The sequence below is a fragment of the Belliella marina genome, from assembly GCF_042682445.1.
Lineage (GTDB): Bacteria > Bacteroidota > Bacteroidia > Cytophagales > Cyclobacteriaceae > Belliella > Belliella marina.
Map to the genome: position 1 here is coordinate 382,703 of NZ_JBHUHR010000039.1, position 57,671 is coordinate 440,373.

The 57,671-nt window shown below is 39.5% G+C and carries 43 protein-coding genes and 1 pseudogene (1 of these 44 cut by a window edge); 26 read left to right on the forward strand and 18 right to left on the reverse strand.

The genetic code is table 11. The annotated features are described in order from the left end of the window. Positions 1–388 precede the first annotated feature (388 nt). The 3 genes from xseA (at position 389) to ACFSKL_RS15495 (ending at position 2,857) form a co-directional block, all read left to right on the forward strand. Positions 389–1,705, forward strand: coding sequence for an exodeoxyribonuclease VII large subunit (gene xseA, locus ACFSKL_RS15485; RefSeq protein WP_376887233.1), 1,317 nt, complete (start codon positions 389–391; stop codon positions 1,703–1,705). Continuing rightward, positions 1,695–1,886 (forward strand): exodeoxyribonuclease VII small subunit, encoded by a 192-nt coding sequence (xseB, locus tag ACFSKL_RS15490; RefSeq protein WP_376887234.1) that lies wholly within the window; start codon positions 1,695–1,697, stop codon positions 1,884–1,886. The genes xseA and xseB overlap by 11 nt, the downstream gene beginning before the upstream one ends. 254 nt (positions 1,887–2,140) lie before the next feature. Further along, positions 2,141–2,857 (forward strand): hypothetical protein, encoded by a 717-nt coding sequence (locus tag ACFSKL_RS15495; RefSeq protein ID WP_376887235.1) that lies wholly within the window; start codon positions 2,141–2,143, stop codon positions 2,855–2,857. A gap of 69 nt (positions 2,858–2,926) precedes the next feature. Here the strand turns inward: ACFSKL_RS15495 and ACFSKL_RS15500 are convergent, their stop codons facing one another. The 5 genes from ACFSKL_RS15500 to ACFSKL_RS15520 form a co-directional block, all read right to left on the reverse strand. Then, on the reverse strand, positions 2,927–3,427 hold the full coding sequence (locus ACFSKL_RS15500) for a UpxY family transcription antiterminator (RefSeq protein ID WP_376887236.1): 501 nt from the start codon (positions 3,425–3,427) through the stop codon (positions 2,927–2,929). Positions 3,428–3,526: 99 nt separating this feature from the next. Continuing rightward, entirely contained in the window at positions 3,527–6,937 is a 3,411-nt protein-coding gene (locus tag ACFSKL_RS15505) for an efflux RND transporter permease subunit (protein ID WP_376887237.1), read from the reverse strand. A 6-nt stretch (positions 6,938–6,943) separates the two neighbouring features. Beyond that, positions 6,944–8,071 (reverse strand): efflux RND transporter periplasmic adaptor subunit, encoded by a 1,128-nt coding sequence (locus ACFSKL_RS15510; RefSeq protein ID WP_376887238.1) that lies wholly within the window; start codon positions 8,069–8,071, stop codon positions 6,944–6,946. Between the two features lie 133 nt (positions 8,072–8,204). Beyond that, positions 8,205–9,593 carry a TolC family protein gene (locus ACFSKL_RS15515; RefSeq protein ID WP_376887239.1) on the reverse strand — a complete coding sequence of 463 codons (1,389 nt, stop codon included), beginning with the start codon at positions 9,591–9,593 and terminating at the stop codon, positions 8,205–8,207. Positions 9,594–9,595: 2 nt separating this feature from the next. Continuing rightward, entirely contained in the window at positions 9,596–10,198 is a 603-nt protein-coding gene (locus ACFSKL_RS15520) for a TetR/AcrR family transcriptional regulator (RefSeq protein ID WP_376887240.1), read from the reverse strand. Between the two features lie 516 nt (positions 10,199–10,714). Between ACFSKL_RS15520 and ACFSKL_RS15525 the strand changes: the two genes are divergently transcribed. Next, positions 10,715–11,254, forward strand: a complete 540-nt coding sequence (locus ACFSKL_RS15525; RefSeq protein WP_376887241.1) for an SRPBCC family protein — start codon at positions 10,715–10,717, stop codon at positions 11,252–11,254. 392 nt (positions 11,255–11,646) lie between these two features. Here the strand turns inward: ACFSKL_RS15525 and ACFSKL_RS15530 are convergent, their stop codons facing one another. Together ACFSKL_RS15530 and ACFSKL_RS15535 are read right to left on the reverse strand one after the other, a co-directional pair. Beyond that, complete coding sequence (locus ACFSKL_RS15530) at positions 11,647–12,984, reverse strand: S41 family peptidase (RefSeq protein ID WP_376887242.1); 1,338 nt, start codon at positions 12,982–12,984, stop codon at positions 11,647–11,649. Positions 12,985–13,039: 55 nt separating this feature from the next. Continuing rightward, entirely contained in the window at positions 13,040–13,429 is a 390-nt protein-coding gene (locus ACFSKL_RS15535; RefSeq protein WP_376887243.1) for a Dabb family protein, read from the reverse strand. 80 nt (positions 13,430–13,509) lie between these two features. Between ACFSKL_RS15535 and ACFSKL_RS15540 the strand changes: the two genes are divergently transcribed. From ACFSKL_RS15540 to ACFSKL_RS15550, 3 genes are all read left to right on the forward strand, one after another. After that, positions 13,510–14,496: an aldo/keto reductase gene (locus tag ACFSKL_RS15540; protein ID WP_376887244.1), complete on the forward strand. Its 987-nt coding sequence runs from the start codon at positions 13,510–13,512 to the stop codon at positions 14,494–14,496. A 205-nt stretch (positions 14,497–14,701) separates the two neighbouring features. Beyond that, positions 14,702–15,991 carry a glycosyltransferase family 4 protein gene (locus ACFSKL_RS15545; RefSeq protein ID WP_376887245.1) on the forward strand — a complete coding sequence of 430 codons (1,290 nt, stop codon included), beginning with the start codon at positions 14,702–14,704 and terminating at the stop codon, positions 15,989–15,991. Further along, a complete protein-coding gene (locus ACFSKL_RS15550) occupies positions 15,981–17,072 on the forward strand; it encodes a DegT/DnrJ/EryC1/StrS family aminotransferase (protein WP_376887246.1) in 1,092 nt (363 codons plus the stop codon). Before ACFSKL_RS15545 ends, ACFSKL_RS15550 begins: the two co-directional genes overlap by 11 nt. Here the strand turns inward: ACFSKL_RS15550 and ACFSKL_RS15555 are convergent. After that, the gene (locus ACFSKL_RS15555; RefSeq protein ID WP_376887247.1) at positions 17,035–17,862 is read right to left on the reverse strand and encodes a CRISPR-associated endoribonuclease Cas6; all 828 of its coding nucleotides are present in this window, start codon (positions 17,860–17,862) and stop codon (positions 17,035–17,037) included. The genes ACFSKL_RS15550 and ACFSKL_RS15555 overlap by 38 nt on opposite strands. Before the next feature lie 471 nt (positions 17,863–18,333). Between ACFSKL_RS15555 and ACFSKL_RS15560 the strand changes: the two genes are divergently transcribed. From ACFSKL_RS15560 to ACFSKL_RS15600, 9 genes are all read left to right on the forward strand, one after another. Further along, the gene (locus ACFSKL_RS15560) at positions 18,334–18,912 is read left to right on the forward strand and encodes a peptidylprolyl isomerase (RefSeq protein WP_376887248.1); all 579 of its coding nucleotides are present in this window, start codon (positions 18,334–18,336) and stop codon (positions 18,910–18,912) included. Positions 18,913–18,975: 63 nt separating this feature from the next. Beyond that, positions 18,976–19,941 (forward strand): vWA domain-containing protein, encoded by a 966-nt coding sequence (locus ACFSKL_RS15565; RefSeq protein WP_376887249.1) that lies wholly within the window; start codon positions 18,976–18,978, stop codon positions 19,939–19,941. Between the two features lie 20 nt (positions 19,942–19,961). Beyond that, positions 19,962–20,825, forward strand: a complete 864-nt coding sequence (locus ACFSKL_RS15570) for a hypothetical protein (RefSeq protein WP_376887250.1) — start codon at positions 19,962–19,964, stop codon at positions 20,823–20,825. Positions 20,826–21,748: 923 nt separating this feature from the next. Beyond that, on the forward strand, positions 21,749–22,927 hold the full coding sequence (locus tag ACFSKL_RS15575) for an acetyl-CoA C-acyltransferase (protein ID WP_376887251.1): 1,179 nt from the start codon (positions 21,749–21,751) through the stop codon (positions 22,925–22,927). Positions 22,928–23,150: 223 nt separating this feature from the next. Beyond that, a complete protein-coding gene (locus ACFSKL_RS15580; RefSeq protein ID WP_376887252.1) occupies positions 23,151–24,257 on the forward strand; it encodes a toxin-antitoxin system YwqK family antitoxin in 1,107 nt (368 codons plus the stop codon). Positions 24,258–24,334: 77 nt separating this feature from the next. Beyond that, positions 24,335–25,279, forward strand: a complete 945-nt coding sequence (locus ACFSKL_RS15585; RefSeq protein ID WP_376887253.1) for a phosphoribosylaminoimidazolesuccinocarboxamide synthase — start codon at positions 24,335–24,337, stop codon at positions 25,277–25,279. Between the two features lie 224 nt (positions 25,280–25,503). After that, a complete protein-coding gene (locus tag ACFSKL_RS15590) occupies positions 25,504–25,890 on the forward strand; it encodes an STAS domain-containing protein (RefSeq protein ID WP_376887254.1) in 387 nt (128 codons plus the stop codon). A gap of 2 nt (positions 25,891–25,892) precedes the next feature. After that, on the forward strand, positions 25,893–26,813 hold the full coding sequence (locus ACFSKL_RS15595; protein ID WP_376887255.1) for a ribonuclease Z: 921 nt from the start codon (positions 25,893–25,895) through the stop codon (positions 26,811–26,813). Positions 26,814–26,837: 24 nt separating this feature from the next. Continuing rightward, positions 26,838–27,644, forward strand: a complete 807-nt coding sequence (locus ACFSKL_RS15600) for a queuosine precursor transporter (protein WP_376887256.1) — start codon at positions 26,838–26,840, stop codon at positions 27,642–27,644. Between the two features lie 580 nt (positions 27,645–28,224). Here the strand turns inward: ACFSKL_RS15600 and ACFSKL_RS15605 are convergent. The 9 genes from ACFSKL_RS15605 to ACFSKL_RS15645 form a co-directional block, all read right to left on the reverse strand. After that, complete coding sequence (locus ACFSKL_RS15605) at positions 28,225–30,579, reverse strand: patatin-like phospholipase family protein (protein ID WP_376887257.1); 2,355 nt, start codon at positions 30,577–30,579, stop codon at positions 28,225–28,227. 174 nt (positions 30,580–30,753) lie between these two features. Further along, a complete protein-coding gene (locus tag ACFSKL_RS15610; RefSeq protein WP_376887258.1) occupies positions 30,754–31,479 on the reverse strand; it encodes an SDR family oxidoreductase in 726 nt (241 codons plus the stop codon). A gap of 171 nt (positions 31,480–31,650) precedes the next feature. After that, a complete protein-coding gene (locus ACFSKL_RS15615; protein WP_376887259.1) occupies positions 31,651–31,908 on the reverse strand; it encodes a GlsB/YeaQ/YmgE family stress response membrane protein in 258 nt (85 codons plus the stop codon). Positions 31,909–32,262: 354 nt separating this feature from the next. Continuing rightward, positions 32,263–33,024 (reverse strand): transcriptional repressor AgaR, encoded by a 762-nt coding sequence (agaR, locus tag ACFSKL_RS15620; protein ID WP_376887260.1) that lies wholly within the window; start codon positions 33,022–33,024, stop codon positions 32,263–32,265. Between the two features lie 447 nt (positions 33,025–33,471). Then, complete coding sequence (locus tag ACFSKL_RS15625; protein ID WP_376887261.1) at positions 33,472–35,994, reverse strand: phosphocholine-specific phospholipase C; 2,523 nt, start codon at positions 35,992–35,994, stop codon at positions 33,472–33,474. Between the two features lie 351 nt (positions 35,995–36,345). Further along, entirely contained in the window at positions 36,346–37,884 is a 1,539-nt protein-coding gene (locus ACFSKL_RS15630; RefSeq protein WP_376887262.1) for a SusD/RagB family nutrient-binding outer membrane lipoprotein, read from the reverse strand. A gap of 19 nt (positions 37,885–37,903) precedes the next feature. Further along, positions 37,904–41,194, reverse strand: coding sequence for a SusC/RagA family TonB-linked outer membrane protein (locus ACFSKL_RS15635; RefSeq protein ID WP_376887263.1), 3,291 nt, complete (start codon positions 41,192–41,194; stop codon positions 37,904–37,906). 226 nt (positions 41,195–41,420) lie between these two features. Further along, entirely contained in the window at positions 41,421–42,452 is a 1,032-nt protein-coding gene (locus ACFSKL_RS15640; protein WP_376887264.1) for a FecR family protein, read from the reverse strand. 257 nt (positions 42,453–42,709) lie between these two features. After that, positions 42,710–43,240, reverse strand: coding sequence for an RNA polymerase sigma-70 factor (locus tag ACFSKL_RS15645; protein ID WP_376887265.1), 531 nt, complete (start codon positions 43,238–43,240; stop codon positions 42,710–42,712). Between the two features lie 297 nt (positions 43,241–43,537). Between ACFSKL_RS15645 and ACFSKL_RS15650 the strand changes: the two genes are divergently transcribed. From ACFSKL_RS15650 to ACFSKL_RS15675, 6 genes are all read left to right on the forward strand, one after another. Beyond that, a complete protein-coding gene (locus ACFSKL_RS15650; protein WP_376887266.1) occupies positions 43,538–46,489 on the forward strand; it encodes a SusC/RagA family TonB-linked outer membrane protein in 2,952 nt (983 codons plus the stop codon). A 12-nt stretch (positions 46,490–46,501) separates the two neighbouring features. After that, a complete protein-coding gene (locus ACFSKL_RS15655) occupies positions 46,502–48,139 on the forward strand; it encodes a RagB/SusD family nutrient uptake outer membrane protein (RefSeq protein WP_376887267.1) in 1,638 nt (545 codons plus the stop codon). A gap of 100 nt (positions 48,140–48,239) precedes the next feature. Next, complete coding sequence (locus ACFSKL_RS15660) at positions 48,240–50,006, forward strand: DUF3472 domain-containing protein (RefSeq protein WP_376887268.1); 1,767 nt, start codon at positions 48,240–48,242, stop codon at positions 50,004–50,006. Between the two features lie 1,142 nt (positions 50,007–51,148). Further along, positions 51,149–51,475, forward strand: a complete 327-nt coding sequence (locus ACFSKL_RS15665) for a LytR/AlgR family response regulator transcription factor (protein WP_376887269.1) — start codon at positions 51,149–51,151, stop codon at positions 51,473–51,475. Positions 51,476–51,708: 233 nt separating this feature from the next. Then, entirely contained in the window at positions 51,709–53,301 is a 1,593-nt protein-coding gene (locus tag ACFSKL_RS15670) for a vitamin K epoxide reductase family protein (protein ID WP_376887270.1), read from the forward strand. Between the two features lie 99 nt (positions 53,302–53,400). Further along, complete coding sequence (locus ACFSKL_RS15675; RefSeq protein WP_376887271.1) at positions 53,401–53,640, forward strand: hypothetical protein; 240 nt, start codon at positions 53,401–53,403, stop codon at positions 53,638–53,640. Between the two features lie 31 nt (positions 53,641–53,671). Here the strand turns inward: ACFSKL_RS15675 and ACFSKL_RS15680 are convergent, their stop codons facing one another. After that, on the reverse strand, positions 53,672–54,853 hold the full coding sequence (locus ACFSKL_RS15680; RefSeq protein ID WP_376887272.1) for a hypothetical protein: 1,182 nt from the start codon (positions 54,851–54,853) through the stop codon (positions 53,672–53,674). Between the two features lie 86 nt (positions 54,854–54,939). Between ACFSKL_RS15680 and ACFSKL_RS15685 the strand changes: the two genes are divergently transcribed. The 4 genes and pseudogenes from ACFSKL_RS15685 to ACFSKL_RS15700 all read left to right on the forward strand — a co-directional run. Continuing rightward, positions 54,940–56,103: a hypothetical protein gene (locus ACFSKL_RS15685; protein WP_376887273.1), complete on the forward strand. Its 1,164-nt coding sequence runs from the start codon at positions 54,940–54,942 to the stop codon at positions 56,101–56,103. An 8-nt stretch (positions 56,104–56,111) separates the two neighbouring features. Further along, positions 56,112–56,444: a galactosyltransferase-related protein gene (locus tag ACFSKL_RS15690; RefSeq protein ID WP_376887274.1), complete on the forward strand. Its 333-nt coding sequence runs from the start codon at positions 56,112–56,114 to the stop codon at positions 56,442–56,444. A gap of 53 nt (positions 56,445–56,497) precedes the next feature. Then, positions 56,498–57,121 (forward strand): annotated as a pseudogene (locus tag ACFSKL_RS15695) (glycosyltransferase family 2 protein); the annotation flags it as partial. A 39-nt stretch (positions 57,122–57,160) separates the two neighbouring features. Further along, positions 57,161–57,671, forward strand: the 5' portion of a protein-coding gene (locus ACFSKL_RS15700) for an O-methyltransferase (protein WP_376887392.1). 203 nt of this gene lie beyond the right edge of the window; 511 of the gene's 714 nt are visible here — the first part of the coding sequence; its start codon is at positions 57,161–57,163; its stop codon lies beyond the right edge, outside the window.

Here is a 57,671-nt window from a genome sequence, read left to right on the forward strand (position 1 = left end):
AGAAAAAGTAAGTCTCAAAAAACAATGAAAAAAGTGTCAAGTAAAATCAGGACGAGACAGAAAACAAGCAAGACAAAGTGTTCGACCACTACGTCACCTCGACGGCAGGAGAGGTCTCATCCCGTCTATGGACAAGTAAGTAAAACATGAAAAGGATGTCTTGATTTCAGTTCGAGATTTCTCTCTACGCTCGAAATGACCACCAGGTGACCTCGACGGGAGGAGAGGTCTCTTTACTTGGATTAAGAAGCAATTTAGAGGATTAAAAACAAAAGTAGAACAATAAGAAAAAGTGTCAAGTAAAATCAGGATGTGATATTCAAGAGAAGCCTGTCTATTGTCTCATTACAGCATTGCGGGTAAGCTCATTTTTAAGTAATTTTCAGATATGCAACAAGCCATTTCACTTTTAGAACTCAACAACATCATTAGGGATTCTCTGGAGAACAACCTCTCCCCCAATTATTGGATAGTAGCCGAAATTGGGGAGTTGAAGTTGGCACCCCAGGGACATGCTTATATGGAATTGGTGGAGAAAAACGGCAATCAAGTAAAAGCCAAAATCAGGGCAAATATTTGGCAATACAGTTTCAGGACAATCGCAGGGAAATTCAGGTCTGCCACTGGGCAAGAGATGCGTGCTGGAATGAAAATCTTGGCTTTGGCAACAGTGACTTTCCATGAAGTATATGGAATGAGCCTGAACATCAAAGATGTCGATCCCAACTTCACAATGGGTGAAAGGGCTAGAATCCGACAAGAAATCATTGACAGACTTTCAGCAGAAGGAATGATGGAACTCAACAAGAGGTTCGAGCTTCCCATTGTCCCACAAAGAATCGCTGTGATCAGCAGCCAATCTGCAGCTGGTTATGGTGATTTTGTACAGCAACTCCAGACTAACAGATATGGCTACCAAGTCCATTCCAAACTTTTTCAAGCTACATTGCAAGGAGAAGGCGCGGCCAAGACGATCATACATGCTTTGGATTTGGTGGAAGAAGAATCCCAGGCCGCTGGTTTCGATTTGGTCGTTATCATCAGAGGTGGCGGTGCACAGCTAGATCTGGACTGCTTTGATGATTACCAACTTGCGGTAGCCATAGCCAAATCCCCAATCCCTGTACTGACCGGAATTGGCCATGAAAGGGATGAAACCATCGCAGACCTGGTGGCACACACCAAAGTCAAAACACCTACTGCAGCTGCCGAGTTTATCCTGTCAGGATTCTTGGGATTTGAAGAAAGGATCTTGACCAATCTCAAAAAAATCGAAAGAACTGTAGCCCAAAGGTTGATTTGGGAAGACCGGAAATTGCTAGACTTGGAATCTAGGGCAAAAAATATCAGTGTACAAAAAATCCAATGGTCTTTTGAGATTTTGGAACAAAAGAGGAAATCCCTGACCAAAATAGCATCCAACGCTTTTAAATTGGAAGTTTATAAACTCGATAGCTTGGTAGCAACGCTAAAAAAAGACATAAAAATCCAACTCCAAAATGAGGAGCATAGACTAAACTCCCTAGATCGTTCAATTCAAAACCTAAATCCTCAATCATTTCTCGAAAAAGGTTATACACGAACCGAAATTGATGGTAAACCTATACACAAAACCGAAGTGAAAGAAGGATTGGAAATGACGACTTTTAGTCAAGACAAAAAAATAAGAAGTACTATCAAAAAAGTGGAAGAATATGGAAGATAATAATCTAAGTTATGACAAAGCACTTGCCAGAATCGAGCAGATCGTAGAAAAACTTGAAGCTGGAGAAGAGGGTATCGATCAGCTATCGGCACTTGCAAAAGAAGCGGCTTCACTTGTAAAAACGTGCAAAGGGAAATTGAGGATGACGGAAGAGGAAATATCCAAAGCATTTGAGGATTAGCGGAATAACATTGTTTTTTTCAATATACATTAGATTTATTCTTGGTTGGTCAAGTCAATTGGCAAGCAATTTGCATTCGATGGCTAAAATTGATTATAAAAACCACCTGTATATCTCAATTTAGCCAAATTAGTTTCAGTTCTTTTTGTTAAAGGTTTCATCTATTGCACCCTGGGTTCCGGTTTGGGGTACAAGCTTTATACAAATGGATATTTGGTAGAATTGCGGTATCAGAACTAACCAACTATAAAGAAATGTGTATTTCAAAATCATCCAAAATAGCTTGTTTCCCTGTATTAGCGTTCTTTGCTTTAATTTCCTTTCCATTTGAAGGTATTGGACAAAGTTTCCATGAATATAAAATCCCGGTGGACCATTCCATCATCATAGGTGCGGGCCCCTCTTTTATTTATGCAGATAATGGGGGAATTTATAGCAAGTTCAAATTCAAGTTAAACCCTTCCGTTACAGCTGCCTATAGCAGAAAGTTAAATCGGAATTTTGACATAAGGGCTAATATTGGCCATCAAAAAATCGAAGGGATGGAAACAACAAATGCCACAATCCTAGAGACGTGGCAATCAAGATCTTCAGCAAAGAATTTTTCGGGATCAGTGAATTTTTTGGATGTGATGCCTGTGTACAATATGTTTCCCAGTGACCATGCATATCTCAGATCCGATTTCAATATCTATGGGGGACTGGGTTTGGGAGTACTTTTATCCAATGTAGATTTGGAATACGAAAATGAAACAGTCGAAAACCACCAAGTAGTCTCCATGTATATTCCAGGTAGAGCAGGTGTTTCTTATAAATTAAATGAAAAAACCGATATTATGTTAGAGGGGTCACTTTTGTTTAGCTTTTCGGACAACATTGACGGGAATAGAAACTTCAACAAGCTTGACGATCATCTTTGGCAATTACAGCTGATGGTGAAAAGATATTTGAGACCTTCAAACAAATTTTAAATGACTGTCTTTTGAAAAAAAGGGGATGATCAAAATTTTGATCATCCCCTTTTTGCTTTTTAAGCAGTCCTATGTAGTTACTTCCAAGTATTTTCTTGGAACATTGACCATCAGGTTTTGGTTGATACCAGGGATTCTGATAATGAAGTAATCCTTATTCGCTTTGTTGACACACTCCCCTACCATTCCTTCCAATGCTCCACCGATGATGGAAACCTGTTCTCCTGGCTCAATTTCAGAATTGTCTGTCTCGATCGCAACACCTGTCTCCAATATCCTTTTGATGGCATTGATCTCCTGTTCCCTGACGATAGCATGCTCCCCCGAGAAATTCACAAATTTCACAGCACCGGGAACCTGAAGTGTATCCCAAAGCTCAGTCTTCGAAGTTTTGACAAATAAGTACCCGTTAAAAAGTGCTTTCTGTACTTTCTTTTTCCTATCACTCCACTGCCTCATTTCTTCAATCATAGGAAGAAAAACCTCCAAACCTTTCTCCCTCAATCTTTGGGCGACTTTCTTTTCTGCCCTTGATGTCGTGTAAAGTACAAACCAGTTTAATTCTGCCATAAATCTTACTTTTCCATAAAAGTACAAAATTAAAAACCCTTGGAATAATATCCCAAGGGTTTAAGAAATTTAAAAACCACCAACCTTTATTAAATCATGTTATTTAAATCTACGCAACAACATGTTCAATTTATCTGCCAGTAAATACATGACAGGTACAATCACTAACGTCAAAAACGTAGCAAAGGTTAACCCAAATATTACAGTCCATGCCATCGGTCCCCAAAAGTCGGCATTGTCACCTCCTATATAGAATTGTGGGTCAAATGAAGACAGTAAAGTACTGAAATTGATGTTCATTCCTATCGCCATTGGAATCAGGCCAAGCACCGTAGTGATAGCAGTAAGGAGAACAGGTCTCAAACGTGTTTTCCCTCCTTCGACAATACTGTTGACCACTTCATTATAGGGCAAATACTCACCATCTTCCAGACCTAGCTCCACTCTTTTCCTCACTCTGATAAGATTGGTATAGTCAATCAATACAATGGCATTGTTCACAACAACCCCAGCCAAAGATATAATACCAATCCCTGTCATAATCACTACAAAGTCCATATTGAAAATTGTAAGTCCCAAGAACACCCCGATTGTACTCAATACCACCGAACACATGATAATGAAGGGTGTAATAACAGAGTTGAACTGGGCGACAATGATCAGGAAAATCACAGATACTGCAATCATCAAGGCCCTAAACAAGAACTCCATTGATTTGGCCTGCTCTTCCTGCTCTCCGGTAAACTTCACATCTATGCCTTCCGGAAGATCATACTCAGTCATTGCTGCCCTGATCCTTTCATTGATTTCGTTGGCATTGAAACCATCCTTCACATTCGAGTACAATGTTATCACCTTATCCAAGTCTTTTCTCTTGATAGAGCCATAGGTTGAACTATATTCAAGATCAGCTACAGCTGTGATAGGGATATTCCTTCTGTTTCCAAACTTATCCATAAAGAATATTTTCTTGTTGAAAAGCGCAGTAACATCATACCTGTATTCGTCTGCCAATCTCAGTTGGATAGGATAATCATCCTCACCTTCTTTATATTTGGAAACTTCCAGCCCAAACAAGGCAGTCCTGAGTTCATTGGCTATCGTAAAAGTAGAAAGCCCAAATCTTCTGGCTTTCTCCCTATCGATATTGACTATCAATTCAGGCTTTCCTGTTTCCAAATCCGTCTTCAATTCCTCAATACCCTGAATATTCAACTCCCCGATATAATTTCTGATGTTATCTACTTCTGCAACCAACTCATCAAAGTACTCTCCACTGACCTCTATATTGATCGGTTTCCCTACCGGTGGGCCATTCTGTTCCTTATCCACTGTGATCTGTACTCCAGGATATTTCTCTACAGCTTCCCGGATTTCTTCCATTACTTTGGTAGAATTGACCCCGCCCCTATATTGATATTCAAAAAAGCTGACAGTAATCATCGCCTTGTGTGGAGTAGCGCCCATACTTGGTCCTTCGGCAGGGTCACTTGTACCCTCACCGACCTGCGCTATGATAGATTCTATGGCATCTTTGTAAGGTTCTATCAAAGAAATGATTTCATCTTCCACTACTTGTGAAAATGTGTTCGTAGCTTCTATATCAGTACCAATGGGATGCTCTATGAATATATTGATATAATTGGGATCACTCTCTGGAAAAAAATCTACCTGTGGAGATCTTATTCCCAAAAGTACAATTGATAATACCAACATCAAGAAAGTACCTGATAGAAACAATATAGGTTTAAATCCTGACAATGAATATGTCAATGTCTTTTCGTAGACATTTTCCAATCTTACCAGCAAGACATTTTGAAACCACTTGATGGCATTTCTCATGAAAAAGACATTGACCAAAGTCAAGATTGCCCCCAACATCAGCAAGTTGGCCAATGTAAATGACCCTGTGATATACAATAGTATTGCCATTGTAGCCAAGATTGCTGCCACAACAAGTGGCTTCTTCTTGGATTTCTTGATGGAATTATCTTGGATCTTCATAAACATCGCCGTCAACACCGGGTTGATGACAAGACCTACAAATAGGGAAGATGAAAGCACAATAATCAATGTAATGGGTAGATATTTCATGAATTCACCCATGATATCATCCCAGAACGCCAATGGGAAGAAGGCAGCTACTGTAGTCGCAGTTGAGGTGATAATCGGCCATGCCACTTCTCCAACCCCTTCTTTGGCGGCTTTGATGGGACTCATTCCCTCTTGCATCAATCTGTAGATGTTTTCCACTACCACGATACCATTATCTACCAACATCCCCAGTGCCAATATCATGGAAAACAACACCATCATGTTCAACGAAACACCAAATGCATTGAGTACCATAAAGGATATGAACATAGACATTGGAATTGCAACACCCACGAAGAGTGCATTCCGGAATCCCAAGAAGAACATCAATACCAAGATTACCAATATGACACCTGAAATGATACTGTTCTCCAAGTTGTCAACCATACTTCTGGTGAACTTAGACTGGTCATTGGTGATGGAAACTTGCAGATCTTCAGGAAACCTGTTCGCTTTTGCCTTTTCAATGATCTCCTTGATCTTATCACTGGCATCCAGCAAATTCTCACCACTTCTTTTTACTACATTTACCGTCACTACCGGAAGTTTGTATGCCCTAGCATAACTCTCCCTTTCTTTATATGTATCTGTGACTGTCGCTACATCTTTTAAATAAACGATTTTATCATTCTCATTTTTTACAATGATTTCATTCAGCTCAGCCGGATCTTTGAATTCACCAGTTACCCTGAGTGCCCTTCTAAAATCGCCACTCAATATATTACCTCCCGATAGCGTGATATTTTCTCCACTGATCGCATCGGAAATATCACTGAAACTGACTTCCATCGCTTCCATCCTATGAAGATCGGCATCTATCCTGATCTCCCTATCTATTGTCCCCGTCAGATCTGCTTTGGAGATTTCAGGAAGTTTTTCAATTTCATCTTCCAAATACTCGCCAAACACCTTCAGCTCCTCCTGGGAATAGTTTCCGGAAAGGTTGATGAACATGATCGGCATTTCAGAGAAATCCAACTCAAAAATGTTTGGATCTTGGTCCAAATCATTTGGCAGTTCACTTTTGGCTTTGTCTACGGCATCTTTTACATCCTGCAATCCCCTCGATACATCCACATTTGGGTTGAACTCTACGATAATCGTAGAGTAATCCTGAATCGATGTTGAGGTGATTTTCTTCAAATCTTTGAGGGATTTAAGCTCCTTCTCTATCGGCCTGGTGATCAGGTTTTCCATATCTACAGGTGAATTACCAGGATATGACGTACCCACATAGACAGTTGGAATCACAATCTCAGGATAACTTTCCTTCGGCATGGTTTTGTAGGCAAACAAACCCATGAAAGAAATAATCAAAGTGAGTATGATAACACTGGTAGTGTTATTGACCGCAAGGGAAGAAAGACCAAATTCCCTCTTTGTTTTTGACTGTTTTATATCTTTATCTTCAGACATTTTTCTCTACTTGGTTATTGTTACAGGATTGCCATCACCTACTTCATTGAAACCTTTGTCAACAAGTATTTCAGTACCATCCAGACCTTCTTTCACTTCCGTTTTTTGGTTGTATGTCATTCCGCTGGTTACATATTTTTTCTTGGATACCCCTCCATCGATTACATAAACATACTCTCCCTTACTATCCCTTTGAATCAAATAAATAGGGATATATATCGCTTTTGGATTTTCATAATCCTGTATTTTCAATACACTCACCATATTTGGTTTGATATCCTTGGATGCCGGTAGCATGATTTCAACTTTGAAAGTTCTATTGTTTGGATTGATCACCCCTCCAACTGACGTTATCTTGCTGGTCAGCTCCTTGCCTAAAGACGGGAAGGTCAATTTAACTTCGTCACCATGCTTCACTACGCTAACATACCTTTCAGATAAGTCTGCCTCTATAAACAAATCACTGTCGCCTACTATCTGGAACATGGGTGTACCTGGCTGAACCAATTCACCCAAACGAACCAAAACTGCTTCTATGGAGCCTGAGAAAGGTGCACGTACGGTAGCCCTGTCCCTTTGGGTATTCAATCCCGCTAGGCTTTTCTCCAAAGTTTCCATCCTATTCTTGGCTTCAAGATATTGGATTTCAGTCCCTATTTCCTGCTTCCACAGCCTCTCTTGCTTCTCAAAAACAATTTTGGCCAATTCCATCTGCTTTTCCAATTCATCAATATTGCGTTGGATTGTCTCTGCATCAATCACTGCCAATATCTGACCTTTTGATACACGCATTCCTTCCGTGCCACGAACTTCTTGGATGCTACCGGAAACTTCCCCACTGATATTCACATTCTTCTTGGACAAGACGGAGCCTGTCACTTCTATGTAATGTTCAAATCCTCCGTTTTCAGGCTTTATCGAAGTAACCAATACAGATTTCCTGTTGGATTTCGCAAAATCAGGGTCTATGGTAGCTATTTCCTTCTCAAGTACATCTATTTCTGACTTTAGTTGGGCTGCTTTTCCTTTCAATTCTTGCAATTCCGCTTTTTTTGCGGTCAGTTCATCTGGGGCTTCACAAGCGATCACTGCGAATCCCAATGAAAAGAGTATAAGTCTTGTATATAGTTTCATGTGTTTAATATTTTGTTTTTCAGAGGTCACATGGAATCTTTGACGATTAAAATCATCATTGTTCTGAATATTTAATGATGATTTTAATCGTGTCGATTTCATATTTATATTGGATAATTTTTCTTGTTACTACTTATAATATTCCCAATGCTTTTTCTAAATCCACTTTGGCGATCAAAGCATCATACAATGCCGAGAAGTAATTTGTCTCAGCCTCTTTTAGTGCTGAATCTGCTTCCACTACTTCAAGGTTGGACCCCACACCTTCTTGGTATTTAATTTTAGTCATTTCGAACACTTCCAATGCCAATTCCCTGTTTTCTTCCTGGACAGCAAGAGTTGTGATGGCATTTCTAAGTGTAATATTAGCTTGATGCCTTTCTAGTTCGATATTTTCCTCCAAATAGTACTTTTGGTTTTCGAGCTGTCTGATTTTAACCCTGTTTTGTTGTACCAAATTGCTTTTTCTCAACCCATCGAAAATCGGAATATTCATCCTTAGACCAGCAAATGATGAAGAAAACCACCTGTCAGAATCAAAAACTGTGTTGAATCTTTCAGCACCAGTCACCCGTTGGAAAGTCCCAAAGGCTGAAATATTTGGCATGTATTGAACTTGGTTGTTCTTTAAATCCAGTTTGGCCAATTCCAAATTGGTATTGAGTTGATCCATTTCCACCCTTCTATAACCATTATTGCTCAATAGTGACTCAATTTCAGTCAAAGAATGGATATCCGTTATGTTCTGTTCCAGTACAATGTCCATGTTGATAGGCATTCCAATCTGTACTTTCAATATTTCCTTGCTGATTTCTTCCGCTGCCTGGACTTTGTCAAATTCTGACTGTAGATTGTTGAGTTGTACTTTAACCCTGCTTACATCAAGTTTCTCAACAAAACCTTCAGCATGCAAAGCTTCAGTCTCTTTGAGCAACTCTTTGATTCTACCCAAATTTGCAGCAACCAACTCTTTCCTTTCATTGTTGATCAGCACAGTGAAATATGCTTTTTTTGTCGCTTCAATGATATCTGTTTCTGTTTTTTCCTTGTCAAACTCAGTCAATGACTTCAGAGTCTTTGCTGCCTTTAACCCTACAAAATAGGAACCATTGAAAATCATCTGTTCGACTGATACAGATAAAGTAGACTGATAGTTGACAGCAAAAGGAATAACAGTAATGTCATCGGGACCTCCCATTCCTGGATTACCATCATCTCCACCACCAATAGCCCCTCCTGCTTCTGCCGGCAAAATCAACAATGGTGGTTGTATATTTTTTGTCATCTCCACGGTACTATTGATCTGGGGAAGTCCAGCGGCTCTATTTTCTCCGATGATCCCCTTGGAGATGAGCACTTCCAATTGCGCATTCTTTGCTTCCACATTGTTTTCCAATGCATATTTGATACTTTCTTCCAGTGATAGCTGTACTACCTCTTGGGCATTTGCTATGCTTAAGGAGAAAAACAGCATCAGACCCAATACAAGACTGATACTTCTCATTTTCAACAATCTATTCATGCTTATTTACTTTTTTTATTTAAGTAAGTTTCTTTTCCTTTTTCTGTAAAAATCCCATAGAGAAAATGCTCAAATATCTCCAAATGCAAATCACCCATATTGTGTTTTGACGGTGGAAACTTGATGGGGTCAAACAAGCTCGACATCTGCTCAATCCGCATGGCAGCAATGATCTCAGTGTTGATTTCCGGTCTGAAATAACCTTGTTCAACACCTTTTTCCAAAACACCTATAATCTCCTGGTGGATGTGTTTTTTCTTGAAATCTTCAAAGATCTGCCAGCATTGCGGATAATACCGCTGTATTTCATTGAGTACAAAAGGGTTCATCTCTGAAAAACGCTTTTTCAGGTAACATGACAACCCAATTAAATGGTCTATAACTCCTCCATTAATATCTGGAAGCTCGCTGATCTTACATCCAGCCTCATCCAGCTCTTTTTGAAAAGTCTCCAAGACTAGTTGATTTTTATCAGAAAATTCCTGATAAACTGTCTTTTTGGATACTCCTGTCAATCGTGCAATGTCATCCATTGTCACGGACCGAATCCCAAACTGCATAAACTGCTCAACTGCCGTAACGATAATTTTTTCTCTTGTGTCCAACTTTTACTGAATTTTCTACAAAACTCAGGAAACTTTTCGAAAGTTCAAAGTTTCCTAGGTTTATTTTTAGAATAATTCTTAAGTCAAGGCTTAACATTGGATTAACAACAAAATATTAAACAAGTATATGTCATATAAACTTATATTTAATTATTTATTAAACTAATAAATCGGATGATAATTATATTAAAATCATTTTTTTGGAATATTATTAAAAATTAGAAAATTAAGTTAATTTGAAGCCTAATTTTGAGAAATTAGCACTTAAAAAACGCACATTTTCCAGAATAGTTCATTGTTATTGATTGATTTTGGAAGAATTATTGATTTTTTGATTCATTTATGGACCTAAGAAGAAGATACATGGGGAATAGTCTCATTGGTTGGAAAGAAATTCTAATGAAAAGTTCTGAAAATCCAGAATAACTTTATTTAGCTAATAGTTATATTTATATGATATTCAATCTGTTTGAGCCCATTATGGTCAAATTTTGAAAAAAACAAAAACCCAAAACTATGAAAGTCCTAAAAACAATCGGTGTAATCCTAGCACTCGTCATTGCAATTCCATTATTGGTTGCTTTGATCACAACAAAAGAAATCAAGGTAGTCAGGGAAATCGTTATCGACCAACCTAAACAAGTCGTGTTTGATTATGTAAAATACCTTAAAAATCAACAAAACTACAGTAAATGGGATTCTATGGATCCTGAAATGGAGAAAAGTTTTTACGGGATTGACGGGGAAGTAGGCTTTATCTATGCTTGGAAAAGTGTAAAACCTGATGTAGGTGTAGGTGAACAAGAAATATTAGCCATCGATCCAGGTAAAAGGATTGATTATGCACTGAGATTCAAAGAACCTTTTGAAGCTTCCGATTTTGCATATTTAGAACTTCAGAAAGTTACAGAAACCCAAACCAAAGTAGTTTGGGGGTATGATGGAACTATGAAATACCCAATGAATGCCATGTTATGGTTTTTGGATATGGATAAAATGGTCGGCGATGATTTTGCCATTGGCTTAAAAAACCTTAAAGAGATTCTTGAAAAATAAAGATTTAGAGTAGGTAAATTGGTAAAGGTTTAAGTACTACCTAACCCTGTCTCAAACCTCAGGTTCTTATATCTTGTGTCTCAAATCTCTGTCACGCCCTGAAATTACTTGACGCTTTTTTTATAGGCAAGTCATATCGACCGTGAGGAGTCTGTCCCGCAGAATTGTGGGAAGATATCTCACTTCGTTCGATATGACAGCCATCTCTTTTCTTGGCTCTCCTCTATTGCTTTGTCATGTCCTGATTTTACTTGACGCTTTTTTCTTTTAATTGAAGAAGTTCAACCCTGTCTGACGCCAGGCAGGCCCATTCGGGGTTTGTATCCCTTTTTCTCTCTCGATTGTCACTTGTGTCTCATCTCTTGCTTCTGTCCCACATCTAGCTCCTCTATCTAATAAACCGGAAACTCCTGCTCCAAACCTTTGAAATTATCAATCATTTCCCATCTTGATCTGAATGTATTCGTTGAGATTCTCGCTCCTGTATTTCCTGTCCTTATATACTCAAGGGCGGCCTGAAATCTGTTTTCGGCGGTATCGCCCCAATTCTTGGAAGGATTGTCAGGTGATGGAATGTCAACAGGAAAACCATCAAAGTAATCCGCCCTTCCTTCCGCATTATCAATGGCAAAGGTGATGGGAACCAGCTCCACATCGTTTCCAGCCAATGTCCTATTGAAGGAACTCAAAGGAAATGACCCTACAGGTTTTCCAAAGGTATTGTCCCCTACCAAAACCACATCCATGTAGGGATCCAAGCAATTGATCAACAATTCGGATGCAGAAGCTGATCCTCTTGCGGTAATGAAAATTATCCTGCTTAGGTTAAGATTTCCTTTTTTGGAGAAATTCACCGTTCTGTTATTGCTTGATCTCAGGGCATTGTGTCTGTTGGTGTACATCACACTGCTTCCGGCATTGTTTGGCACCAGATAATTCAAAATCTGCTCCGTCACAGCTACCGATCCGCCACCATTATATCTCAAGTCTATGATTATTTCATCAATCCCTTCAGCCATAAAATACTCAAAAGTATCCTCTACTTCCTGACTTCTCGTTGGATTGGTAAGGCCTGGAGTCTGTCTGAAACTTTGGTAAACCCAGTAGCCAATCTTCTTTCCCTCCTGCTCTATGACATCTTTGTATAATACTGAATTGGTTTGGAATGCAGCTTTTTGGATGGTCGTTGTTTTCTCCGAACCATCAGGCAATCTCATTTTAAAAGTATTATTATAACCAATTTCATTTGGCCCCAACTGGAAATTAAAGCCGCTCGATGTTTTGTACTCTGCGATTGGCTTTCCATTGATTTCTATTACTTGCCACCCTCTTTCCCAACCATCCTGCCCTGCCGGGGAAAGGTCATAGACAAAAGACACGAACATATTTTCGTCCGCATCCAACGAAAAACCGAAACCGTGAACTCCTGACGCTTGCCCCGTAAAAGCCGCTTCAAATGCAGCCCTTGTCGTTATATAAGAAAACCTATCCACCGGTTTGAACAAAATTGCTTCAAGCAATCCATCATTGGAATTGAATTTGGACACGTCAATATTGGTCGTCAATTCTGAATTCCAAAAATACCATGCCCTCATCGTCTCCACTATAGCTTCCTTGACCGCATTCTCTACTTTTATTGGATCTGGATTTTCGTCTTCCTTGTTACAGGAGACTATGCCCAAAGTGATGAGCAAGACAAAGGTTAGGCGAGCAAAATATTTGGTGAACATTGTTTTATTATAAATGGTGAATAGTCATATAAACGTGATATAATGAGGGATTGGTTTAAATCATAAAATCATAAACTTTCACCTTGTTCCATTTTGCCGAATTTCTCTCTATAAATTCCAGGTGTTTTGGCTCTACCTGATATGCACTTTGGTCTTCAAGTGATTTGAAGAATAATGTACATGCCACCTGGTAACTGTGGTCAACTACATCCCTTGCTTCTGTAGGTGCGGGTTGGCCAATAAAAAACTTGGCAACTGTAGGGCACTTTCCAAGCACAGATGCCTCTCTCATGAAATTTTCCACATCTTCTCCTTCATTAAGCCAAAAGAATACCTGATGGATCATTTTATCTTCAACAGCCTGATTTGCCATCAAAACCATTGGCATCGAGGTTGTAGCACTTACCAAAGCAACTTTTTTAATAAATTTTCTTCTTGATTTCATATTGGATAGTTTGAAAGTTATAAATATAAAAATTTAACTTGCTCAGCGAAACAATATTTTCAAATATTAAGATTTATCATATGAATTTCAGAACCCTTGGTAAAACAGGATATACAATATCGGAAATCAGCTTAGGAACTTGGCAAGTCGGTGGTGGTTGGGGAGGAAAATTCGACCATTCTTCCGCCAATAAAATCCTCCATACAGCCATCGATCAAGGGATCAACTTCATCGACACTGCTGATGTTTATGATGCAGGATTGAGCGAAGCTGCTGTAGGCAAAGCCATCAAGGAGCGCTCAGAAAAGATCTATGTGGCCACAAAATGTGGAAGACAAATCAACCCACATACAAATGAAGGCTACACTCCCGAAGCGCTTCGAATGTATGTCGAATCTTCCTTGAAAAACATGGGGCTGGATACATTGGACTTGATCCAACTCCATTGCCCACCTACACCTGTGTACCAGCGGGATGAAATCTTTGGTTTGTTCGAAAGACTAAAGGAAGAAGGGAAAATCCAGCATCTTGGTGTGAGCATAGAGAAAGTATCAGAAGGACTTGATGCATTGAAATACAGCAATGTCAGCAGTATCCAGGTTATCTTCAACATGTTCAGGCTGAAACCTTCCGAGCTTCTGTTTCAAGAGGCAAAGTTGAACAATGTAGGCATCATCGTCCGTGTTCCCCTGGCAAGTGGGCTGCTTACGGGCCAATTAAACTCAAAATCCACATTTGATCCCGAAGATCACCGCACATTCAATCGCGATGGAGCTGCTTTTGACAAGGGTGAAACATTCTCTGGTGTACCTTATGAACTTGGCCTTCGTGCAGTAGATGCACTCAAAGATATTTTCAAAGGAGACTTGGCATTGGCATCATGGGCATTGAAATGGATCTTGATGTTTCCAGAAGTAAGCACCGTTATCCCCGGAGCTTCCCGTGAAGAACAAATCATTTCCAATGTAAAAGCAAGCCAACTGGAAGCTATTTCTTCCGAAAAAATGAAAGCCGTCCAGCATGTTTATGATGAATATATCCGGAAAGAAGTTGCCCATTTGTGGTAGGATAGCGGAAAGGAGATACGAGAGAACAGAAACAAGAGTCAACCATCTCGCAGAGATACGCAAAATGTTAACTGTCCATCGTTAAATGTTCACAGATCACCATATAACCTTTTAACGATTAACTCTGAACGCTTAATTATTAAAGTACTACAAATGAACTAATTAACTTCTAAACCATCCACGGACAAATCAACTCCTCCCAAAAATGCAAGCAAAGACTTCCAAAAAGGTATTGATCATCACATATTATTGGCCTCCATCTGCAGGATCAGGGGTTCAACGATGGCTGAAATTCGCCAAATATCTTCCTGATTTCGGCTGGGAACCAATCATTTTCACGCCCGAGAACCCGGATTTTGATTTGAAAGATGAGGGTTTGCTCAAAGAAATCAATCCCCAGCTTGAGGTTATGCATTTTCCTATCTGGGAGCCTTATGGCATTTTCAGGAAATTGAAAAAGGAAAAAATGGGGGACACCTCCAAAGTATTGGAAAAAAAAGAGAAATCTTTCATCGATAAAGCGGGTATCTGGGCAAGGGCTAATTTCTTGATCCCTGACCCAAGGGTATTTTGGGTCAAGCCTGCTGTTACATTTTTGGAAGACATCATCGCCAACAACCAAATCGATGCTATCATCACAACAGGCCCACCACACAGCTTGCACCTGATCGGTAGAAATCTCAAAAGGAAAACCAATATCCCCTGGCTCGCCGATTTCCGTGATCCATGGTCCCAATGGGAATTTCTTGACACACTCCCCATGAATGCGGTCGTCAGAAAGAAACATGAATCGCTAGAGCAATCGGTCCTGCATGAAGCAGATGCCGTTGCCACCATCAGCCCGACTTTCCAGGAAGATTTGGGGAAATTGGCAGGAAAGAAAATCAACTTACTTACCAACGGTTTTGACCCTGATGACTTACCAAAAGATTGGTCTTTGACCAAAAAGGATTCCAACAAGATCGAAATCGTCTACACTGGAGTCATCGATGCCATCAGAAACCCCATACCATTTTTGGAAGCTTTTCAGGCTGTATTCCAAAACAACGGAAAACAAGCGGTTCTAAGATTCGTAGGGAAAGTTTCATCAACTGTCCAGGATTTTGTTAGGCAAAATGAATGGCTTGATCAGCACGTCACTTTTGAAGGTTATGTAAGCCATGAAAAAGTCTTTGACTTCTATCAAGATGCAAATTTGCTCCTTTTGATACTTACAGATACAAAAAATGCAAAGGGTAACATCCCAGGAAAACTCTTTGAATATATTGCTACGGGAAGGACTGTATTGGCTCTTGGTGACATCAATGGTGATTCAGCAAAAATCCTGTCGGAAGCCCAAGCAGGAAAAGTGTTCTCACATACTGACCAGATAGGAATACAAAAATTCCTCAAAGACTTTGATCCTGCATCAGAAAAGGAAGGGAATACCAATACAGAAAAATACTCTAGAAAGACTTTGACCAAAACCCTAGCCAAAATATTAGATGAAATCTGAAATCCCATTTCTTAATCTCAAGCAATTCCCAAAAGAGCTAAAAGAGGTTCTAAAAGCAAAGTTTTCAGAAATTTTGGATAAAGGAATGTTCTCCGGATCAGAGGAAGTTGACCTATTTGAAAGCAAGCTCCGTACTCTGTTGAAGTCCCCTTATGTGATCTCCTGCTCCAATGGGACAGATGCACTTGAGCTGGCTTTGAGGGCCTTGGAAATTGGGCACGGTGATGAAGTCCTGGTTCCTGCCCTGTCATGGGTTTCCACTGCGGAAGCTGTTGTTTTGGTTGGTGCCAAACCTATCTACATCGATACAGACCCATCAGGATTAATTGACCTGACACTGTTGGATGATGCTGTTGGTTCCAAGACGAAAGCAATCATCCCAGTCCATCTTTATGGAAAAATGGTATGTATGACACAGCTGGCCAAGTGGGCAAAGAAAAAGGGTATTTTTATCATAGAAGATGCAGCACAGGCTATTGGGGCTTTTGAAAATGGGATCAGTGCAGGGTTGTTCGGGGATATAGGTTGCTTCAGTTTCTATCCCAGCAAAAACCTGGGGGCACTTGGGGAAGCGGGCGCCCTCACCACGAAAGACAAAGAGCTGGCCCATAAGCTGAGGACTTTGGCAAACCATGGCCAGAAAAGCCGAGACCATCATTTGCGGATTGGGAGAAATGCCAGGATAGATACACTTCAAGCAGGTTTTTTGAATGTAATGTTGAATTATTTTGATTTGTGGCAAGCCAAAAGGAAAAATCTCGCACAAATCTACCTCGAACACTTAAGGGATGTAAACTGGATCACTTTGCCCCAGGGAACAAAGCAAGCCAATCATAATCTGCATTTGTTTGTCATTCAATGTGAAGAAAGAGATGCCTTAAAAAAGCATTTGGAGCTTCATGGAATCTATACTGCCATTCACTATCCTACAATTATCCCCGAAATCACACCATACAGATCAGGTGAAGAATTTCCTGAGAGCAAAAGAATTTCCCAACGAATACTGTCACTTCCCCTCAACCCATTTATCGGTGAAGAAGAAATCAAGAAAGTATGTGATGTCCTGAAAAGGTTTGCTTGAAACTACTTGGGGATTTTATCGCAACACAACCGAATCCAAGCATATTCTGTGCCCCAAAACCACCATAATACCCCAGTTCTTGCAGTATTGGTGATGCTCTTAACTTAAAGTCGAAATTATAAGCAGTGAATCGCGTTGATTCTCCCCTATTGTTTTGGAAAACCACATCATTCTCTTGAATATTTGAAAGCGTCTCAAACTTGATCTCTGGACAATAGTCTTCCACATGTTGGATACTCTCCAATTCTGGGAAAAAACTTGAGAAACGCTTCAATAAATTCTTCTTAAACATCATGGAATATCTATTGTCATCAGGTGAAATATACTCCTTCTCCCCTGTATTTATATCGTTTACCAAATACAGGGGGCTGACAGTTTTGTAAACCATCTCCTCTTTAAAGTCCAGCTTTGGGATTTCATTCAGTTCTACAATTGTGTATTCCACATTCCCTTCCGTACCTACAAACCCAATCTTCTGCCCCACCAAAAGATGGTGAACATAATCTACCGTGGAATCATCTACCAATATCCTCAAATCCAAACAAGCAATGTCCCCTATGTGTGTAATGGTTTCATGGGTTGTATCATTTTTGAAATAATCAAAATTCAAGTTTGAGAATGTAAATGGATATACCCTTCGGGAATTGTTTTGGTTTCCATAGATATCAAGCATAGAATCCATATCAGCCCCTTTCAGCATTTTTTCCAATGCCGTAGATAGTTGAAATTGATAAGTTTGTGGAAATATGTTTGCTGTACTCCCCCTTTTAAGTTTGACTAGAAATTGCATCTTACACCAAGTTTTAAGACGGCAACTTAGCAACAATCTAGCTCGGAAAAAATACCCTGTAGTTGGTATTTTTTTGGTTAAAAAGTAATTGGGATTCTTTAACTTCTTTAAAAAAACAATTATTCCATGAGTGATTTTAATTTTTCCAATACAATCAGAATGGATGAGGGGAAAAGGTGAAAGGAAATAGGGAAAAAAGACAAACCGGATCTTTCAATCGGGATTATCAGAAAAAATATACAGTAGTCATTTCGAACGACTGTGAGAAATCTGTTATAAATTGCTCCTTAAATCGACCAAAGGAGATTCACGAACTCCAATGAAAATCGATCATAATGTGAGTAAATTTGAATTTTCCGTGATTGTAAAAAGGAAAAGAGGAATGGGTAAAACCAACTGCCCCCTATTCGTTGCATGTAGAATTGCTGAAATTCATATAATACTTTATCCCCAGTTCCCTATATTAGCCCCATGAACCAAAAAACTATCCTCAGCCTATTCTTTTGGACATTTGCAATCCCAGTCTTTGCCCAGTCCACCGAACCTATCGGGATCATCGAGACTACCGAGGGGACGATTTATATTCAACTTTTTGATGAAACCCCCAAACACAAGGCAAGTTTTGTCCAGCTTGCTTTCAAGGGATATTGGGACTCCCTGACTTTCAACCGGGTGATCCCAAACTTCGTGGCGCAAGCAGGTTGCCCTGATACGGAAGCGGGATTCACTGATCCGGAATATCTCCTGAAGCCCGAGTTTGTCAAAGGCATCACCCATGTGTATGGTGCAGTGGGTGCTGGCAGGGACGACAATCCGGATAAATTGTCGGCAAGGTGTCAATTTTATATTGTACAAAACAAAAATGGCTTGCACAGACTGGACAATGATTATACTGTATTCGGCCAGGTTATCAAAGGGATGGACATTGTTGAGAAAATCGTATTTGTCAAAAGGGATGAAGATGACGAGCCAATCTCTCACATTACCATGACCGTAAAAATCAGGGAAATGACCAAAGCAGAAATCAAATCCCTGGTTCAAAACCATTGATCGTTTTCAAACAAAATGAAATACTAGTACCTATCTTTCGTTTATATTTTATAATTTCAAGGCATGATTTGGGCATATCCGGACGGAAAATTAATTACTTGGTTGGCAATCATCTTTGGGTTGCTTTACATGATTTACTTATACAGGTTTTATCTTATCAACAAGAGACTTGAAGTCAAGAAACACCGCATTTTCATGAAGATGATCCTGCGGGTTGCTTACTTTATTCTATTTTTGGTTGCATTGACAGGACCATCCATCGGTACTTCGATGAAAGAAATCAAAGAAGAGGGAAAAGATATATTTATTGCGGTAGATTTATCCCAATCGATGAATGCCACCGATATTGGTCCCAACAGATTGCAAAAAGTCAAATTTGAATTGAAGAATATGACAAAGCGCCTAGCTGGAGACAGGATAGGGCTGATCATCTTCAGTTCAGAGGCATTTATCCAATGCCCGCTTACATTTGACCAAAATGTCCTCCAATTGCATATAGATGGATTGAATACAGGGTTGGTTCCCAATCAGGGAACAGACATCAATGCACCTCTACAGATGGCCTTGTCCAAATTCACATCGGATGAAAGGCCAGAGACCAGCAGTCGCTCAGTGATATTGATTTCTGATGGAGAGGATTTTGGGGACAACTTCAGGTCAATCATCAACGATTACAATGATGCCGGTATCAAAATATTCAGTTTGGGTGTTGGAACTTCCCAGGGGAGTACGATCCCAAAAGGCAACTCTCTGATAATTGATCCCAAAACCAACCAACCTGCCATCACAAAGCTTGAAACCACCAACTTGAAATATCTCGCTGCTCAGACAGATGGGGGCTATTTTGAGATCAGTGACGAAGTTCAGGAAACTGCTGATTTGATAGCTGCCATCGAAAGGCAGGAAGGTTCCATCACAGGAAGCAGAATGGTAGAGGCTTCTGCCAACAAATATTTCTACTTCTTACTGGCAGCTTTGGGACTGGCATTGATCGACATGATTTTGCCACTTAGGACTATCAACCTCTAAATTATTCACACATCATTATTATGCTAATAGTCAGTAGGATATTGTTTTTGATTTTACTATTTGTGCCGGGATCTTGGATGGAGATTTCCAAAAAGAACGCTGCCATCAAAGCTGCTGAAAAAAGTTATTCCGAAGCCAAATATGAAAAATCGGTTGAAGACCATCTGGCCTTGTTGTCTGATTTCAATGTCAATAGTCCAGAAGCAAATTTCAATTTGGCGTTGAGCTATCAATATGCCGAAAAACCAGAAGAAGCACAACGGACATTTATGTCCCTACTTAGCTCTGGGAATAAAATGATCTCATCATTCTCCTCCAACCACAATGGTATGATTTTGGGGAAAGACAAGAAATACGAAGAAGCACTGGAAGCTTTCAAATATGCGCTCATAAAGGATCCAAGCAACGAATCCGCCCGATACAACTATGAACTCCTCGCCAGATGGCTCGAAGAGAATAAGGATCAGGAAGATCAGGATAATGAGGATCAAAATGAAGACAACGAAGAAGATCAGGATAACGAAAACCAAGATCAGGAGCAAGACAATCAGGATCAGGAGAAAAAAGACGAAAACAAGAAAAACGGAGAAGGTGAAGATGAGGCAGATAACGACGAAGATGTAGACTCCGAACAAAAGGATGACAAGGATGGCGAAAAATCCCAAAATGAAAAAGATTCGCAAGAGCCCAGTGATCTGGAAAGTGACTTGAGTGACAGGGAAAAAGCCCAAGAACAATTGAAAGAAAAGTTGAAGGAAATGAACCTGACACCTGAACAGGCAGCTCAAATCCTAGACGCCATGAATGCGGCAGAATTACGCTACATCCAACAAAACCGCAAGAAACCAACCAAGAAAGCTGATAGGAGTTTGCCGGAATGGTAGGGTGAAGTAAGATCTCGCAGAGATGCGCTGAGGATAGTAGATGCTGGATTACAATCAAGTACCTAGCGAATTCTTGATTCATTATTCGGAGTTCAAAATTCATAATTTAAAAAATGTCGATCCCGATAGCCATCGGGAGAATTTTAAATATCGAATGATGAAGTCCCATAAGAAAAAGCAAGTCTCAAAAAACAATGAAAAAGTGTCAACTATTTTCAGGACGTGACAAGAGACATGATGTAAGACACAAGACGTGAGATTCAAGACAAAGAGACGAGAAGCGAGAGGCGAGAAACAAGAAAAAGAAACGAGTGATCAACCACGAAGTGCCAATCCCGAACATCGGGAGTTAAACTTTCAATAACTTGGTCGTGGTGGAGCCCGTATGAAATGCGGGGAATAAAGATGATGGTGAGGAACAACAACCCCGAAGGGTTCTGCCTGTTGCAGACACAATTGAACTTCTTCAGTCTAAACAAAAAAGTATCAAGTAAAATCAGGACGTGTGGGATTTTAGAAACATGTACTTGAGAAAAAAATGCCGTAGGTATGACCGAAATATTAGATCGGTAATTTATTGCCGAGATTAAAGATTCGTGACGGTTTATCAAGTGCCGTAGGCACGAACGATTTAGGGAGTTACACAAAAAGCACTCTAAAAACATGAAGTTAAATAAGTAAAAAGACAAGATAAACCGGTTATTGGGTTATCGGGGATTAGAGGGTAGATAGCTATTTCCCCTAAATCCAAAGCCTCGAAACATTCAATAGAAGTGGGACGAAATGTAAAAAGAACAAACGCTATATGCAAGTACCAATTCTTGCGTCAGTCAGCTTTACAACATTATAACTTTCTAACTAACAATCAAATACCAAAATCTTGTAATTTTAAAATCTTCAAATACATAATTATATAAACCCAAATGAAAGAAGTATATATAGTATCCGCAGTAAGGACTCCTTTGGGGAGTTTTGGTGGGAAATTATCGGCATTGACAGCAGTAGAGCTGGGAAGTATCGCCATCAAAGGCGCAATGGACAAGGCCGGTCTCAATCCCAAAGAAGTAGAAGAGGTCATCATGGGCAATGTGATATCTGCCAACCTAGGGCAAGCTCCTGCACGGCAGGCAGCCATTGGTGCCGGGATTGGTTACAATGTACCATGTACAACGGTGAACAAGGTTTGTTCCTCGGGGATGAAAGCAGTGATGTTTGCAGCACAATCCATCATGACTGGCCAAAACGATGTAGTGGTAGCTGGAGGAATGGAAAGCATGTCCAATGTGCCTTTCTACGTTCCCAAAGCCAGGTTTGGATACAAATATGGGAATGCTGAATTTGTAGATGGCTTGGTGAAAGATGGTCTTTTTGAAGTTTACTATAAATTCCCCATGGGAAATTGTGCTGAAAATACAGCCAAAGAAATGAAAATCTCAAGAGAAGAGCAAGACAACTACGCCATCCAATCCTATACCAGGTCGGCGGAAGCATGGAAAAACGGCTCGTTCAAAGACGAAGTTATTCCAGTGGAATTGACAGGCAGAAAGGGAGAAAAGATCATCATAGATGAAGATGAGGAATTCAAAAACGTCATGTTTGACAAAATACCTTCCCTAAAGCCGGTTTTTGACAAAGAAGGAACAGTCACGGCTGCAAATGCATCCACGATGAATGACGGCGCTTCTGCCCTTGTACTGATGAGCAAAGAAAAAGTACAAGAGCTGGGATTGACTCCTATCGCAAAAATCAGGGGATTTGCTGATGCAGCACAGGATCCGATGTGGTTTACCACTGCCCCTTCCCTAGCCATTCCAAAAGCGATCAAGAATGCTGGTTTGATAGAGAACGATGTGGATTTTTATGAAATCAACGAAGCTTTTGCTGCTGTTGCCATCGCAAACCAAAGACACTTGAACTTGGATAGCGACAAACTGAACGTATTTGGCGGAGCAGTTTCCCTTGGACATCCACTGGGCGCATCAGGTGCGAGAATCATCACTACATTGACCAGTGTATTGGCCAAGAAAAAAGGGAAAATAGGTGTAGCTGGTATTTGTAATGGTGGTGGTGGAGCTTCTGCCATAGTGATCGAAAAGCTGTAGCTTTAGGTACAATCTGATATGGCTAAACTCCCTTCGGATAGAAGTAGAAAGGTTTGGTTTCGGCCGAAACCCGAAAAGATTCACTCAACACCAAAGTCGAACTCCGGGCTTTTCTGACTTTGTGAAATCAAACATTAATACAAAGACAAAGGATTCTAAATCAAGAATTCTTTGTCTTTTTGCTTATTATTGGATAGAAATTGTATTCAAAACTTGGTGACCAATGCTTCTAAAACTGATCTATACAACTTTATGTTTTACTTTACTACATGGGGTTTTGTCAGCTCAAAACAAAATTATTAAAACATATTATGATGAGCAAAATTCAGCTTTGAAAGAAGTGATCGAGGAAGTTGATGGAATCAGAAATGGTACCTATATCTTATATTACGAAAGCGGAAGTGTCGCATTGAGGGGGAATTTTTCCAATGGCAAAAAAGAAGGATTATTTGTGGATTTTTTCCCAAACACAAATGACACGCTGAGAGTCACCACTTATAGCAATGGCAAGAAAGAGGGAATTTCAAAATCATTTTTTGAAAGTGGGAAACCTTCCCAAATAGTCAAGTACAAGGAGAATTCCATAGAAGGAGAAGTCATCACTTTTTACAAAAACGGTGCTATTCATCAAAAGACGAATTTTTCAAAAAACAAACCACATGGACTTACCGAAGTTTATGATGAAGAGGCTTTGTTGCTGGAGAAGAAAATGTTTGAAATGGGGGTTTTGGATGGAAGGCAGGAAAGTTACCATACAAACAGCCAAGTTGAGAAAATCGTCATCTATAAAAAAGGGCAGATACATGGAACCGTACATACATACCATGAAAACGGGCAATTAAGATCAAAAACAAACTTTAAAAGCGGTTACCAGCATGGTGGTTTTGAAGAATATCATGAAAGTGGCCAACTTGCAAAAAAAGGAAAATACCGGAATGGTGACCCTGATGGTGAATTCAAGAGCTATTTTCCCTCAGGAAAAGTTATGGAATCAACAAATTATAGAAGAGGCTTACCTGTTGGCACTTTTGTGGGCTATTTTGAGAACGGTCAGATCCAAGAAAAAACCCACCATGACAAGTATCATGAAATCTCCCAAATCGTCACCTACCATGAAAACGGTAAAGTGTTGAAGGAAGTGAATTTTAGCTTTGGAAGGGAACATGGCCCGACTTTGGTTTATTTCCCTAATGGGCAGTTGAAAGAAGAATTGCCTTATGTAAGAGGTAAAATCCATGGAATACAGAAAGTATATGCAGAAACGGGGGAGATTATTTTGGAGAGAAATTTTAAAGAAGGGAAAGTCGTGGAGCTGACCGGAGAGAAATAAAAAGAAAATATCAACAATTCACCCATTTCTGGTTTCAATCACGAATGCTTTTTCTATTTTTGTCCAAAGAATAAAACATGAATGGTGCTATAAAAGAAACACATTTCCAATTTCCCGGACAAAAGGGATTTTATAAGGGTAAGGTTCGTGATGTTTATATGTTTGACAAGACAATTGCAGTGGTGGCTACGGACAGGATCTCTGCCTTTGACGTCGTCTTGCCCAAGCCGATCCCCTACAAAGGGCAGGTTTTGAATCAGATTGCCGCAAAATTTCTCAAGGCAACTGCTGATATTGTTCCAAACTGGGTAACATCTACCCCTGATCCGAATGTGACAGTTGGAAAAAAATGTGAGCCGTTCAAGGTGGAGATGGTCATCCGAGGATACCTCGCAGGACATGCTGCCAGGGAATATGCCTCCGGCAAAAGAACAATTTGTGGAGTAGCATTACCTGAAGGCTTAAGGGAAAACGATAAATTACCCAACCCTATCATCACCCCTACCACCAAAGCCGACGAAGGGCATGATGAGGATATTTCCAAGGAAGCGATCCTAGAAAAAGGTATTGTAAGCCCGGAAGACTATGCCATTTTGGAAAAATATACACATTCCCTTTTTCAGAAGGGAACTGAAATAGCTTCGGAAATGGGGTTGATATTGGTAGACACAAAATATGAATTCGGAAAATTCAATGGCGAAATCTACCTTATCGATGAAATCCACACACCTGATTCATCAAGGTATTTTTATGCTGATGGCTATGAAGCAAACCAGAAACAAGGAAAGGCTCAAAAACAACTCTCCAAGGAATTCGTAAGACAATGGTTGATTTCCAATGGATTCCAGGGAAAAGAAGGTCAAAATATCCCAGATATGCCTAATTCCTTTGTGGAAGAAATCTCCGAAAGATACATTGAGCTCTATGAAAAGATCACCGGGGAAAAATTCGTCAAAGCAGATACAGGTAATTTGGGAAAAAGAATTGAAATGGCTGTTTTGAAGGAAATTGGGGAAGGATAAATTTGTTGTACAAAGTATAAAGTACAGTGTACCAAGAAGTGTTTATTGAAGGAAAATAGGCTTCCCATCTTCTCTTCCCGATTGATGTAAAGAAGCGAGAGTATGTGAAATACGACAGCGTCATATCGAACGAAGTGAGATATCTCCCCGCAATTCTGCGGGACAGGCTTCGTTTCTCGCTTCTAATAACCCTTCTATTAAATAAATAAAACAAAAGTAGTAATATGAAATACTCAGTCGATAAAAAAGAACAATATGTGGTATTCACACCACTAGAGGAGAAATTGGATTCTGCTCTTTCACCAAAATTGAAATCAGAGCTTTTGACAGTTCATGCGGAAGGCTACCGTAATTTGGTGATTGACATGAGCCAGGTAAAATATGTCGACTCAAGCGGATTGAGTGCGCTCTTGGTTGGGAACAGGGAGTTTAGCCGTGAAGGCGGGATATTTGTAGTTGCTTCCCCACAGGAACATGTCACTAAATTGATCAAAATATCAATGCTTGATAAGGTTTTCAATATCGTAGAAACAATAGAAGAGGCAGCAGAAGCCATCTTTATCCACGAGATTGAGAAAGGCGGTACTGAGGACGAGGAAGAAGAAAATTGATTTTGGAATTTGAAGTCACCATCTTAGGCTCCAATTCTGCGATTCCGGCCCATGGCCGAAACCAAACTGCGCAGTTGGTAAACATAGGTTCTTCCTCCATCTTGCTGGACTGTGGGGAAGGCACCCAAATCCAACTGCGCAGATTTAAAACCAAGTACAGCCGCATAGACCACATTTTTATAAGTCACCTTCATGGTGACCATTATTATGGTTTGATGGGCTTGTTGTCAACATTTCAGCTCCAAAAAAGATCGAAGTTGCTGACAATTTATGGTCCCGTCGGACTGGATGAGATCATCACTGCCAACTTCAAGTACAGCAATACAAGGATAAATTTCCCGCTCAGATTCATTTTCACCAATCCAAAAGAAAAGGAATTGGTCTTGGAGGAAAAAAATTATAGAGTATTTACATTTCCCCTCAAACATAGAATCCCTTGTACCGGTTTTATCATCCAAGAAAAACAGGGAATGCTAAGCATGAACAAGCAGATGCTACTGGAAAACAAGATCAGCATAGAAGCAATCAATACCTTAAGAAAAGGGATGGATTTCAAGGATGCAAAAGGGGACCCAATCTATTTGGTAAAGGATTACACGCTCCCTCCCAAACCGCTCCGCTCCTATGCCTTTTGTTCAGACACCATTTTTGATCCGATTGATTTGGTAAAGTATATCGATGGGGTCAGCACGGTCTACCACGAAGCTACTTTTGGAGATGATGAGGAAGTAAGGGCCAAGGAGACTTTCCACAGCACTGCGGCCCAGGCAGGGAAAATCGCTTCCCTTGCTGGGGTCAAGAAATTGATCTTGGGCCATTATTCTACCCGGTATTTGGACCTGAACCCATTATTGGAACAGGCAAAGGGCACTTTTGACAATGCATATCTAAGCGAGGAAGGAATTACATACCAAATTGAATAGGCAATTTATCCAATATACACCTATATGGAAATCAGTAAAACGGAGAAGAAATTTCAATCCAAAAAAACCAACCTCTTCATCATTTTGTCAGGGATATTCCTCACAAATGCAATTCTGGCAGAAATCATCGGGGTGAAAATATTTTCCGGAGAGATGACATTGGGTTTTGAACCAGTTGGATGGACGTTTTTTGGGAATTATATACTGGACTTTAACTTGACCGCCGGAGCAGTTATCTGGCCGATTGTTTTTATCACCACAGATATCATCAATGAATATTTTGGAAAAAAGGGAGTTCGGAAAATCAGCTTTTTGACGGCGTTCTTTATCGCCTACATCTTTATCATCATCACGATCGTCACCCAATTGCACCCTGCACCATTTTGGTTGGAGGTGAACACCCCAGACCCAGCAGGCAACGATTTCAATATTGACTATGCCTTCAACACCATTTTCAGGCAAGGATTAGGAATCATCATTGGATCATTGATAGCTTTCCTTTTGGGACAGCTGATCGATGTGTATGTATTCCAAAAGCTGAGAAAAGTCACTGGCCCGAAAATGATATGGCTAAGGGCTACTGGCTCTACCCTTGTTTCGCAATTCATCGACTCCTTTGTCGTCTTGGGCATTGCTTTTTATGTTTTTGGAAATTGGAGTATGGCTCAGATAATCTCAGTAGGGATCATCAATTATATCTACAAATTTGGGGTTGCTATTCTCCTCACCCCCCTACTCTATTTGGGACATCATTGGATCGACAGGTATTTGGGAAAAGAGATAGCTGAGAAAATGACCGAAGAAGCCATGGAAGACACTTCTTTTTTATAAATAATGTGAGACGTGAGACACGAGTATCTTGTTATTGGTTGATTAGGTTATTGAGGAATTGGGAGTAAGAGCCAAGATGCAGAGGGATATAAAAACCCCGAAAGGGTTAATCCTCGATTAGCCCCGTATGAAATGCGGGGAATATGATAAAATATTCCATCACGGTTTGTTCAACCCTGAAAGGGTTGAATTTTTCTAAAGAAAAAGTATCAAGTCATTTCAGGACGTGACAAAGACTTCAACTACGAAGTGCCTGTCCCAACGTATGACGGGAGTTAAACTTTAATTGGCCCAGGGTCGCAACCCAGGGAATAAGGGGGGGGGAGAATTGTCGGGACAATCCCTAAAAGGGGTTGAACTTAGCTTTCATGTATGAAAAATAGTCGTAACAGAGACAGCTTGGTCGGGGCGGATGAGACAAGATAATTCGTGAGATTAATGGGGATAGATAGTGATATAAGCTCTGTCTCTGTGAGATCGGTTGATATTAAAATTGGAATCTAAAATCTGAGATTTTAAATTTAATTCCAAGACATGATATTAGAACTTGTTTAAACTTCATCCTTTGCTCTTACCCAGTCTACCGATCTGAATAATTGAAAGAAAAACCTATAGAAAAATATCCTCTGACATGAAAGTCCTTTGTATTGCTCCCAATCCCCGCTGAAATAGGTCCAAAGTGGGTGTTGATAGATGCATCCAGTCCATATCCAAGAAACATCCCTTTTCTGTATATATCAATGATTTCAAGATGGTTGGTACTCACTAAGGGAATATGCGGGCTAAGCCCAATAAGGTTGCTGCCCATCCTGACATAAATGTTTTTGGCGGGTAAATACTGCGCTGTGAGACCAATCTTACCGAAGTTTGGTGTTAGTATTTCCCCATAGTTGATCCCCCAGGAACGCGTATCATTGAACCTGATTCGCTGGTGCCCTCCCAGATAAAATTCATCAAACTGCTTGTCCATTCCGTCCGCAGAGAACGTCATCGCCGTAGAAAGTGTTGGGATCAACTGTGTATGCTCTCCAATGGAAAAATATTTGACATAGTTGAAATAGAAAGACAGGTAAGGATTGGGGTTCATCACAGATATAGCGGCATTCAAATCCTCAGCAGGTATCCCTACCCTGTCGCCGTTTGCTTGCAGATACAAGGTGTCAACACCATCTCTGAGGTTGATTTTCAACTTATTGAATGTCTTCAATACCCCCTCAAGAATTGTCTCTGAACCCCTTGTTGGAAAATTCCTGTCATTCAGGGAGTTCCTGTTGTACAATCCCCGCAATCCCAAAAACTCATTGCTGGCATTTCTTACTTCCCCTGGTAGCGCTATATTGAATTTGGACCTGGATTTGTTCTTCTGATAGAAAGCCCCCAAAGAAAAACTTTGCTTTAGGGATTGTGTGGAGATAATCTGGACACTAAGCTGGCTTTCCCTGTTGATATACACATCTACCGACCTTCCATCGGAAAAGTTAGGGACTTGCTGAAACATATAATTGTAGCGAAGATTGAATGCGTACTTTTTTTCATCACCCATATATTTGTAATGATCCAATCTGAACTTGGGATTTTCCGATACATCCCCAATCAACACAGTCCTTGAAGATCTTCCCACAAAATCTCTTGCAGTCAGGTTGAACAAGAGGCCGGCTGAAAACATGTTGTCATAATAAACCGAAGAAAAGAACAATACATCTGATTTTTCGACAGTTCTGATTTTCAAAGTATATGTATTGTCTCTGAGATGTACCAAGGTGAAATCGACTTTCTTGAAACCATTGATACCATATACTCTGGAAATCCCCTCACGGATATCCTCTCTGTCGACCAAGTCCCCTTCATTGATAGCCAGTTTTGATAGTATCAAGCTAGTAGAAAAAATCCTGTTTCCGTTGATCTCAATCTTGTCCACTACTATCGGGGGAACTTCAAGTCCTATCCCCCTACTGCGGCTTTTGAAACCATACCTATCGGCAAGTTCCCGAAAATCCTGTAGATGGAGGGCTCCTGCTTCCTCACCAAGCTGCATAATCTCTTTGTACCTCCCAAAGCTTGCCGTAGAATTCCCTTTCAGATCAGGCTTGATATAAATATCGCAATTACCAATATTTTCCTGAAGCTTGGTATAGGATTGGGACATTGCGATCTGCATCAGTATTCCCGAAAAAGATCCTATCAGCTTAGGATCCTGAAAATCTTCGTCTCCGACATTGACCCCAATGACAATCTCAGCCCCCATCTCTTTGGCTATATCCACAGGGAAATTATTGACCACACCCCCATCTACTACCATCCTGCCATCCAATTCATAAGGCGTAAATGCCGTGGGAATCGCTATACTCGAACGCAGCGCATTTGTCAGATACCCTTTGTCTATAATGACAGCATTGCCAGTGCCTACATCTGTTGCTACACACCTGAATGGAATGGGAAAGTCATCAAAACTCTCAAACTGATTTGCGGGCCATGTATAATGGTGTAGCATTTCTGACAGTTTTTGGCCTTCTATCAATCCCGAGGGAAATGCTATCTTTTTGTTATGGATTGGAAGTTCGAGCAGATACCTATTGTAATACTCCTTTTCCTCAAAGGCAATGTTGTTGAAAGCGACCCTGTTGGAGACAATAAGATCCCAATCTGCATCCATCAAAATCTCCTCCAGCTCTGCCGCATTATACCCAATGGCATACAATCCCCCTATGACCGCTCCCATACTGGTGCCTACGATGATATCAGGACGAATTCCTGCTTCCTCCATGGCTTTGAGTACACCAATATGTGCCATTCCTTTTGCCCCTCCACCACTGAGTACCAAGCCAATCTTTGGCTTCCCATGGGGAACTTGCCTGGCGATAAGCCCGGTAGTGATAAAAAACAAAAAAATACAAGTCACAACTAACTTCAAATAGCCGTAGATTCGAAAACACATGGGCATTTCTTTTTCAAATGAAAATATAGAAATATTTCATTGGAATTTCTTCAGGCTGGATAGAAATAATCAATGTTTTCAACGATTGCGACTGAAGTACTTGAACTTTTCCCGAAAGGACCGAGCTTTCAGAACCTTTTGTCTGTATGGCGATCCTATCAACACAAAATCCTCTTATGCCCCGCTCCCGGGAGGGGTGGTTGGCCTCACTTCGACCTTGCTTGGAAGTGTTCTTGGGTTCATTTGCATCAAATCAACTACCATTTGTCCCAAATCTTCTATCTGGATCTTCCATGCATCTTTATCACTTGGCTGATGGTCATTGAAATAGGTGGAAACAGAACCTGGCATAATGGTAGTCACCCTGACACCATATTTCCTGATGTCCAGCATGGCTGCCTGAGAAAATCCTGTTACGCCAAATTTACTTGCATTGTAAGCAGAGCCATTGGCAAAGAAGTTTGTCCCTGCCAAACTGGAGATAGAAATAAAATAGCCTTTCGATTTTTTCAAGCTTTCAAGGCCGGCTTTGATACTGTAGAACACCCCTGTCAGATTGGTATCGATGGTTTCATGCCATTGGTCCAAAGTCAAGTCCTCTATGGAAGCAAAGTGGCCTATACCCGCATTGGCCACCAATAAATCAAGTTGACCCCATTTATCGAGTACTTTATTTATTGCCTGTTGTTGGGAATCGAAATCCCTCACATCTGCTTCCAAAGCCAAAGCTTCTCCAGTACCTAATTTACTCAATTCCTGAACAGCCTGGTCTGCACTTGCCTGTGTCCTACTGGTGATTGCCACCCGCATTCCCTGAGCCATGAGCGCTGCCGCTATCCCGTAGCCTATTCCCTTGCTTCCCCCTGTGATCAATGCTGTTTTGTTGGTTAAGTTTTGCATATTTTTATTTTTGGTGTAAAATATATCATTTCTCTGATACGGTTTTAGAACCATCAGATCCAATAAAAAGTTTGCCAATATTATGTTCTGTTATTGATAAGGCATAAAAAAGGATAAAACTTATCTTCCAACAAATTTTATCCCTTTTGATAATCTAAATAAACTTCCTGATTACTTCCTCTTGCTTACTTTAGCATAAATAAACAGCAAAAGTACTGCTCCGGCAATCGAGATAATCCAATTCATTGGACTCCAGAAGCTTCCGCTTACAGCGATTCCAAGTACTCCGGCAATCCATCTACCAACCACAGACCCTAATATCCCAAGCAAAATAGTGATGATCCAACCTCCTGGATCTTTACCTGGATGTATGACTTTGGCGATAATACCCGCTATCAAGCCAAAAATAATGTATGCTATCCAACTCATAGTATTAAAATTTAGGTTTATGTATAATGTTTATATGCTACTCAATATAAGTAAAAATAGGTAAACATGTAAATTTGATTAACTCAAAAGACCCATTAGGTGGATTGTTCGGTGAGGACACCGACCACGGTGAGAGGGAAGTCGCTTTTAAGAATCTCGGAACGAGGGATTCCCATTTTAGGTTGATCCTTTTGGTCTGTGGGGACACCGGCCAAAGTAACGCTCGAAGATTTTGCGCTAAAAGCGATTTCCCTGATATGATTAGGCAATTGCACCTGTAAGTAGGAAGCCAACAGATGACGGTCAACTGTTGGCCTTCACTATATTAAAAGCCAAGTCCAATATATCTTCCTATCAATCGGCAATAATCACTTCTACATTGTTTCTTTCCAAAATCTTCACATATTCCTGCTCTATCCCCTTGTCAGTAATCACTTTATGGATTTTGTGAAGACCGGCGATAAATGCAAAGCCGCTTTTTTTGAATTTTGAAGAATCTGCTACTACGATTACCTCTTCAGAAATCTCGATCATCAACTGATTGAGGTAGGCTTCTTCCATGTGGTAAGTGTAAACCCCAACGTCAGTTTTGAAACCGTCTACTCCCAGGAACAGCTTGTTGCAATGCAGTTGCCTGAAATTTCTTTCTGCCATTGGCCCAACCAAAGACATTGAGAATTCTTTCAAAAAACCTCCCGGAACCATCACTTCCAAGTTGTCATAATTAGCTAGGTTGTTGATGATATCCAAAGCGTTGCTGATCACTGAAAGCCTTTCAAATTTTCCCAAGTTATTCGATATTTCAAAAGTGGTAGTTCCCGAATCCAAAATGATTGAGTCATTCTCCTGAATCATTTTTGCTGCAGCTTTCCCTATCGCCTTTTTGGCATCTAAGTTGATTTTCTTCTTCTCTGTAACCGGAATCGCCAAAGAGTTGGTCTTGAAAGCACCTCCATGTGCCCTCACCAACAATTTGTTTCTTTCGAGATTGGACAAATCATTCCTAATCGTAACTTCACTGACATTGAATTCTTTGCTCAATTCACTGACATTGACTTGACCTTGAATTTCCAAGGCTTCTATAATTTTCGAACGTCTTAAGGCTGTTTTTTTCATTTTATTAAAAGTTTATAAACCTTTTAAAATTTACTGTGATTTTATTTTAAACATTTACTCGATAAAAGATTTTTGAAATATATACATTTTTCTTTCAAATTGAAAAAATACGTAAGGTTTTGAGAGTTTAAATTTATTGTTCTTGGTATATTTTTGTTTTTCTCCAATCATAAAAATGTATGGGGAATAAAGAAAATCATGATCATCCAAAATTTATATAGAATGGATATTAGCAGGTAGAGGAAAAATCATTTCAATTGAACAATTAAAAATTTAGTAAAAAATAATTTAAAATATTTCATATCATTGTTTTTTATTTATAAATATTTACGTTATATTTGTTTTGCAAACAAAATGTTAGCGCCTCATATTTTGATTATTGGGTTATTGAAGTAGAAAACCAGTCAGTGGATATTCCTTACTGACTGGATTTTTTTTGCCGAATGCTTAGAAATCATATTGCAAATCATGAACCCTACCAAGTAATGGGTCCGTTATCGAAGGTTTGTTCATATCCATTCTCCCTGCATATGCCCATTCGAAATCACCATTCAAATCGGATAGGTTAAAATCATACCAGCCTTTGGTTTTTGAAGTCTCAACCCCAATGGTTTTTGTCTGCCCAGACTTAAGGACAATGGTTTTATTTGTTTTCCTATATGTTGATTCTTGCATTTTCACCTCCTGTGGAACAGTACTTAGATTGGTGATTATGAGCAAGATTCCCGCCCTCCCAAACCTCTTTGCTTCGTACTCACATTTGACCTGAACCATTGTGTCCATATTTGATTTCCCTCTGAATCCCCTCCAAAAACCATTTGGTCCTTGCACCCTAAGATCGTACATGTCATTATCAAAACCTTTCAATTCCCAATCATAACCAACATGGTCACCTTTTTTCACGGCAAAATCCCAAGAATGTAAAATCTTTTGGGTTTTCTTGTTTCTATGACCGCTAGGGGCAAACACTTTGAAAGGGGCACCTATCGATTTACTTCCGAAAATCTTTGTACCACAGGAAAAATTCAATTTGAGAATCCCTTCTTTTATCTCCAAATCACAATGATTTTCATATGGGATTATATTGGAAGGTTTGACGCCTATTTCTTGTGGACTTACAAAACCCACTGGTTCTGTTTTCACCAATTCAGTATCAAATACCATGTAATTCTCCGGTAAAACATGTTTTCTTACCTGATGTATTCCTTTCATATGTTCCGCTTGAACCAAGGTTTTCAAGACGGCATCATCATTCCCTTCTTTGCGAAACATCGACGTCAAGTCTCCACATATCTCCCTTCTCCAAGAACTGATATTTGGACAATGGATTTTCTTCCCTGTTTTTTTACTCAGGAATTTTTCCAAAAACATCAAGGATGATGTCAGGTCACAAACTTGGGAATTCACCCAACCACCTTTGCTCCAGGGAGAAGCCACGACAAGTGGCACCCTGTACCCCAACCCAACTGGACTTTCCCTTGCATCTTTTTCCTCAAATCCTGCTTCCAATTCTTGGTTCTTGGTTACAAATTCCCCCAAAGTACTCAGTCCCTGGGATATTTTCCCCGTTTGTAAGTCTTTTTCATTTGGGGCTACATAAGGTGGGACATGGTCAAAATAGCCATCATTTTCATCATAATTGAGAATGAAGATCGTCTTCTTCCATACTTCTGGATTTTTGGTAAGGATGTCCATTACTTCAGATACATACCAAGCTCCATACCAGGGGGCACTTGGATGGTCCGAAAATTTCTGTGGTGCCACCAGCCAAGAAACAGTTGGTAAGCTCCCTGATTCCACATCCTTCCTGAAGCCATGGAGAATATCACCTTTGGGTATCTTTACTTCTTCACTTTTTCCATTGGCTACATATCCCAATGTCTCAGTCCTATGGTAATTGGGATCATCGGAATTGGTGGCAAAAGCCTTCTGATGCAGATTCCTAGCTCTTTGGTCAAGCCTGTCAAATGCTTCGGGACTGTATTCTTTCAGGGTTTTCTTGGCGTAATCCAAAGTGTTTTTCAACTGCCCCAATTGCTTGTTGGCTTCATTGATATCTTCCACTTCCCCTTTCTCCAGAAATTTTTCAAGCTTATCAATCTCAACTGGGATTTCTCTTAGAACCTTTTGGAGGTAGTTGATATGCCCAGGACTAAAACGTATCTGGTACTGCTTGAACCATTCCAAATTGTTGTCTGTAAAATTGCCCAGCAAAGACTCATCCTCACCCTGAAGTTCGGTTTTGATGCTGACTTCATTTTGATAGATCTTCCAAGAAATATTGTTGTCTTCCAACACTTCCGGAAATGTGAGCCAATCCACTTCCCTGTTATACCCTATTTCAGAGTTCCGGACCTTTACTTTGTCGGCTGGATGCTTATTTGATTTACCTGTCCAGAAATACATCCTATTGGTGGTCGTCCCTGTCAATGTAGAGCAAAAATGCTGGTCAGCCACGGTAAAAGCATCTGCCAAGGCATAATAAAAAGGGATATCTTGTCGCTGATAATATCCCATAGTCAAAGGAATATGGTTAAACTCCCTGTTCCATGGTTTCTTGGACAAAATCCAATTATCAAATTTGCCTGAATTATAGGCATCTACTTGATCTTCCCAAGAATGGGGCAAATCCCCCAACCAAGTTGCCCTGGTATCCTTGATGTTCAACCTAAATGGGGGAAATGATTTTCCTGAATTATCAGGCTGAAACCAAACAGGGTTGCCATTGGGAAGTCTGATAGTCCTGGGATCATTGAATCCCCTCACTCCTTTCAAAGCCCCAAAACAATGGTCAAAGGACCTATTCTCCTGCATCAAAAACACCACATGCTCCGCATCATAGAAGCTGCTGCCTTTTTCCGTCTGGATGGCCAGAGCTTTCTGGATAGAAACTGGCAAAGAAGTTCCTACCGAAACACCACCTGCAAGCAAAGCTGCTTTTTTTATAAAATCTCTTCTTGAGTCGTTCATTATAATTTATAGCCTTATGATTCCCCGGGGAATTTGATTAAACCCATTTAAAAATAAATCCTCCGGCGGAGTATACCACCGGAGAACCTATTTCACAATAAATAAACCTTATTTTAATGTCTCACTCTGGGGGTAAATCCTTCGTCTCTATGCGAAGACTTTAGTGTTTTTTTTCTTTGTGAACTTGGTGTTTTTACTTGGTGATCTCCTTTGTGGTAAAAATTATAACCACTAAGATCACCAAGCTTTTCACAAAGAACACTAAGTCCTGGATTTACTTTAGTCGCCTTTAGGCGAGACCAAACCTATCGGTCTTTAGCCGAAAGTAGTTTAGTTATAAATTCATTGAAATCAATCCTTTAAAATCCACATCAGTGCATTTACATGGTCATTACCTGCAAACTGACGCTGGATTGCCTGGTTGACATGCTCAGTATTGAAATTCAGTTCAGCTTGGGAATACATCCATCTTTTCGGCATTTGGTCACTTACTTCATTCAAGTTGGTAGTGGGATCAATGGGAAATTCGGGAATCCCAGTCCTCCTATTTTCAAAGTAACCCTCAAAAGGTGACTGCAGAAAATTTGAGAGATACTTTTGGAATACAATCTGCTTGATCTGACCTTGAACATCTGAAGCAAACAATACCTTTTCTGATCCAAGGTAAGTGTTGATATAATCATTTGTGATTTTTCGACCTTTGTGGAACATCTCTTGGTCTGGTGTATGGGAAGCGACAAACTGCATCGCTGCACGGATACCTTCTTCATAATACTGCCTTGCATTTGCCCCGACCCAGCCTCTCGCTGCGGCTTCTGCAATGATAAAATTAACCTCTGCATAACTCAAGTGGAAGGTTGGCTCACCCTCAGGAATTTCGGTATATCTTTCGTTGAGGGTAGAATAATCCCCTCCGGATGCAATTTGGCTAAGCGCTGTAAAACTCACAGATGGATCAATTCCTTCATAAGCTTCCCAATCAGCTGGAGATATCCCCTGATTCAGTCTGACGGATGTTGGTTTTGCATAATGAAACAGTCTATAATCACCATGGGATTTGAGGCTATCTATAATGGGCGACCCCACCATGTTATAGATGATAAAGTTATTCCCCAATTTATAAAACGGATAGCGTTGGTTTTCTTTATCCGAATAGGTAAGTTGAAAATTATCGTTGTTTCCCTCAAATATAGGCTTACCAGATAATATCTGTTGAAATTTCGATTTGACCCCCAGGTCTGGATCATCTGCTTTTCTATCCAGGTTGATCAACACTTTCAGAAAAAAAGAGTTGACCAGCTTTCTCCATTTGGCAACATTTCCATTATAAACGGGGTCTCCATCGAAATTAGAACCCTGTGAAAATAACTGGTCTGATTCATTCAATTCATTGAGGATCAATTGAAAAACTTCCTTTTGGCTATCATACTTTGGATTGTAAATATCATCAGTCTCGCCCTTCAAAGCGTCAGAAGCAGGAATATCCCCAACCCTCCGTGTAAGCTCAAACAGTTTATAGGCTTTGATGAAATGCCCCAGGGCTTTGTAAGAATTCTTTTGCGCCTCATTGGGTGCAAACCCCACCATTTTATCCACTTGGTTGAGGATGATCAAACCATCGAATCCTACCCGCTCTATCCGATTGTACTGCTCACCTTGTACAAATTCAGACCAAGCCATGTATTTTGAAAGTAAATCGTCCATCAAGAATCCTTTGGTATTTGGTACTCTGGCGATATCCAAGATCAGGCTTGTTGCCAACATTTGGGATGTAACTTGGTTCGGTGTATTGGGATTGGTATTGATTTCGTCAAAATTACCACAAGAAACTAAGAACAAACCGGCAAAAATGATTGCCAGGTGTTTTTTATAATGTTTATATGTTTTCATCTGTAAGTTCGTTTTGGGATTAGAAATTCAACCTGAGGTTCAAACCTGTATATCTGATCGAAGGGGAATTTAGATCATCTGAAGCCTTATCCGGATCTGAGAATCGGTATTCCTTCGTCCATATAAACACATTCTGACCAGTAATTGCGATAGATGCAGCACTTGCCTTGAACTTGGCTGCAACTGATTTTGGCAATTGGTAAGCCAAGGAAATTTCCCTTAACTTAAAGAAAGTTTCGTCAAATATATTCTGCGGACCAGTCCCTGAGCCTTTGTAATACGCTTCATATGAAACTACCTGATCATTTGGCGCAAATACCCTAGAATCTTCCACGATATTGCCATAAGTATCATATGAAACTGTACCAGAAACGATTTTGACACCATTACCTACGAAAGTCTGGTTGCCATTGACTACCTCCTCGTACCTGTATTGATTGTCCGAATCTGGATGTGCTCCCGTTTGCCAAAGTCTGGCGTTGGTAGCGGAATAAGACAATCCACCTACCCTTCCATCAAATGCAAGGTTGAAAGTGAAATTTTTGTAGTTCAATGTATTAGTCAATCCCCAGATAAAATCCGGATCAGATGTTCCAACCATACTGGAGTACCTGCTTCTTACCGGAAACCCATTGACGTGGATGATGTTACCATCAGGATCTTTGTCCCATTGGGTTGTAGTATAATGATCTGTTCTCAATCCCGGTTTCACCCATGGATTATCAGACGAGTATACATCATCCAATTGCTTGTAGTACCTATGGGCTTTGGACCAGTTCGCTATTACATTCCATTGGAAATTTTGTGTTTTTAGGACCGTGGCATCTAGCGTAAACTCCAACCCTTTCCATTCGAATGTTTCATCTGTATTGATCAGTCTACTGGAAAATCCAGAAGCAGAAGAAATCGTGGCATTGGCTTGCAGGCTATAGATATACCTGTTGAAGTATGCCATGTCAAATTTGATCTTATTTTGTAAAAAATTGGCTACTATACCATATTCATAAGTTCTCTCTGTCTGGGGATCTACTCCAGCTCCCCTGATATTTCTAGGATACCTGGCAGTATTCATCCCATCCCAGACGTTGTTGCTTACAGCATATACCCTGTTGGTGGCATACACATCCAGATCCCTTTTGGACAATGCCCAAGAACCTCTCAATTTCAAAAACTCTATCCATTCCGGCAATGCTGGAAGGACTTCAGACAAAACAAAGCTACCACCAACCGAAGGGTAGAAATACGACCTTGAATCTATAGGCATGGTAGAAGACCAATCATTTCTTCCGGTAACATCCAGAAATGCGAACGATCTGTAGGAAATTGTCGCCTTGCCAAAGAAACTGTTCACCTGTTTCCTGTGATGTTTATTGACCACATCAGGCGTTTCTACACTGGAATTGAGGGAATAAAACCCAGGGATGGAAAGCCCACTTCTTGTACTGCTTGAGAGCGTATCACTCTCATAATAATAGACTGTCCCCCCAAGTATCCCCTCAAAATTGAAGTCCCCTACCTTTTTTTCGAGCAAGAGTAAGAGGTCATTGTTGATACTGAAACCTTTGGTCTGGTTTATTGAATACATACCAAGAGGATTCCATCCCCTGGTACTGAATATACCTGGAGGGTTTCTTCTTTCTGTTTGGTTTACATAATAATCCAGTCCAGACCTAAGCAATAATTTAATGCCCGGAGTGAAATTGTAACTTGCAGTCAAGGCTGTGTTGAAAGTATTCTGATCTATTCCATTGAGTTTTTCGTATGCCATCATATAGGGATTGTCATACCAAGCTCTGTAGTGCCAGTTTTGGACTTCATTTGGTTTTACCCAATAATCTTTGAATTCAGTCACATCATACTCCGGTCCTGTCCATACCAGCAAATTGTAGATATATCCCTGATCACCATATCCCGTACCGGCAGTCTGTGGGGCTGATCTTCTGTTATACCCCATGGTACCATCCAGATGAAACTTATCCGAAACCTTCATTTCCCCACCAATTGTATAGTTAAGCATATTCAATGTAGTGTTGGGATACTGCCCTTTATTATGCACATGTGTCAGTGAAGTCCTTACACTTCCATTTTCACCTTGCTGCGTTATACTGATATTGTTGTTGGTGACAAAGCTAGGTTGTAAAAAATTTTTGAAATTATTCTTCCCTTTTGAGGTCAATTCCATCTCCCGCATCTCCTTCGTCAGGGGATCCCACTGAACGGCTGTTCGGCCTATATCCAACTTGTCGCCCCATACATAGTCATCTGTATTGTATTTCCCATTGTATCCAGCACTATAGGAAGACTGAACTTCCGGCAACATCAGGAATCCAGAAAATGCCATGGTATTGCTGTTGACAGAAACTGACACCCCTTTTTTGTCCGCCCCTCTCTTGGTGGTGATTACGATTGCCCCATTGCCCCCTCTGGCTCCATAAAGTGCAGAAGCTGTAGGTCCCTTCAGTACATCTAGACTCTCTATATCGTCTGGACTCACATCCCTCAAAGTCATGTTGCCATATGGGACACCATCGATTACCAACAGTGGGTTAGCTCCACGAAGAGAGATCGTGGGACGTTCGAAAAATTCAGTCGAGTTGCGGACATTCAATCCAGCAACCCTACCAGTAAGGCTGGTCCCAATATCTACACCCTTAACCTGCTGTATTGTCTCTCCTGACACTTTCTGTACCGCATAACCCAATGCTTTTTCTTCCCTTTTGATCCCCAAAGCAGTGACTACTACCTGCTCCAAGTCACTGATTTCCTCACTCATCATAATTTGGATTCTTGTCTGTGAAGCCGGCACTTTTATCTCTTGGGTCTTGTAACCTACATAACTGAGTACAAGCACCAAGTCCTTTTCCTCAACCTCGATTGAAAATCCTCCATCCAGATCAGTCACAGTACCCAATGTAGTGCCTTTGACTACCACCATGACACCGGGAATGGGAAGCCCACTTATCTCTTCCACGACTTTTCCAGAGATATTTTTGTCTGCTATCGTTACAGGGCTTATGACAAGTAGACCGTTATCCATCAGCTCATAGCGCAGGTTCTTGATTTTCAAGGCACTTCCAAGCTGTTCCAGCAAATTCCCATTATCAAAATCAAAATTCACCTTACTATTTAACAAATCCTTATTGTCTTGATAAAACAGCTTAAAATCTGTTTTCGACTCCAATTCTTGAAAAACTTCCTTGAAAGTCTTCAATTTCGAACTATTTGATGCCAAAAAATCGGCATTCTGGCCAAATCCACATGTCTTGGAAAGTAGAAATACCAAAATAAACAAATGTAATATTCTCTTCATTTTTTTAATTTTAGGTTGGCAATTTGGTTTATTATTTGGCTGAAACATCCATGTTTTGAAGTGGGCGTCCCCCCTTACTGATGTCGGATTTTCGGTTCATTCTTTTTTCCCATTGATATTTTTTTAGATTGCTTTCCATGGAAAAACACCTTGCAATAGACAATACACTTCCACCCTGCCAAAAATATGGCAGCCTGATTTTGATTGGATTCGATTGATTAATTGATTATCGAATACTTAGAAGTATCTCTTCCCCAGTTATTTTATATTGAATCCCAGTAGCAATACCGATCGCTTTTAGTAAGGTTTCAGCTTCTGCATTACTCACTTTTCCAGTAAATTTGAATTGCTTGATCTGCTCGTCCTTAAAGACCACTTTCAGTCCAAATGTCCTATAGATCCGCTCCCCAATTTCCTCAAGCGACTCCCCTTCCAATATGAAAAGTCCCTCTTTCCATGATATTTGAGACAGGAGTTTCTGATCATTGGTGTAGGTGATCTTGGTGATTTTGGGTCTGTGTCGGTTGTTTTCTCCACCTGCTTTGGCATAGATGATCTTCTCTCTGGGAAGAATGACGAAAGGCTCTATCTGATATGCATCCATCCCTTCCACTTGGAGTTTACCTGTCATAAGTGTAGTTTCGATCTGCCCTTCTTCTGCAAATGCCCGGACATTGAAGGAAGTCCCCAGTACCCTTAGGTCAATATCTCCTGCATCTACCACAAATGGGCTCCCTGATTTGGCGACTTCAAAAAACGCCTCCCCTTGGAGCTTGACATTTCTGGAATCGACATTGAAATCCGAAGGATACTCAAACACAGACCCTGAGTTCAACCACACTTCTGTTCCATCGCCCAACACCAGGTAACTCGTATTTCCCTTTGGTACCTCCAGTCTATGCATGGCAGTCTCCACGTGAACTTCATCAGTCTGCAAGTAAAACTTCACAGCGGCAAACACCCCTACCAACAATACTACACTTGCCGCTATAGAGACTATGCGTCTGTACAACAATCCTCTTGAATAGTTCTTGGACAGCCCCAGCTTGCTGTCTACTGATTTCCAGTCATTCCCTGCCCAGTCCCCTTGATTGAAATCCAAACCTTCGGACATCTCCCAGACCTTCTTATCGGCTTCAAACAACTCGTTGAGGCTTGGGTCTGAGGAAAGCATATTTTCAAAAGCCATGATCTCTTCCTGTGTGGCTTCTCCAGCCAGTATTTTGGCCGACATTATGTCAAATTCTGTGATATCCAATATAGATTGATTTAGCGTATTTACTGATAAGACAATAATCCGGGGTTTATCCCCCAAAAGTTTTTAAAAAAAATATTAAGATTATCCGCATTAACACCAAAAGTTGAATTAAAGGACTGGTTCATGGGGATAATCTCTATTGTTCGATAAGTTATCGGTACATCAATTGATTTAAAATTTATCAAGTTGTTGGGCTACTGGCAAGAAAGCGGATAGTCAGATTAAAGCGTATCAAGAGTAGCACAATATCAATTTGCTTATTTGATAAGCTCCTTTGCCAGTTGGCGTAGACGTTTAAGTGCTATCCCCATCTGATTTTCCACTGTTTTTTCATTGATATTCATTTTTTCCGCAATTGCTTTATATGATTTTCCATGTACCCTTTTCAAAAGGAAAATCTGTCTACACTTATCTGGAAGCGCATCAATCTCCCGTGCCAATGCGGCTTGGTATTCATTTGAAATCATTTCGCTTAATATATTCCTTTCAGCTCCAACCTCTAAATCATCCTTTCGAAGCATTGTTATTTTTGCCGACTTTTTCAAGTGATTGAGACACTTGTTCTTGACAGTGGTAAAAAGGTAAGCCTTCAGTGAAATGCTAATCACCAAGGATTCTTTATGTTCCCACAATGCTACAAATACATCTTGTACCAGCTCTCTCGCCAATTCTACATCCTTAAGATCTCTATTTGCGAAAATCACCAATTCAAAATAATATGAATCAAATAGGACTTTGAAACCCTTTTGGTCACTAGGGATAATATTACCTATCTGATTAATTTCCATTTCCTCACAATATTTTTTTAAACCAAAATACAATTATGCATTATTTGTTTTGAAAACAAAGTATTCCAAATGTTTTGATTTCGTTAATTTATAAATTTTAAATAACAATTAAATAAACGCAAAACATTATTTCTTTTTGAACCAAATATTAATCTTTACTTTCATTTTCTTTCTTTTAAATTTTTGATTTATAAAAACATTATTTAGATTTAGAAAAATTATTGTCATTTCCTTGTTTATTTCGATATACTATAATGAAAAGACAAGATTAAGCAATCTACAAAACCTTATTTTATTATGAAGAAAAGTTTATCAAGCCTCATGGTTCTTTTGTTGCTTCTATTTAGCTGGGAGACAAAAGCACAAACTGGGCAAATCTCAGGACAAGTATTGGACGCAAAATCATCCGAATCGCTTCCGGGTGTAAATGTATTGGTCAAAGGAAGCGCAACTGGTACGGTAACGGATATTGACGGTAAGTTTACCATCGCTGTAGAGAGCGGTACCACATTGGTTTTTTCATTTATTGGGTATAGTACCCAGGAAGTGAGATATAATGGGCAATCCTCTCTTACAGTTTCACTTTCTTCTGATACGAAAGATTTGCAGGAAGTAGTCGTAACAGGTTATGGAACTCAAAAGAGGGAAAACTTAACTGGGTCTATAGCTACAGTCAGTGGAGAGAAACTTACAGATATCACCTCTCCGAACATTGGCAACATGCTTCAAGGAAAAGTCGCAGGTGTAGATGTGGTCGCAAACTCCGGTGCTCCAGGTGCAACTCCAACAATCAGGATCAGAGGCAGATCCTCTATAAGATCCGCTACCACTCCTATATGGGTTGTTGATGGCGTAATCTGGCATGACACTCCGATATTGAACCCTAATGATGTAGAATCTATTTCTGTGCTGAAAGATGCAGCAGCTACAGCTTTATATGGATCAAGAGGTGCCAATGGAGTAATCGTAGTAACTACAAAAGGCGCTAAGGCAGGGACAAGCAGTCTTTCCTTGAATGTAAAAACTGGTGTCAGTATATTCAATAGAAACGACTTCCAAGTAATGGATTCCAACCAACTCGCTGACCTTTGGAATCAATTCCCAAACACAAATGCTATACCTGGTTGGTATGATGAATCTATGAGGGAAAGAAATACAGATTGGCTGGACATTGGTACACAAACTGGCCAGGTAAGGGATTACAACCTCTCCTACTCTGGAACTACAGAAAGGGCAAGGCTTTTTACAGCTTTCAACTACTTCAATGAAACAGGTACTGTCAAAGGAGATACTTATGAGAGGCTTTCCGCAAGGATAAATTACGATTATGACATCAATGAAAAATTAACTTTCAAACCCAAACTGGCAGCGACTTATACGACAAATGACAATGCAAGACACAGCATTTATGACATGTACAGAAATCTTCCCTGGGATCAGCCATTCAATGAAGTAGGCGCGCCAATCAATACGCTGGCTCCTGGTGCCAATTGGAGAGGTAGAGATAACAGAAACTATCTGTATGACTTACAGTGGAATTATGGAAATTCAGCTACTTTCAATATCCTAAGTAATTTGGATTTCCAATATGATATCAATGAGTATCTGTCATTTATATCTACCAACAACTTGACATATTACAATGCCGAATTTTTCAACTATACAGACCCAAGATCCAATGGAGGTTTGGCTGATAATGGTAGGATTTATAATAGAATGGACAAAAGAATCACCCGATTTACCAATCAAATGCTTTCTTATACAAGAGCATTTGACAAGCATTTTGTGAATGTTTTGGCAGGATATGAATTCAATGACTATATCTTCAACAATCTTTCTGCCACCGGTAGGGGTATTGCAGCAGGTGCTCAAGTAATTAACAATGCATCAGAACCACAAGTTATCGGTGGAACCAAAAATGATTACGCATACCAATCTTATTTAATGAATGTAAACTATTCTTATGAAAACAGATACAGTGCTCAAGCGTCGTTCAGACGTGATGGATCTTCTAGGTTTGGTGCTAACAAAAAATATGGAAACTTCTTCTCGCTTAGTGGTGCTTGGAATATCCACAATGAGAGCTTTTTCGATGTCTCTGCTATTCATTATTTGAGATTCAAGGCAGCCTATGGTCAAGTAGGGAACACTCCGGATCAAGATAGATTATACCCCCACCTTGAGTTGTTTTCTTTAAATGCACAGTACAATGGTTTGCCTGCTGCTGTACCCAACGCACTTGGTAATCCAAATTTGACTTGGGAAAAAACTGCAGCTTCCAATTTCGGGATTGAAATCGGATTTTTCAATAGGATTGATTTTGCAGCAGAATACTATATCAAAAACACCACTGATTTACTCCACTTCGTTCCTCTTCCAAATGTCGCTGGTTTTGATGGATACTTTGACAATATTGGTAGTGTTCTTAACAAAGGCTTGGAAATAACATTGGGTGCTGATATTATCAAAAGCAATAATGCCAATTGGAGATTGGATTTCAATATTGGTATGAACAGAAATGAAATTACAGACTTGTTCGAAAACAGAAGACAAATATCAGGTAACAGAATCATTGAAGTAGGCGAAGATATCGATACTTGGTTTATGAGAAAATGGGTCGGAGTAAATCCGGAAGACGGTACACCACTTTGGGAAAGAGTAGACCCTACAACTGGAGAAGTATCTCAAGTAGGAAACTACAACAACGCCACCTTACAAAAAGTAGGTACTTCTACTCCAAACTTCTTTGGTGGATTGACTTCTTCCTTTGACTATAAAGGCTTTTACCTAAATGCTAATATGGCATTTACCCAAGGCGCTATGGTCTATCACAGTGCGAGAGAGACTTTTGACAGTGACGGAGCCTACCCTACATACAACTACATGCAGCTTCAGCCAGGATGGTCAAGATGGTCTCCCGAAAACCCAAATGCAACCCACCCACAGCCGATTTTTGGTGGAAACAATGAAGCGCACAGACCTTCTTCAAGATTTATCGAAGACGTGAGTTTCTTGAGGATCAGAAATATCACTGCTGGGTATAGGCTTCCTGTAAGTGTTGTTCAAAAATTAAGACTCACAGGCTTGGAAGTATTTGTTTCTGGTGACAACCTATTCACTTTCACCAACTTCTCAGGCCTTGATCCAGAGGCTGCAATCTATGGAGATAATCCAGCAAATGGAGACAATGTTTCCTCTCAATATCCCCTTCCGAGAAGGGTCAGTGTTGGTTTGAACTTGAACTTCTAAATCAAAAAAATCATGAAAAAATTAAGCTATATATTTATAATTTCCCTTGGAATATTCTCTATAACATCTTGTGATATAGACAAATCCCCTTACGATTCCATCACTGCTGATGAATTGTCAGAATCAGAAACCAGTGCATTGAATGTTACCCTTGGTACTTACAGCAGAATGAAGGCATGGACTGAGAACTGGCACAGGCTTTTCGAATACCCTGGAGACAATGTTGCTTTGAGTGGGACTACTTCGGACCCCTTGTTCTTTACCTATAATTACCAAAGAATCCCAAATGGAAGTAGAGCTGCTGGATTTTGGAGAAGTTCGTATCAAATTGCAGTATCAGCGAATCAGGTAATCGGAAATGTGATAGAAGGAAGCTCAGAAAGCAACGATCAAATCTTGGCTGAGAACTACTATATCAGAGCTTTGATGCACTTTACGATGGTAAACATCTTTGGAAGACCTTACAATCAAGGAGTAAATAATCCTGGTGTTCCATTAAAGCTTGACGCAGAACCATTGAATCACCCTACAAGATCATCTGTGGGTGAAGTGTATGATCAAGTAGAAGCTGATTTGCTGAAAGCAGCTGCATTGTTTACAGAAAGCAAATCGAATGTATTTGCCTCAAAAGAAGCTGTTTGGGCATTGTTATCAAGACTCTACCTTTACAAAGAAGATAATCAAAAAGCGATAGAATATGCCGACTTGGTATTGAATTCAGGTAGATTTTCTTTAGTGTCTACACAGACTTTGGGCGATTACCCTAAGCTTTCGCCAGAAAGCAACACAGAAACAATATTTGCAGTGAAGTTTGTGAGAGATGTAGATTATGAGTCAAACGGCTGGTTTACAATCGGATCACTTTATGCCAATATCCAAGGTTCAGGTTGGGGTGAAATGTACGCTTCAAGACCCTATTTGGAGCTTGTGAGAGAATTCCCAGAAGACCAAAGAAACAAATTCATCCTTCCATTTGTGGTAAATGAAGATGTGACTTGGGGTTTTTATGTCAGAAACAACCTCAATTACGGTTGGACACCATTGACTCCAGTTGGTGACGAATTTGAATACACACACAATGGTGTGGTCAAAACTGTGGAAACTTCCCTGAATGAAAGGGGTGGAATCAGTTATTTCATGGATACTGATGAGGGCAGAAAAAGAATCTTGATCGACAAGCAGTTGGACCTGAGAAACAATTTCCCTAAGTACTTTATCACCAAATGCTCAGGACAAGATGATCAGGCACACTTATGGTCTCCTGTAGTATCAAGGCTTGCCGAAATGTACCTGAACAAAGCAGAAGCAGCTGCAAAATTGGGACAAAATGCTGAGGCGCTTGAATTGGTGAATGTAATCAGGTCAAGAGCAGGTATTCCCGCAGGCGGATTGTACACGATGTCTAATCTTGGTGGCAAATCTGTGATGGATGTAGTCTTGGAAGAAAGAATGCTGGAATTGGCTTGGGAAGGCCATAGAAAAATGGATGTTTTCAGAAATGGAAGAGCCATGGACAGAAGATATCCGGGCACCCACTTGGTAGGAAACAATCCAAAAACAATGATTCAGGCAAATGACAATGCGATCATTGAATTCATTCCTGAAGCACAACTTCTTGTACATGAAGGATTGACACAAAATCCATCTTAGAAGCAAAATGGCCTGGGAACGATTGTCCCCAGGCCATTTCTCTTATCCCAAAGACCTATATGATTATCATCCAAATCATTTATCAAAAACCACTTATAACATGCTAAAGAATATGCAACTCTTACTATTTCTCCTGATTGCCTTTACTTCATGTAAAGATCTCGAGGACAATATACCTGTAGAAATCATCTATGATGATTCTGTAACTGTACCTCTTGGGGGAAATACGTACCAAGTTTCAGGGGCCAATTCTGAACCCATCAACCAAAACGGTATTTCAAATTGGACAGACAACAGCACAGTTTACAATGTATTTGTAAAAACAACAGGTGCAGAATCAATTGGAGTCATACTTAATATTGAAAATCAACCTGATCAATCTACTATCAAAGTCAAAATTGGGGAAACCGAAAAAGAAGTTACCATCGAAAACAATACTTCTGGAGAATTCAAAGTCGGAGATTTCGAATTTAAGCAGGGGTATGAAAAAATCGAATTGACCGGTGTATCAAAAACTGGGGATAATTTCGCTAAAATCAAAGATATCAAGCTTGAGTATTCAGGTGATATCAATGCAGAATATGTCAAAAACAATGATGACAACAATTTTTACTGGGGAAGACGCGGTCCTTCCGTTCACCTAGGATACCAAGTTCCCCAAGGACAAGATTACAAATGGTTTTACAATGAAATGACTATCCCGGAAGGAGAAGATGCCATGGGGTCCTATTTTATGGCCAACGGCTTTGGAGAAGGATATTTTGGAATTCAGGTCAATTCCGAAACGGAAAGAAGGGTACTCTTTTCTGTTTGGAGTCCATATGTCACTGACAATCCAAACGATATACCAGAAGATGAAAGAATCGTAGTCCTCAAAAAAGGTGAAGATGTATATACAGGTGAATTTGGAAATGAAGGATCTGGTGGGCAAAGTTATCTGAGATTTAATTGGATTGCAGGAAACACATACAAATTCATCAACTCTGTGGAACCAGACGGAAATGGGAATACTATCTATACAGGATATTTCTATGCACCTGAGGTAGGTGAATGGCAAATCATAGCAAGTTTCAAAAGGCCAAAAACAACCACCTGGTACAAAAGACCTCATTCATTTCTGGAAAATTTCAACCCAAACTTTGGCCATGTGGGAAGAAAGGTGCATTATGACAACCAGTGGATCAGATCCACATCAGGTGTTTGGACAGAATTGACAGAAGCCAGATTTACTGGAGACGCTATTGCCACCATTGGTTTCAGGATGGATCATGCAGGTGGCTCTGATGATGGGAAATTTTACCTACAAAACTGTGGCTTCTTTGACCAAAACACAGCATTGAACAGTATGCACAGTAGATCAGCAAATGGTCAAACCCCTCAAATTGATTTTGAATTGCTGGCAACATTGGGAGTAGAAGTCACCCCTCCGGCAGAAATAGACGAAATCGATAAATCAAATTGGTCTATCATAGAATTCAGCTCTGAAGAGACTTCGGGAGAAGGGGCAACAGGGAGAGCTAATGATGTAATTGACGGGGATCTGGCTACCTATTGGCATAGCAGATGGTCATCCAATGCAAGCTCATATCCCCATCATTTTATTGTGGACATGTCCGAGTCTTTGGAAATCGAAGGTTTCGTAATCACCCAAAGAAATGGCTCAAGGAAAATCAAGGATTTCAAAATCTATGTAAGCCAAGACAATGTAACTTGGAGTACATTAGTGGAGGGACAATTACTTAATGATGCCTCCAAACAAGTGAAAAACCTCAATGAAAAGACAACATTTAGATACTTCAAATTTGAAGGCCTAAATGCACATGATGGCCAACAGTTTGGCGCATTGGCTGAAATTGGAGTTTACTAAATTCATAAAAAAGGGGGTGGCGATTTCTCGCCACCCCCTTTTTTATGAATTTATTTTTGTGATTTTTTGATTTAGTAAGTAACACTTTTAAAATGAATTCCTACCCTATATCTGGGACGTAACATCGTCTATTTCCAAAGAAGATCAAAACTGATCCAAAAAGTAGGGAAATTGCATTAAGTATGAAATCATCTTCAATGTCAACTTGGTCGGCGTCCTCACCGACCAATCCACCTAAATAGGACAACCCTCGAAGGGTTCCTCCTTTTTAAATTGTTAAAAGCGATTTCCCTGATTTCCCCCATACTTTTTTGTATGCTCAAAACTTATACGCTGGTTTTCTTCCTTGTAATCGTTGTGAAGCTTGCTCCATATACCTGTATAGGTCATGGGCTTTGGCTTCAACATCATGATATGCTAAAAGGCAATCACAGGCCTTCAGATTGCTGACCGGAAAAAAATCCTCGAATAGTCAGGCTTTATGCATAGTTAACATTAATTTACGAAATCTTATTTAAAAATTTCTATATAATTTTTAAATATAAAATTGAAATGAATAGACAGATAATAATTTACATATTACTTAATTGTAAGTGATTTATTTAAATATGATAATGTACGAATCAAATAAGTGGATTTACTTTCTTAATTACATATAGTTTATAAAGGAATTGTAATTATAAAGTTTCATTATGTTTTCTTTTTATAAAAATATTCAAAACTATTGTTTTTTATTTTCAAATAAAAAACAATAGTTTTGAATATTGACAAAAGCCAAAATATTATGAAAAAAGAAAAATAGATTTTCAAAAGTAGTCATCGCAATAAGTGTGATGACTATGGGAATGGTGTTGGTGCACTCTTTTAACGTAGGGGTTTAAACGATAGGTGGGGTTTGTTGTGTGGGAGTGGTAGACCATGCCAATATCCGATTGCTTGAATATCTAGCCTCCAAACGTAAAATGTTTTGGTTGTATTGAATGGTGTCATTCAAACTATTGATGTTTTTGATTGAAAAATTTCATTTAAGAGCTTTTAAACAACCGATATGGCAAATAGTTTTTTCAACACAAAAGATACTTGAAAATAAACAGTACAATCCTTTTAGAGGATAGAATCAATATTTTTAAACAAGATCCAAAATGAGAACAGAAAATTTTATTACACTGAAAAATGAAAATGAGATCCTTAGGATTAGGAGCGATGAGATTTTGTATGTGACAGTAGAAGGTAAAATATTGACCTGCAAAACGGAAGATGAAACTATTTTTCACTGCACCATGGCCTTAAATAGGTTAGTAGAGGAACTTCCAGAGTATTTTCTCCGGATTAGCAGAAGTTGTCTAGTTAATGTTAAAAAGATTAAGCGGTACTACAGACATAAAAAGCTGGTAATCCTTTCTGATGGCTCAGAACATAAAGTCGCAGGACGTAGGTTGAAATCTCTACTCAAGTACTTGGAAGGATGATGGGCATTTATACCCAATAATCAATCACTCATACTGAATTATATAGCGTCTAGGGATCATGTTGTGCATATATGATTTTTCTTAGAACAAACATTTATATTTATCACATGAAAAAATGTAAAGTAATGCAATTGTCTTCAAATAGCACTAAAGATTAGGGTTGATAAATTCAATCTATCTTTTTTATAAAGTTTGTTGATGTAAATGTTTTAAGAATTTTTATATAATCGATAATGGCAAACAGTTTTTATTCAACCCAAAAGATACTTGAGTTGCTTGGAGTTCCCCATACTTCGGGCTATTTAAAAGAAACTATCCTATCCCACCCTGATCACCATAGTCTATTATCCATAGCAGATACGTTGAAAAAGTACAAGACAGATCTGGTTACCGTGAAAATTGGGAAGGAAAAACTTGACCAACTTCCCCTACCCTGCATTGTACAGGTAACCGATAGCGGGATTAGTTTGTTTTATACGCTTACCAAGGTTTCTGATGTTGAAGTTGTTTTTTTCAACGAAAGCAACAGGAAGACATCCACCGGCCGGGAAGAATTTATAAATCAATGGACGGGAGTTTCCTTGATGGTAGAAAGGGACAGTGATTCTATAGAACCTGGCTATAAAGAGAGAATTTGGGAAAAAAGAAGATTCCAAATCATGACGATCATTTTCTTTATTAGCTTACTTACTTGGATAGGTTTGGCGTACATACCGGAAATGACATTGGCTGATGTGAAGTGGGCTACTATAAACCCAATATTATTCCTGTTCCTTAAACTTACCGGATTGATAGTCTCCACCATGGTACTTTGGTATGAGGTGGACCGACATAATCCTGCCTTGCAGCGTTTCTGTACCGGTGGGAAAAAAGTGGACTGTGAAGCTGTTCTAGAATCCAATCCTTTGAAGGCATTGGGAAAAGAAATCAGTTTGAGTACCTTGTCTTTTGCCTATTTCTTTGCAGGTTTTTTCAGTTTGCTGATAAGCTCATTTAGCGTATCTGCAATATCTTTGTTGGGGTATCTGAGTCTTTTGGCTTTACCTGTTATTGCTTTTTCATTCTATTTTCAGGCAAAGGTTATCAAGAAATGGTGCCGCTTCTGTCTGATGATACAAGGGATATTGGTACTGGAGGGATTATGTGTATGGTTGGGAGGAAACTTATCAGATGTGGTGGATTTAAAAGTGCTTTCTATTTTTTCTTCCCTGTTTGTAGCATCTGTTTTGACTTGGGCAACTATTAAACCATTGTTGACAGCGAAAAATGAACTGAATTTCTATAAGAGGAACTTATCGAAGATAAAGAATAACAAAGAGATTTTTGAATATTTCCTGTCCAAGTCAAAAAGAATATCCAATAGTGCGGGAGGGTTGGGAATACAGCTGCGTAATAAAAACCCAAAATATCATGTACTTAAAGTATGCAACCCTTATTGTGGCCCCTGTGCTAAGGCACACCCAATATTGGAGAATCTTTTTGAAGGTGGGAATATAGACCTGCAAATCTTATTCTTTCCCAATGCTGATATGGAAGACCCGAAGACAAAAGTGATCAATCATTTTCTGGCCATAGACAATAAGGGAGACAGTAAGGCCACTCAGAAAGCTTTGGATCAATGGTACAGTAGCCCAGAAAAGAATCACGAGGCTTTTGCCAAACGATACCCTATGAATGGAGAGCTGAATAAGCAAAAAGAAAAACTCTTGGTGATGAAGGAATGGTGTGAGAAGGAAGGGATTACGCACACGCCAACTATTTTCATAAATGGGTATGAATTGCCGAAGGAATTTAGTGTCGAAGAACTGAAAGATATACTAACATAGAATATACTTAGAAGAAATTCAATCGCGATGAATGGGCATAGTTTCCGGATGTCCTTAACTGACCGGGAAAAAGATAAAACTTATAAACAAAAAGCAAAAATGAAAAAGTTAAATTTAGGAAAATTGAAGCTCGCTTCGGAGGAGGTGCTTCAGAGAAGTCAGTTGGCAGGGATTTATGGTGGGTCAGGTTCAGGAGGATCATGTCTAGTGACATGTGTGGGGCCTACAGGGCATACAACATATCATAATGTCCCAACATGCTCAGTTGGTTGCATACAAGGTGCTGGCTATGTCATGCAAGAATGTAGTGGACCATCCTATCCTTGTGACGTGATTTGAAAAAGCTATAGTTTTGCATCGGAGTTTGAAACTATTCTGTCATAATTTTAAATATAATGTACCGGCTAAAATCTTCTTCTCTTTCGGGGTTTACCTCTTTGAAGAGAAGTCGATTACCGGGTAGACTAGTCATGATAACTCCATTTTCTGGAATAGTAAGATCATGGCTTATTTGCTTGTTTTGGTCAAAGAGTATCAGCTTGCTGTGGAAAAAATCCTGAAGAATTTCAGCGACGACATTTTTGGGATTTGGATTGATTGATACCCCAACGATGTATTCCAGAGCTATTAGACCATTGTCTAACTTGTACAATTTATGATTCTTGGGAGTCAAAAGCCAATTTTCTGAAGTTGATGGCAGTTTTTGTGGGCTAATTAGAGTGGGAGGTAAGATTGCGTTAGGATCTCCATGGTATATGTCAAGATTTCCCACAACAGTATTCGATTTTAAGTCATAGATAGTAATTTTATTATCGAAGGTACCTGTTAAGAATAATTTAGCTGATTTAGCATCAGTAAAATAGATAGGTGCATAAAACGATTTGGTTATAGACAAAAAATCTTCGGTTATCCGCCTATTAGAGACAGGAGCAATTTCATTTGAATAACCCTTCTTTTGGTCATATAATTCCAGCAGTTTGCCTGTGTTGTAATATTGACTTTTGCCGACTTGATGCCGAGAAGATCCTGAAGGGTTGGTGGGGAAAGTGATTTCGAATTGGTTTGTATCTTTATGTATGTAAGAAAATTTAATCGCAGGAGTGTAAATATTGAACATCAAACTGGATTCATAGGTAAATTTCACCAGAATATTTAGATTTTGGTCGTACTGTAAAATATGCCTATTTGTCATCGCCCAAATATTTCCCTTCTCAGAAAAGGCCAGACATGATAAATTAGAAATATACTGTTCAGGACCTTCTCCCTTCATGTTTCGACTTAAGATGATTCTACCACTTTCGTCGACAAGGCAAATTTCTTTCCCACTGTGGGTGATTGTAGATCCCAGATATAACCTGTCCTCGGGGTAGTAATCAATAAGGTCAACAGAAGATAAGGAATGAATAAGGAACTCTTTTTCTTTCTCCAAGTAATACGAACCAAAATCGTTTAGCAAACTTTTATCTTTTTGGCAGGAAAACAAGGAGATACACATTGTCACAATCATTAATAAAATCATCAAACTGCTATGGAATAAACCTTCTTTTAACATAGTTATTTGATTGTTTTAAATTAAAATTAAAATTACGAACTTAATAGTTAGTGTTGATTGTTTTGAAAATTAAATTTCTTCAAATTATGAAAAATTATATAAATATGTTCCTTGTTTCGGTTTTTATCTTTGCCTGTAGAAAAGAAGAAATTAGGGATCATCTGATTGATAGTAGGTCTATTACTCTTGAAGTATTGGACAGTATCGAAATTCCTTTTCGCCATAAATTTGTTGTCCATGATCTAGACCCAATTCAAAAAACTGTATTGTTCACAACTCCGGGGCAACAACCCAAAATAATATTAGCAGATTTTGAAGGTGAAATATTTGCAACTTTACCAACTAAAGAAGTTTTTTCAGGATGTTTTGGCAGTTTGTTGGCTCCACTAAAAATTGATGGCGATGATTCAATTTTAGCATACGGATCAAATGCATTTTTGAACTTTGATTTTTCAGGAAAAATACAAAGTTGCGTTAAACATGCAAGTGGTAAGCTTCTCGAAAGTCCAAAGTTGGCAATAGAGGAAGGAATAGAAAAAATAGGGAACAAGCATCTTTATATAAATCAGGGATTAGCAAATATTGACCAAAAAGACAAGAATATTAGAAGAGAACTAAGATTATTAGTATGGTTATATCCTGAAAATGGAGAAAGTGAGCCATTTGTTCAGTTTCCAGAAACCAGTATCTTCCGGGAAGAGAAATCCTTTTTCAAGGAAGCTTGGAAACCTGTTTTTACTGTCGTAGAAGATCACATTTTTTTGATTTTCGGAACTGAGCCAATCATTTATGTTTATAAAGCCTTTTCACCTTATTCAATGGTATCAAGTATTCCAATCGATTTACCGAATTTCTCATATTCACAATTAGTTAACAACCACTCTTCCCGTCTAAATTATTTTGAGATGCCGTTTAATTCGGGAAAAATATTGAGTTTAAAACGGCTCGATAGTCATTTCATAATAGCTTATTTTCCTGGAGTCAATTCGCTGTATTCTAAAAAGCAATTAGGCATATCAACTCAGGAATTGAATAGTTTAAGTAGAAAAATGGCGAAAAATCATCCGAACCGTATTGCAATTGTAGATTTAGAAGGCAATGTGATCAATGATTTTGTACCAGGAAGACTTGACCCTAAAAGCATGTTGCTCAGAAACAATGAGCTATGGATGCTGGAAAAACTCGATGTCAATGTAGAGAAGGATTATTTCAGGCTCTTTAGAGTGGGGTTGAAGATTGAAGAAAAGTAGAAGGAAAAATGAAAGAACTTTATAGACCTACTCCTGTTGGTGGGGTTTTTATGGCTGATAAAAAAGCATATATTGAATCAGGGATGGAAAATGAAGGCTTTTATGGATGGGGAAGGGAAGATGCTGAAAGGGTGAATAGATGGAAAATATTGGGGTATATCCATAAGCATACCCAAGGGGCTTTGTACCATTTGACTCATGAAAGAGGTATAAATAGCCAGTTTCATAGCCAACGTCAAGATGATATAAAATTTTCTAAACTACTCCAAGTATTGGTTATGTCACAAAATGAATTGAAAGAAGAAATTGAAAATTGGGATAAGAATCCTGGCAAAGGATAGAATTGGCAAAGAAAATATATAAATGAAAATGATAAGCATAAACTATGACATCTATGAATAGCTTTCCAAGTATATCTGTTATTATGCCCTGTTACAATGCTGGCCAATACATAGTTGAAGCAGTTAATAGTATTCTTTTGCAACGCTTTAAGGATTTCGAATTGTTGATTATCGATGATGGGTCTGATGACAATACAGAAGATTTAATCAAAGACATTTCTGATCATCGAATTAGGTATTTCAAACTGTTAACCAACAAAGGAAATTATGCCGCCCGAAACTATGGGATGAGGTGCGCTAAGGGTAAATATATTGCCATGGCAGATGCTGATGACATTTCTCTACCTGATCGTCTATTGATACAATTTGAGTATCTGGAAAATCACTTTGATGTTTACTGCATTGGGTCACTATGTGAGATCATTGATCAGGATGGAAAGTATATAGGACTTATGAACAGACCTCTTGACCATAATGATATAAAGGTGATGTTATTCGCTGACAATTACGTGCACCAACCTTCTATGATGTTTAGAAGTTCTCTAGTTTGGAAATATGGTTTACAGTTTGATGAGACCTTTCGTTATTCGGGAGATTATGATTTTGTGGTGAAGATAGCGCAACGCTTTTTTGTACAGAATATTTCCATAGCTTTGGTTCGTTATAGGATACATCAAAACCAAATATCTTCACAAAAGCGAATAGAGCAAATACAGATGGCCAATCAGGTCAGAAGAAAGCAATTGGAACAATTAGGCGTTGAATTTAATGAAGAAGAGTTTCTTTTTCATTTGGTGTTACTCCGTGAAGGGTATTTGGATGATAGAGAATTAGAACAAATGGAAATATGGCTCAACAGGTTAATAGAATCAAATCATAGAGCAATGATATATGATGAAGAATGTTTTTATTCTTTTTGTGAAAACTTGGCATTGAAATGTCTCAAAAACAACAAACTGGGAGAATGGTCTATAGAGAAGGGGCTTCTAAATCATATTTTCAAAATTCTAGCCCAAGGGAAATCTATTTTGGAATTCGGTTCTGGAAAGGGTACAGAAGCATTATTGAAAAAATATAGTGTAATCAGTATTGAACATAATCCAAAATTTGCATTCAAGCGGGGAGAAGGTCATCAGTGTATTTATGCTCCAATTGAAGGGGAATGGTATAAGGTCGATGATGTTAGAAGAACTCTTGAATCCGAATCATATGATCTAATTTTAATCG

Excerpts from the sequence above, each read along its gene's own strand:
- xseB (WP_376887234.1), top strand. The coding sequence starts at position 1,695 with ATGGAAGATAATAATCTAAGTTATGACAAAGCACTTGCCAGAATCGAG.
- ACFSKL_RS15660 (WP_376887268.1), top strand. The coding sequence starts at position 48,240 with ATGCTAAAGAATATGCAACTCTTACTATTTCTCCTGATTGCCTTTACT.
- ACFSKL_RS15530 (WP_376887242.1), bottom strand. The coding sequence starts at position 12,984 with ATGTTCACCAAATATTTTGCTCGCCTAACCTTTGTCTTGCTCATCACT.
- ACFSKL_RS15615 (WP_376887259.1), bottom strand. The coding sequence starts at position 31,908 with ATGAGTTGGATAGCATACATTATTTTTGGCTTGATAGCGGGTATTATC.
- ACFSKL_RS15580 (WP_376887252.1), top strand. The coding sequence starts at position 23,151 with ATGCTTCTAAAACTGATCTATACAACTTTATGTTTTACTTTACTACAT.
- ACFSKL_RS15655 (WP_376887267.1), top strand. The coding sequence starts at position 46,502 with ATGAAAAAATTAAGCTATATATTTATAATTTCCCTTGGAATATTCTCT.
- ACFSKL_RS15635 (WP_376887263.1), bottom strand. The coding sequence starts at position 41,194 with ATGAAGAGAATATTACATTTGTTTATTTTGGTATTTCTACTTTCCAAG.
- xseA (WP_376887233.1), top strand. The coding sequence starts at position 389 with ATGCAACAAGCCATTTCACTTTTAGAACTCAACAACATCATTAGGGAT.
- ACFSKL_RS15680 (WP_376887272.1), bottom strand. The coding sequence starts at position 54,853 with ATGTTAAAAGAAGGTTTATTCCATAGCAGTTTGATGATTTTATTAATG.
- ACFSKL_RS15545 (WP_376887245.1), top strand. The coding sequence starts at position 14,702 with ATGCAAGCAAAGACTTCCAAAAAGGTATTGATCATCACATATTATTGG.
- ACFSKL_RS15560 (WP_376887248.1), top strand. The coding sequence starts at position 18,334 with ATGAACCAAAAAACTATCCTCAGCCTATTCTTTTGGACATTTGCAATC.
- ACFSKL_RS15575 (WP_376887251.1), top strand. The coding sequence starts at position 21,749 with ATGAAAGAAGTATATATAGTATCCGCAGTAAGGACTCCTTTGGGGAGT.
- ACFSKL_RS15605 (WP_376887257.1), bottom strand. The coding sequence starts at position 30,579 with ATGTGTTTTCGAATCTACGGCTATTTGAAGTTAGTTGTGACTTGTATT.
- agaR (WP_376887260.1), bottom strand. The coding sequence starts at position 33,024 with ATGAAAAAAACAGCCTTAAGACGTTCGAAAATTATAGAAGCCTTGGAA.
- ACFSKL_RS15610 (WP_376887258.1), bottom strand. The coding sequence starts at position 31,479 with ATGCAAAACTTAACCAACAAAACAGCATTGATCACAGGGGGAAGCAAG.
- ACFSKL_RS15535 (WP_376887243.1), bottom strand. The coding sequence starts at position 13,429 with ATGAAATCAAGAAGAAAATTTATTAAAAAAGTTGCTTTGGTAAGTGCT.
- ACFSKL_RS15600 (WP_376887256.1), top strand. The coding sequence starts at position 26,838 with ATGGAAATCAGTAAAACGGAGAAGAAATTTCAATCCAAAAAAACCAAC.
- ACFSKL_RS15685 (WP_376887273.1), top strand. The coding sequence starts at position 54,940 with ATGAAAAATTATATAAATATGTTCCTTGTTTCGGTTTTTATCTTTGCC.
- ACFSKL_RS15500 (WP_376887236.1), bottom strand. The coding sequence starts at position 3,427 with ATGGCAGAATTAAACTGGTTTGTACTTTACACGACATCAAGGGCAGAA.
- ACFSKL_RS15570 (WP_376887250.1), top strand. The coding sequence starts at position 19,962 with ATGCTAATAGTCAGTAGGATATTGTTTTTGATTTTACTATTTGTGCCG.
- ACFSKL_RS15550 (WP_376887246.1), top strand. The coding sequence starts at position 15,981 with ATGAAATCTGAAATCCCATTTCTTAATCTCAAGCAATTCCCAAAAGAG.
- ACFSKL_RS15645 (WP_376887265.1), bottom strand. The coding sequence starts at position 43,240 with ATGGAAATTAATCAGATAGGTAATATTATCCCTAGTGACCAAAAGGGT.
- ACFSKL_RS15525 (WP_376887241.1), top strand. The coding sequence starts at position 10,715 with ATGAAAGTCCTAAAAACAATCGGTGTAATCCTAGCACTCGTCATTGCA.
- ACFSKL_RS15555 (WP_376887247.1), bottom strand. The coding sequence starts at position 17,862 with ATGCAATTTCTAGTCAAACTTAAAAGGGGGAGTACAGCAAACATATTT.
- ACFSKL_RS15585 (WP_376887253.1), top strand. The coding sequence starts at position 24,335 with ATGAATGGTGCTATAAAAGAAACACATTTCCAATTTCCCGGACAAAAG.
- ACFSKL_RS15510 (WP_376887238.1), bottom strand. The coding sequence starts at position 8,071 with ATGAAACTATATACAAGACTTATACTCTTTTCATTGGGATTCGCAGTG.
- ACFSKL_RS15565 (WP_376887249.1), top strand. The coding sequence starts at position 18,976 with ATGATTTGGGCATATCCGGACGGAAAATTAATTACTTGGTTGGCAATC.
- ACFSKL_RS15505 (WP_376887237.1), bottom strand. The coding sequence starts at position 6,937 with ATGTCTGAAGATAAAGATATAAAACAGTCAAAAACAAAGAGGGAATTT.
- ACFSKL_RS15630 (WP_376887262.1), bottom strand. The coding sequence starts at position 37,884 with ATGAAAACATATAAACATTATAAAAAACACCTGGCAATCATTTTTGCC.
- ACFSKL_RS15540 (WP_376887244.1), top strand. The coding sequence starts at position 13,510 with ATGAATTTCAGAACCCTTGGTAAAACAGGATATACAATATCGGAAATC.
- ACFSKL_RS15665 (WP_376887269.1), top strand. The coding sequence starts at position 51,149 with ATGAGAACAGAAAATTTTATTACACTGAAAAATGAAAATGAGATCCTT.
- ACFSKL_RS15515 (WP_376887239.1), bottom strand. The coding sequence starts at position 9,593 with ATGAATAGATTGTTGAAAATGAGAAGTATCAGTCTTGTATTGGGTCTG.
- ACFSKL_RS15670 (WP_376887270.1), top strand. The coding sequence starts at position 51,709 with ATGGCAAACAGTTTTTATTCAACCCAAAAGATACTTGAGTTGCTTGGA.
- ACFSKL_RS15675 (WP_376887271.1), top strand. The coding sequence starts at position 53,401 with ATGAAAAAGTTAAATTTAGGAAAATTGAAGCTCGCTTCGGAGGAGGTG.
- ACFSKL_RS15650 (WP_376887266.1), top strand. The coding sequence starts at position 43,538 with ATGAAGAAAAGTTTATCAAGCCTCATGGTTCTTTTGTTGCTTCTATTT.
- ACFSKL_RS15625 (WP_376887261.1), bottom strand. The coding sequence starts at position 35,994 with ATGAACGACTCAAGAAGAGATTTTATAAAAAAAGCAGCTTTGCTTGCA.
- ACFSKL_RS15690 (WP_376887274.1), top strand. The coding sequence starts at position 56,112 with ATGAAAGAACTTTATAGACCTACTCCTGTTGGTGGGGTTTTTATGGCT.
- ACFSKL_RS15590 (WP_376887254.1), top strand. The coding sequence starts at position 25,504 with ATGAAATACTCAGTCGATAAAAAAGAACAATATGTGGTATTCACACCA.
- ACFSKL_RS15495 (WP_376887235.1), top strand. The coding sequence starts at position 2,141 with ATGTGTATTTCAAAATCATCCAAAATAGCTTGTTTCCCTGTATTAGCG.